The organism is Actinophytocola sp. (genome assembly GCF_036378875.1).
Lineage (GTDB): Bacteria > Actinomycetota > Actinomycetes > Mycobacteriales > Pseudonocardiaceae > Actinophytocola.
In genome coordinates this window covers 1-43664 of record NZ_DASUVO010000141.1, presented here as the reverse complement: position 1 = coordinate 43664, position 43664 = coordinate 1, and the positions used below count along the sequence as shown (strand labels likewise).

Annotated in this window: 41 protein-coding genes and 1 pseudogene; 29 read left to right on the top strand and 13 right to left on the bottom strand. The window is 69.1% G+C overall.

Annotated features, from left to right (window positions below; translation table 11 throughout):
- From VF106_RS40970 to VF106_RS40940, 7 genes and pseudogenes are all read left to right on the top strand, one after another.
- Positions 1–745: pseudogene (locus tag VF106_RS40970) on the top strand (benzoyl-CoA 2,3-epoxidase subunit BoxB); the annotation flags it as partial.
- A 17-nt stretch (positions 746–762) separates the two neighbouring features.
- Positions 763–2343: a benzoate-CoA ligase family protein gene (locus VF106_RS40965; RefSeq protein ID WP_330845408.1), complete on the top strand. Its 1581-nt coding sequence runs from the start codon at positions 763–765 to the stop codon at positions 2341–2343.
- The gene (locus VF106_RS40960) at positions 2318–3307 is read left to right on the top strand and encodes an NAD(P)/FAD-dependent oxidoreductase (RefSeq protein ID WP_330845407.1); all 990 of its coding nucleotides are present in this window, start codon (positions 2318–2320) and stop codon (positions 3305–3307) included. Before VF106_RS40965 ends, VF106_RS40960 begins: the two co-directional genes overlap by 26 nt.
- Positions 3308–3317: 10 nt before the next feature.
- On the top strand, positions 3318–3659 hold the full coding sequence (fdxA, locus tag VF106_RS40955) for a ferredoxin (protein WP_330845406.1): 342 nt from the start codon (positions 3318–3320) through the stop codon (positions 3657–3659).
- A gap of 13 nt (positions 3660–3672) precedes the next feature.
- Positions 3673–4014 carry a 3-hydroxyacyl-CoA dehydrogenase NAD-binding domain-containing protein gene (locus tag VF106_RS40950; RefSeq protein ID WP_330845405.1) on the top strand — a complete coding sequence of 114 codons (342 nt, stop codon included), beginning with the start codon at positions 3673–3675 and terminating at the stop codon, positions 4012–4014.
- The gene (gene paaZ / locus VF106_RS40945; protein WP_330845404.1) at positions 4004–5545 is read left to right on the top strand and encodes a phenylacetic acid degradation bifunctional protein PaaZ; all 1542 of its coding nucleotides are present in this window, start codon (positions 4004–4006) and stop codon (positions 5543–5545) included. Before VF106_RS40950 ends, paaZ begins: the two co-directional genes overlap by 11 nt.
- A 29-nt stretch (positions 5546–5574) precedes the next feature.
- On the top strand, positions 5575–6543 hold the full coding sequence (locus VF106_RS40940; protein WP_330845403.1) for a squalene cyclase: 969 nt from the start codon (positions 5575–5577) through the stop codon (positions 6541–6543).
- 1 nt (position 6544) lies between these two features.
- Here VF106_RS40940 and VF106_RS40935 read toward each other — a convergent pair whose 3' ends face one another.
- Positions 6545–7084 (bottom strand): hypothetical protein, encoded by a 540-nt coding sequence (locus VF106_RS40935; RefSeq protein WP_330845402.1) that lies wholly within the window; start codon positions 7082–7084, stop codon positions 6545–6547.
- 279 nt (positions 7085–7363) lie between these two features.
- Here VF106_RS40935 and VF106_RS40930 point away from each other — a divergent pair, with 279 nt between their 5' ends.
- A complete protein-coding gene (locus tag VF106_RS40930; protein ID WP_330845410.1) occupies positions 7364–8503 on the top strand; it encodes an MFS transporter in 1140 nt (379 codons plus the stop codon).
- Position 8504: 1 nt separating this feature from the next.
- Here the strand turns inward: VF106_RS40930 and VF106_RS40925 are convergent, their stop codons facing one another.
- Genes VF106_RS40925 through VF106_RS40910 form a run of 4 tightly spaced genes read right to left on the bottom strand, consistent with a single transcriptional unit; the run spans position 8505 to position 12825 of the window.
- Positions 8505–9389: a carbohydrate ABC transporter permease gene (locus VF106_RS40925; RefSeq protein ID WP_330845401.1), complete on the bottom strand. Its 885-nt coding sequence runs from the start codon at positions 9387–9389 to the stop codon at positions 8505–8507.
- The gene (locus VF106_RS40920) at positions 9389–10333 is read right to left on the bottom strand and encodes a carbohydrate ABC transporter permease (protein ID WP_330845409.1); all 945 of its coding nucleotides are present in this window, start codon (positions 10331–10333) and stop codon (positions 9389–9391) included. Before VF106_RS40920 ends, VF106_RS40925 begins: the two co-directional genes overlap by 1 nt.
- Entirely contained in the window at positions 10333–11376 is a 1044-nt protein-coding gene (locus tag VF106_RS40915; protein ID WP_330845400.1) for an ABC transporter ATP-binding protein, read from the bottom strand. The genes VF106_RS40920 and VF106_RS40915 overlap by 1 nt, the downstream gene beginning before the upstream one ends.
- Before the next feature lie 21 nt (positions 11377–11397).
- A complete protein-coding gene (locus VF106_RS40910) occupies positions 11398–12825 on the bottom strand; it encodes an ABC transporter substrate-binding protein (protein ID WP_330845399.1) in 1428 nt (475 codons plus the stop codon).
- 226 nt (positions 12826–13051) lie between these two features.
- On the opposite strand from VF106_RS40910, the gene VF106_RS40905 reads away from it, so the two are divergent.
- A complete protein-coding gene (locus tag VF106_RS40905; RefSeq protein ID WP_330845398.1) occupies positions 13052–15358 on the top strand; it encodes a penicillin acylase family protein in 2307 nt (768 codons plus the stop codon).
- Positions 15359–15362: 4 nt separating this feature from the next.
- Here the strand turns inward: VF106_RS40905 and VF106_RS40900 are convergent, their stop codons facing one another.
- Complete coding sequence (locus VF106_RS40900; protein WP_330845397.1) at positions 15363–16373, bottom strand: TerC/Alx family metal homeostasis membrane protein; 1011 nt, start codon at positions 16371–16373, stop codon at positions 15363–15365.
- Positions 16374–16494: 121 nt separating this feature from the next.
- On the opposite strand from VF106_RS40900, the gene VF106_RS40895 reads away from it, so the two are divergent.
- Complete coding sequence (locus tag VF106_RS40895) at positions 16495–17124, top strand: TetR/AcrR family transcriptional regulator (protein WP_330845396.1); 630 nt, start codon at positions 16495–16497, stop codon at positions 17122–17124.
- A gap of 108 nt (positions 17125–17232) precedes the next feature.
- Here the strand turns inward: VF106_RS40895 and VF106_RS40890 are convergent, their stop codons facing one another.
- Entirely contained in the window at positions 17233–18900 is a 1668-nt protein-coding gene (locus VF106_RS40890; protein ID WP_330845395.1) for a PHP domain-containing protein, read from the bottom strand.
- A 327-nt stretch (positions 18901–19227) separates the two neighbouring features.
- On the opposite strand from VF106_RS40890, the gene VF106_RS40885 reads away from it, so the two are divergent.
- The 7 genes from VF106_RS40885 to VF106_RS40855 all read left to right on the top strand — a co-directional run bounded on the left by VF106_RS40885 (position 19228) and on the right by VF106_RS40855 (position 25077).
- Entirely contained in the window at positions 19228–19524 is a 297-nt protein-coding gene (locus VF106_RS40885; protein ID WP_330845394.1) for a DUF6235 family protein, read from the top strand.
- A gap of 126 nt (positions 19525–19650) precedes the next feature.
- Complete coding sequence (locus VF106_RS40880; RefSeq protein ID WP_330845393.1) at positions 19651–19977, top strand: hypothetical protein; 327 nt, start codon at positions 19651–19653, stop codon at positions 19975–19977.
- Positions 19974–20687 carry a hypothetical protein gene (locus VF106_RS40875; protein ID WP_330845392.1) on the top strand — a complete coding sequence of 238 codons (714 nt, stop codon included), beginning with the start codon at positions 19974–19976 and terminating at the stop codon, positions 20685–20687. Before VF106_RS40880 ends, VF106_RS40875 begins: the two co-directional genes overlap by 4 nt.
- An 11-nt stretch (positions 20688–20698) precedes the next feature.
- Positions 20699–21424 carry a hypothetical protein gene (locus tag VF106_RS40870; RefSeq protein WP_330845391.1) on the top strand — a complete coding sequence of 242 codons (726 nt, stop codon included), beginning with the start codon at positions 20699–20701 and terminating at the stop codon, positions 21422–21424.
- The gene (locus VF106_RS40865) at positions 21421–23319 is read left to right on the top strand and encodes a carbamoyltransferase C-terminal domain-containing protein (RefSeq protein WP_330845390.1); all 1899 of its coding nucleotides are present in this window, start codon (positions 21421–21423) and stop codon (positions 23317–23319) included. Before VF106_RS40870 ends, VF106_RS40865 begins: the two co-directional genes overlap by 4 nt.
- Positions 23309–24559, top strand: coding sequence for an MFS transporter (locus tag VF106_RS40860; protein WP_330845389.1), 1251 nt, complete (start codon positions 23309–23311; stop codon positions 24557–24559). Before VF106_RS40865 ends, VF106_RS40860 begins: the two co-directional genes overlap by 11 nt.
- The gene (locus VF106_RS40855) at positions 24556–25077 is read left to right on the top strand and encodes a GNAT family N-acetyltransferase (RefSeq protein WP_330845388.1); all 522 of its coding nucleotides are present in this window, start codon (positions 24556–24558) and stop codon (positions 25075–25077) included. Before VF106_RS40860 ends, VF106_RS40855 begins: the two co-directional genes overlap by 4 nt.
- Positions 25078–25100: 23 nt before the next feature.
- On the opposite strand, the gene VF106_RS40850 is transcribed toward VF106_RS40855, so the two are convergent.
- Positions 25101–25706 (bottom strand): hypothetical protein, encoded by a 606-nt coding sequence (locus VF106_RS40850; RefSeq protein ID WP_330845387.1) that lies wholly within the window; start codon positions 25704–25706, stop codon positions 25101–25103.
- A gap of 134 nt (positions 25707–25840) precedes the next feature.
- Positions 25841–26269 carry a DUF6463 family protein gene (locus tag VF106_RS40845; RefSeq protein WP_524535873.1) on the bottom strand — a complete coding sequence of 143 codons (429 nt, stop codon included), beginning with the start codon at positions 26267–26269 and terminating at the stop codon, positions 25841–25843.
- A gap of 90 nt (positions 26270–26359) precedes the next feature.
- On the opposite strand from VF106_RS40845, the gene VF106_RS40840 reads away from it, so the two are divergent.
- The 4 genes from VF106_RS40840 to VF106_RS40825 all read left to right on the top strand — a co-directional run bounded on the left by VF106_RS40840 (position 26360) and on the right by VF106_RS40825 (position 30001).
- Positions 26360–26926, top strand: a complete 567-nt coding sequence (locus VF106_RS40840) for a TetR/AcrR family transcriptional regulator (protein ID WP_330845385.1) — start codon at positions 26360–26362, stop codon at positions 26924–26926.
- Between the two features lie 92 nt (positions 26927–27018).
- Positions 27019–28686, top strand: a complete 1668-nt coding sequence (locus tag VF106_RS40835; RefSeq protein ID WP_330845384.1) for a DEAD/DEAH box helicase — start codon at positions 27019–27021, stop codon at positions 28684–28686.
- A 337-nt stretch (positions 28687–29023) separates the two neighbouring features.
- Complete coding sequence (locus VF106_RS40830) at positions 29024–29389, top strand: TfoX/Sxy family protein (protein WP_330845383.1); 366 nt, start codon at positions 29024–29026, stop codon at positions 29387–29389.
- Positions 29390–29563: 174 nt separating this feature from the next.
- The gene (locus tag VF106_RS40825; protein ID WP_330845382.1) at positions 29564–30001 is read left to right on the top strand and encodes an ester cyclase; all 438 of its coding nucleotides are present in this window, start codon (positions 29564–29566) and stop codon (positions 29999–30001) included.
- A 72-nt stretch (positions 30002–30073) separates the two neighbouring features.
- Here VF106_RS40825 and VF106_RS40820 read toward each other — a convergent pair whose 3' ends face one another.
- From VF106_RS40820 to pruA, 3 genes are read right to left on the bottom strand one after another with little or no spacing between them, the layout of a single operon-like run.
- Positions 30074–31492, bottom strand: coding sequence for an amino acid permease (locus VF106_RS40820; protein ID WP_330845381.1), 1419 nt, complete (start codon positions 31490–31492; stop codon positions 30074–30076).
- A gap of 11 nt (positions 31493–31503) precedes the next feature.
- Entirely contained in the window at positions 31504–32424 is a 921-nt protein-coding gene (locus VF106_RS40815; RefSeq protein ID WP_330845380.1) for a proline dehydrogenase family protein, read from the bottom strand.
- A 3-nt stretch (positions 32425–32427) separates the two neighbouring features.
- Positions 32428–34053, bottom strand: coding sequence for an L-glutamate gamma-semialdehyde dehydrogenase (gene pruA, locus VF106_RS40810; RefSeq protein ID WP_330845379.1), 1626 nt, complete (start codon positions 34051–34053; stop codon positions 32428–32430).
- Between the two features lie 125 nt (positions 34054–34178).
- Between pruA and VF106_RS40805 the strand changes: the two genes are divergently transcribed.
- From VF106_RS40805 to arfA, 8 genes are all read left to right on the top strand, one after another.
- Complete coding sequence (locus tag VF106_RS40805; RefSeq protein WP_330845378.1) at positions 34179–35810, top strand: helix-turn-helix domain-containing protein; 1632 nt, start codon at positions 34179–34181, stop codon at positions 35808–35810.
- Between the two features lie 49 nt (positions 35811–35859).
- Positions 35860–36162, top strand: a complete 303-nt coding sequence (gene cutA / locus VF106_RS40800) for a divalent cation tolerance protein CutA (protein WP_330845377.1) — start codon at positions 35860–35862, stop codon at positions 36160–36162.
- A gap of 260 nt (positions 36163–36422) precedes the next feature.
- Positions 36423–36884 carry a S8 family serine peptidase gene (locus VF106_RS40795; RefSeq protein WP_330845376.1) on the top strand — a complete coding sequence of 154 codons (462 nt, stop codon included), beginning with the start codon at positions 36423–36425 and terminating at the stop codon, positions 36882–36884.
- Between the two features lie 180 nt (positions 36885–37064).
- Positions 37065–38072, top strand: coding sequence for a LacI family DNA-binding transcriptional regulator (locus VF106_RS40790; RefSeq protein ID WP_330845375.1), 1008 nt, complete (start codon positions 37065–37067; stop codon positions 38070–38072).
- Between the two features lie 11 nt (positions 38073–38083).
- A complete protein-coding gene (locus VF106_RS40785) occupies positions 38084–39421 on the top strand; it encodes an extracellular solute-binding protein (RefSeq protein WP_330845374.1) in 1338 nt (445 codons plus the stop codon).
- Positions 39422–39442: 21 nt separating this feature from the next.
- Positions 39443–40402 carry a carbohydrate ABC transporter permease gene (locus VF106_RS40780; protein WP_330845373.1) on the top strand — a complete coding sequence of 320 codons (960 nt, stop codon included), beginning with the start codon at positions 39443–39445 and terminating at the stop codon, positions 40400–40402.
- Positions 40403–40405: 3 nt separating this feature from the next.
- Positions 40406–41293, top strand: a complete 888-nt coding sequence (locus tag VF106_RS40775) for a carbohydrate ABC transporter permease (RefSeq protein WP_330845372.1) — start codon at positions 40406–40408, stop codon at positions 41291–41293.
- Between the two features lie 3 nt (positions 41294–41296).
- Positions 41297–42802, top strand: a complete 1506-nt coding sequence (gene arfA / locus VF106_RS40770; RefSeq protein WP_330845371.1) for an arabinosylfuranosidase ArfA — start codon at positions 41297–41299, stop codon at positions 42800–42802.
- On the opposite strand, the gene VF106_RS40765 is transcribed toward arfA, so the two are convergent.
- A complete protein-coding gene (locus VF106_RS40765; protein WP_330845370.1) occupies positions 42799–43443 on the bottom strand; it encodes a DUF4360 domain-containing protein in 645 nt (214 codons plus the stop codon). The genes arfA and VF106_RS40765 overlap by 4 nt on opposite strands.
- Positions 43444–43664: the final 221 nt, after the last annotated feature.

The window sequence follows — 43664 nt, the reverse complement described above, 5'->3', positions numbered from 1 at the left end:
CGCGTTCGACCCGCTGTCCCGCACCTGCGAGTTCATGCTCAAGGAAGAGGCCCACCACATGTTCGTGGGCACCACCGGTGTGGACCGGGTGGTGGAACGCAGCGCCGACCTGATCCGCGAACACGACACCCTCGACATCGCGTCCCGCGGCGGGATCCCGCTGGACATCATCCAGAAGTACATCAACTTCCACTACACCGTCTCCCTCGACCTGTTCGGCAGCGAGACCTCCACCAACGCCGCCAACTACTTCACCGCTGGGCTCAAAGGGCGTTGGCAGGAGGAGCGGCGCAAGGATGACCACAAGCTCACCGACGACAGCGTCTTCCTCGACCGCCCGAACGCGGATGGCACCTGGGGTAAGGAAGAGCTTTCCACGCTGCTGACGCTCAACCTGGACCTGCGCGGCGAGTACACCGCCGACTGCCAGAACGGGCTCAACCGCTGGAACAAGATCCTCGCCGACCGGGAGATCAACTTCCGGTTCGCGTTGCCGCACGTCGGTTTCAACCGTCAGGTCGGCGCGTACGCGGACTTCGACATCACCCCGGACGGCACGATCGTCGACGAGGCCACCTGGCAGGCCGCCAAGCACAAGTGGCTGCCCACCAGCGAGGACCTCGCCTTCGTCCGCTCGTTGATGCGGCCGGTCTACGAACCCGGCAAGATCGCCAGCTGGGTCGCACCACCGCGCCAGGGCATCAACAGCAAGCCGTTCGACTACGAGTACGTCTACCTGGCGTGAACCTGAGGCGGTCGACGATGACTTCCAGCACTTTCAACGCCGCCGACTACCTCGTGGACCGGCATGTTCGCGAGGGCAGGGGCGACCACACGGCCGTGGTCGGCACGACCCGCACCCTGTCCTACGCGGAGCTGGCCACCGAAGCGCGCCGGTTCGCCGCCGGTCTGCGTGACCTCGGCGTACGACCCGAAGAACGGGTCCTGTTCTGCATGGCCGACGACATCGAACTACTGGCCGGCATCCTCGGCACGATGCACCTGGGCGCCGTCGCCGTGCCGGTGTCGACGATGCTGACCGGCGGCGAGGTGGGCAAGGTTCTGGCCGACTCCCGTGCCAGAGTCCTGTGCGCCTCCACGGAGTTCGCCCGGGCCGCCGAGACGGCCGTCGGTGTCGCGCCCGAGGTCACCGACGTGGTCCTCGACGGGCCGGCGGCGTTCGAGGCCCGGCCCGGTGTCACCGTCCGGGCATGGCCCTCGGCCGATCCGCTGGACGAGCCGTACCCGACCTGGGTCGACTCGCCGGCACTGTGGCTCTACACCTCGGGCACGACCGGTGTGCCCAAGGGCGCCATGCACCGGCACGGCAGCGTCCGTGACGTCGCCGCGGCCTACGGCATCGGAGTGCTGGGCATCGGCGCGGAGGACCGGTGCCTGTCGGTCGCCAAGCTGTTCTTCGCCTACGGGATCGGGAACTCGTGCTTCTTCCCGCTGTCCGTCGGTGCCTCGGCGGTACTCGAACGCGGCCGGCCGACGCCCGCTGGCATTGCCGAGCGGGTGCGCGCGGAGCGGCCGACGTTGTTCTTCGCGGTGCCCACGTTCTACGCGGCGCTGCTGGCCAGCGACATTCCTGACGACACGTTCGCGGGGGTGCGGCTGGGCGTGTCGGCGGGCGAGGCGTTGCCTTCCACGCTGTACCAACGATTACGCGACCGGTTCGGTTTGGAGGTCCTCGACGGCATCGGTTCGACCGAGGCACTCCACATCTTCCTGTCCAACCGTCCCGGCGAGGTGCGGCCCGGCTCGTCCGGCGTGCCGGTCCCGGGGTACGACGTGCAGCTGCGGGACGACGGCGGCCAGGTCATCGACGTGCCGGGCACGCCGGGACACCTGTTCCTGCGTGGCTCGTCGATCGCCACCGGCTACTGGTGCCGCACCGACACGACCCGGCAGGTGTTCCAGGGCGAGTGGCTGCGTACCGGCGACACCTACGTACGCAACGAGGACGGGACGTTCAGCTGCCTCGGCCGCTCCAACGACATGCTGAAGGCCGGCGGGATCTGGGTGTCGCCCGCCGAGGTGGAAGAGCGGCTGCTCACCCACCCCGGCGTCGCCGAGGTGGCGGTGGTCGCGGCTCAGGACTCCGCCGGGTTGGACAAACCGGTCGCGTGCGTCGTGCCGCATCCGGGCCACGCGCCCGATCCGGACGAGCTGGTCGCCTGGTGCCGGGACGGGCTGGCGTCGTTCAAGCGGCCACGCGCGGTCGTCACCGTGGCCGAACTGCCGAAGACCGCCACCGGCAAGATCCGCCGCAACGTGCTCCGCGAACTCGTCGCCGACGTACTCGTGATCGGAGGTGAAACGCATGCCCCACAAGGTTGACGTGCTGGTCGTCGGGGCCGGGCCGACCGGCCTGTTCGCCGCGTACTACGCCGGGTTCCGCGGGCTCTCGGTCGCCGTGCTGGACTCGCTGCCCGAGCCGGGCGGCCAGATCAACGCCATGTACCCGGAGAAGGAGATCCTCGACGTCGCCGGCTTCCCCGCCGTGCGCGGCAGAGAACTCGTGGACCGGCTCCTCGACCAGGCCGCACCGTACGACCCGGTCTACCTGCTCGGGCACCGGGCCGACGACCTCACGCGCGTCGACGGGTCCTTTGTGGTCACCAGCAGGGAAGGCGCCGTCGTCCACGCCAGGTCGGTGGTCATCACCGGCGGGATCGGCAACTTCACGCCGCGCCCGCTGCCGGCCGCGCGGTCGTTCGACGGCGGCGGAATCGCCTACTTCGTGCGACGCCTGGAGGACTACGCCGGCTCTGACGTGGTGATCGTCGGCGGCGGCGACAGCGCCTTCGACTGGGCTCAGGCACTCCACCCGATCGCCGGGTCGGTCACGCTCGTGCACCGCAGGGACACCTTCCGGGCCCACCCCGGGACGGTGGCGGCCGTTCGTGCCTCCACAGTGGACATCGTGACCGGTGCCGAGGTCACCCGGGTGCACGGCAACGGATCGATGGACGCGGTGGAGATCAGCGCGGGCGACACCGTACGGACCGTGCCGTGCCAGCGGATCATCGCCGCGCTCGGGTTCACCGCCAACCTCGGCCCGCTGCTGGACTGGGGCATCGAGATCCGCAACCGGCGGCACATCGTCGTGGACTCGGCCATGCGGACGACGGTGCCCGGCGTGTTCGCCGCCGGTGACATCAACGACTACGACGGGAAGGTCCGGCTGATCGCGGTCGGTTTCGGCGAGGCCGCGACCGCCGTGAACAACGCCGCCCACCACATCGACCCCACGCAGCCGGTGTTTCCCGGTCACTCGACCGACGTCCCGGCCGCCGCGTGAAGGAGACACCATGCCGTACGTGATCGCGGAGCCGTGCATCGACGTGATGGACCGCTCCTGCATCGAGGAGTGCCCGGTCGACTGCATCTACGAGGGCGGCCGCAAGCTCTACATCAACCCCCTCGAGTGCATCGACTGCGGCAACTGTGAACCGGCCTGCCCGGTCGAGGCGATCAGCCAGGACCGGCGCGTGCCCGAGGAACAGGAACAGTTCGTCGTGGACAACCGGGTCTTCTTCGAAATACCGCTACCCGGCCGAGGCGACGCGCTCGGCGCGCCGGGTGGCTCGGTCAACACCGGGCCGCTGGGCGTGGACACCGAGTTCGTGGCCGGGTATGGCCCCCGTGGTTGACACCGTCGGAGTGGTGAGTGCCGGCACGATGGGCGTGGGCATCGCCTACGTGTTCGCGGCTGCCGGCGCCGAGGTGACGAACGGCGAACCCGACCCGGTCCAGGCCGAGGGCGCGCTCGCGGCGATCCGGGCGCTGGCCACCCGGGCCGTCGAACACGGCAAGCTGAACGCGGACGAGGCCGAGGCGCTGCCGGGCCGCGTCCGCCGGGTGGCGGCCGCGAAGGCGGCGGTGTCCGCGATCGGCAAGGAGACGATCGTGGTCCGCGACGTTCCCGGGTTCGCCACCAGCACGCTCGGCGTGGCGATCGGTCTCGAGGCCATGCGCACGCTTGAGGAGGGCGTCGATGCTGCGTAGTTATGTCGCCGGCCGGTGGCACACGCCCACCGACGCCGGGCGGCCGTTGCTCGACGCCGCCACCGGCGCTGAGGTGGCCCGCATCGCGACCGAGCCGCTCGACTACGCCGAGGTGCTTGCCCACGCGCGCACCGTCGGCGGACCCGCCCTGCGGGCACTCGGTTTCGCCGACCGTGCCCGGATTCTCAAGGATCTGGGCAAGCACCTCACCGGCCACCTCGACGAACTGCACGCCTTGTCCACCAGGACCGGCGCAACGAAACGCGACTCGCGGTTCGATGTGGACGGTGGCATCTCGGTCCTTTTCGTCTACGGCGGCAAGGGCGCACGCGAGCTACCCGCCGCCGGCCTGCTGCCCGACGGCGACGCCGAGCAGGTCGGCAAGGGCGGCTCGTTCGCCGTCCAGCACGTGTACACGCCGCTGACCGGCGCGGCCGTACAGATCAACGCCTTCAACTTCCCGGTGTGGGGGATGCTGGAGAAGTTCGCCCCCGCGTTCCTCGCCGGGGTGCCGTCGATCGTCAAGCCCGCCAGCCAGACCGCCTACCTGACCGAACTCGCCGTGCGCTACATCGTCGAGTCCGGACTGTTGCCCGACGGCGCGTTGCAACTGGTGTGCGCGCCGCCGACCGGGTTGGTGGACGGACTGACCGGACAGGACCTGCTGTCGGTCACCGGGTCCGCCGCGACCGCCGCGGCACTGCGCGCACATCCGGCCGTGGCGGGCAACGCGGTCCGGTTCAACGCCGAGGCCGACTCGCTGAACTGCTCGATCCTCGGTCCCGACGCGACACCGGGCAGCCCCGAGTTCGACCTGTACGTCGACCAGCTCGTCACCGAGATGACCGTGAAGGCCGGACAGAAGTGCACCGCCATTCGCCGTGCGCTCGTGCCGAGGGACCTCCTCGACGCCGTCACCGACGCCACCGCGGCCCGGCTGGCCACCGTGCGCGTCGGCAACCCCGGCGACCCGACAGTCCACATGGGACCGGTGGCCGGCCTGACGCAGCGAGTGGAGGTCCGTGCCGCGCTCACGGCACTGACGGCTGAAGCCGAACTGGTGCACGGGCATCCCGAGCGGTGCGAACCAGTCGACGCCGACGCGGAACGGGGCGCCTTCCTGCCGCCGATGCTGCTGCGCTGCACCGACCCCGACGCTCGTGCCCCGCACGAGGTGGAGGTCTTCGGCCCGGTGAGCACCCTGCTGTCGTACGACTCGACGGCACACGCGGTCGCGCTGGCGGCCCGCGGCGGGGGCAGCCTGGCCGGTTCGGTGGTCAGCCACGACGCCGCGTTCGTCCGCGAGATCGTGCACGGCATCGCACCATGGCACGGCCGTCTGCTGGTCCTGGACCGGGACGACGCCGCCGAGTCGACCGGGCACGGCGCCCCGATACCGCACACCGTCCACGGTGGACCCGGCCGTGCCGGCGGCGGCGAGGAACTCGGCGGCCTCCGCGCCGTCCTACACCACATGCAACGCACCGCGCTGCAGGGTTCACCGGCGGTGCTTCGCTCGATCACCGAATGAGACCCGGCCACCACGGTTAGGCTCCTGCCGTGGTGAACGAAGCCCTGATCGGATGGCTGCGTGACTCCGATCCGGCGTTGCGGTGGCAGGTGGAGCGTGATCTCCTAGGCGAACCGCCGACCGTGTGGGAGGCGACACGGGCGAGGATCGCGACCGAGGGTTTTGGCGCGCGGCTGCTTGCGCTCCAGGACCCCGATGGCCAGTGGGCGGGCGGCGCGTTCTTCCCGGCTGGCTTCGACGTCGAGGCGCCGGAAGTGGCGCAGGAAGGCGCGCAGCCGTGGACGGCGACGACATGGACGCTCACCACGCTGCGCGAGTGGGGCCTCGACGCCGCCGTCCTGCGTGAACGCCGCACGGCCGAGCTTCTCGCCGAGCACAGCCGCTGGGAGTACGAGGGCCGTCCCTACTGGGACGGCGAGGTGGACTGCTGCATCAACGCCTGGACGGTCGCGAACGGTCTGTGGCTCGGCGCCGACATCACCGGCATCGTCGACTGGTTCGTGCGGCATCAGCTGCCCGACGGCGGTTGGAACTGCGAGTGGGTCTCCGGCTCGACGCGTTCCTCGTTCCACTCGACGCTCAACTCCCTGAAGGGACTGCTCGCCCACGAGGTCGCGACCGGCGGCTCGGCCGCCGCGCGAGCGGCCCGGCGCGGCGGGGAGGAATATCTCCTGCGGCGTGGGCTCTTCCGGCGGCTCTCGACGGGCGAACCGGTCGGGCCGTGGGCCACCCGTTTCCGGTACCCGTTTCGCTGGTGCTACAGCGTGCTCAACGCCGCCGAGTACTTCCGTCAGGCGGCACTGTTCGACGGTGTTCGACCCGACCCGCGCATGGCCGACGCGATCGAGCTCGTTCGCGCTGCCAGGCAGCCGGACGGCACCTGGCTTCAGGCCGGCCGGCTCGCCGGGGCCGAGTGGTTCGAGGTCGACGCGCCGGCGGGGGAGCCGTCGAAGTGGCTGACCCTGTTCGGTACCCGAGTGCTCGACTGGTGGACGTAGCTCAGACGTTCTTCGTGCCCTCGGGGAGCGGAGGAGAAGGCTCCACGATGACTTCGTGATCACCCTTGCCCTTGCAGGTGGGACACCACGGACCCAGCCGCGTGTGCCACTTCATGGACACCCACACCGAGGCGAAGAGCAGGCAGTACAGCGCCCCGAACGAGGACATCACCAGCGTGGGCACGCCGAGGCCGGCGAAGATCAACGAGCCGAGGACGTAGCCGAGAATCAGGCCGGCCAGCGGTTTCCACGAGCTGAAGAGGTGGTGCCATGCGTTGAGCCACCAGATCCGCTCCTCCACCTCGGCGGACGGGTTGGCCGGGAACCTGCGCATGCAGTGGAAGCACGTCGCACGCCGAGTGTGGATCATGAAGGGAAAGATGAACACGAGGCTGAACAGGTACAGCACCAGGTAGATCGTCACCAGCTCGACGGACTCGTGAGCGACGAACGACAACGGGGCCAGTGTCAGGTTGGACCAGACCAGCACGTGGATCGACACGTGCTGGAGGTACGAGCTTTGTCTTCCTGCCTCAATCATGTGGCTGCTCCTTCACGGAGGTAGTCATCGCGGCCCCGGTGTCGGTCAGACCCCAGTCCCATGTGGACATGGTCGGGCACGGGCCGGACCCCGGCTAGCCTCGATCACTCCTGGTCAGGCCATCGCGGCGGAGCGGCCGGTGGTAGGTCACACGACGTTGGCTCCGTTGCCACATGCGTGACGGTCATCCGTCACGGTGTGCGCTATCTTGAGCCCCGGCCGGATCCTGGGGAGGCGCGTGTCGTGGTTCAGGTCCACCGCTTTCGAGCAGCCTTGGCAGTGCTGATCGTCGCCAACGGCGTGTCGACCGCCGCACGGGCGATGATCTTCCTGGCCGTCCCATGGCACGTGCTGCAGACGACCGGTAGTCCGGTGCGGGCCGGTCTGGCGGTCGCCGCGGAGCTGGCCGGGATGGCGGCGTCCTCGCTGCTGTGCGCGCCGATCCTGCCGCGCTGGGGTTACCGGGCCACCGTCGCCGGCTCCGGTTTGGTGGCCGCGGCGTCCATCGCCGCGATTCCCTTGTGGAACCTGACCTTCTGGCCGTTGCTCTTGGCGGTCCTGGTGCACGGGATCGCCCGTGCACCCGAACAGACCGCCATGACGGTGATCGCACCGGATCTGCCAGGCCCGGCTGACGTGGAGCCGGATCAGGCCGGCCGGATCGACGAGTACGTACGCTCCGGCGCCCTCGCGGTCGGATCCGTGCTCGCTGGTGTGCTCATCGAGGCGTACCAGGCACCGACGACCATGATGGTGGGTGCTGTCGCCATCGCCGCCGCCGCGGTGCTGGTCGGCGGCATCGTGCGACATGATCCGGTCGAGCTGCCGGTGCCGGTGCCATACAGCCTCGGGCTACGGTCCTCGCTCGTCATGCCGGTGGCCGGACCCGGCAGTTCGGTGCTCGCCATCGCCGCGGGTGCGGGCCTGGCGGTGGAGACCGCCGCGCTCAACGGCGTCGTGCTGCCGGTCTACGCCCACGACGTTCTGCACAGTCCTCTCGCGTTGGGCCTCATCGCGGGCCTTTTCGCCGCCGGCATCGTCGTGGGCAGTGCGCTGCACGAGTTCGTCCACCCGGTCCAGTCGCCCCGCTTCGCCCTGCTGCTGGTGTTCGTCAACGTCTCCCGGCTCTGCGTGCTGGCGCTTCGTCCCGGCCTGCCGGTGATCCTGGTCTGGACGTCCGTGGCCGGGGCCGCCGTCGGCCCGACGATGGAAACTCCCACGATCGTCCGGTACGCCCAGGTGAGTCCCCCTTTCCGAGCACTGCTCGACGGCGGTACGCGGGGCAAGCTGTTCGCGGCCGCACCGGTGGGTGCGGTGCTCGCCGGTCTCGCCGTGGTGGGCATCGGCCTGACCGCGACCCTGTGGGTCATCGCCGGTCTCATGTTCGTGCTGATCACGATCCCGGCACTGGCCGTCTAGCTCAACCCTTGACCGCGCCCGCGGTGAAGCCGGCGATGAACCTGTCCAGGAACAGGTTGAACACGAAGGCGATCGGCACCGCGACGAGGACCGTGGCCGCCTGCAGTGACTGCCAGAAGAAGACGTCACCGCGGATCAGCTGTGTCGGCACGCCGGTGCTGACGGTCATCTGGAGTGGCGGGGAGACGAACGCGAGAGCGTAGATGAACTCGCTCGCGGTCAGCGTGAACGCGAACACCACCACCGCCACGATGCCGGGGAACACCAGCGGAACCACGGCACGCGCGAACGCGCCCAGCCGGCTGTAACCGTCCACCATGGCCTGTTCCTCGATGTCCTTCGGCACCGACCGCAGGAACCCCATCAGCAGCCACACCGAGACCGGGATGGTGATCGTCGGGTACACGAGCACCAGCGACCACGTCGAGTCCTGCAGCCCGATGCCGACGACCACCCTGGACAGGGACAGGAACAGCAGGCTCGGTGGGATCAGGTACACGAGGAAGATCGCGATGCCGAGCGGGCCCGACCACGGCCGGTCCAGGCGGGCGAGCGCGTAGGCGGCGGGCAGCGCGAACAACAGCGTGATCAGGACGACGAGCACGCCGACCCACAGGGTGTTCCACGCGAACGTCAGGAACTGGGTGTCGGTGAACAGGTAGGTCACGTGGTCGGGTGTGGGTGGCCGGTTGAACACGAACGGGTTGTTGTCGGCGTTGTACAGGTCCCGGTTCTGCTTGAACGCGGTGATCGCGCTCCACAGGAACGGCCCGGCGCAGAGCACGGCGACGATGATCGCGGCGACGTACACGCCGATCCGGGCGGCCACGTGCCGGCGGGTGTACCGGCGGCGCAGCGCGGCGGCCTGTTCCGAGGTGATCGTCATCAGCTCACCTCGATCCGGCGGACCACGCGGAGAATCGCCACCGCGGCGGCGAGCAGCAACGGGAACAGGAACAGGGCGACCGCGGCGCCACCCGCCACGTCGCCGCCGTCGATGCCGCGGTAGAACGCCCAGCTCGCCAGCACCTGGGTGGCGTCGTTCGGGCCGCCGCGGGTGAGGATGCGGACCACCGCCATGTCGGTGAACGTGAAGATCGCCCCGAACAGCGCGGCCACCGCGACCACGGGCAGCACCAACGGGATCGTGATCTCGAACATGCGCCGCCAGTAGCCGGCGCCGTCCACCCTGGCGGCCTCGTCGATGTCCCGTGGGATCGCCACGAGCCCGGCCATCATGATCACCGCGGCCAGCGGCACGAGCCGCCACACGTGCACGGCGATGACCGAGGACATCGCCAGGCCCGGTTCGCCGAGCCAGTACATGTTCTCGCCCTTGCCCAGCAGCCCCACCTGCCGAAGCAGCCAGTCGATCGGGGAGTAGATCGAGTCGAGCAGCCACAGCCACGAGATCGTGGACAGCGCGACCGGGGTGGTCCACGGCAGCAGCACCAGGAACCGCACGATCCACTTGCCACGGAAGTCCGCGACGAGGACGTTCGCGAGGATCTTGCCGAACAGCACGATGAACACCATGGACAAGCCCGTGAAGACGAACGTGTTCCCCAGCGAGCGCCAGAACACCGGGTCGTCGAACGCGCGGGTGAAGTTGCGGATCCCGGCCCAGTCGAACGACGGGTCGCCCGCGGTCACGTCGGAGAAGGCGAACCCGATGGCCAGCACGAACGGGACCGCCACCAGCACGACGATGTAGGCGACGCTGGGCAGCAGGAAGATCCACGCGAGCGCGCCGTCGCGGTCGGCCAGTGTCCGCCGTGCCGGCCCCGTCGCCGACGTGGGTTCGACCTCGACCTCGGTGGCGGTAGCCATCACGTGCCCAACCGGATGGGGTCGGTGCGCAGGCCTTCGTCGGTGTCGGCGAAGAACCGCAGCCGGCTCGCGTGCACGGCGAACTCGTGGGTCTCGCCCGCCGCGATGGGTGTTTCCACAGTGGCCGGCAGGCGGGCGACGACCCGGGTCGGCTCGCCGAGGCGGGAGGTCGTGCCGTACACGTGCCGGTCGCCGGACAGGTACTCGATCCGGTCCACCGCCAGCGGTACCGCGGTGCGGTCCCCGGCGGCGACGTTCTCCACCGGCAGCAGGTGCTCCGGCCGGAACCCGACGAGGTGCCCGTCGCGTCGCACGAGGTTCATCGGCGGCGAGCCGATGAACGTGGCCACGAAGGTGTCCGCCGGGTCGTCGTAGATCTCCCGGGGCGGGCCAGCCTGGCGCACCTTGCCGCCCGACAGCACGGCGATCCGGTCGCCGAGGCCCATCGCCTCGACCTGGTCGTGGGTGACGTAGATGGTCGTGGTGCCGATCTCGTCCTGGAACGACTTGAGCTCGTCGCGGGCCGACGCGCGCAGCTTCGCGTCCAGGTTGGACAGTGGTTCGTCGAGCAGGAACACCTGGGGCTCCCGCACGAGCGCCCTGGCGAGCGCCACCCGCTGGCGCTCGCCGCCGGACAGCTGGCGCGGCTTGCGGTCGAGGAGCTTTCCGATGCCGAGCAGGTTCGCCGCCCAGTGCGCCTTGCGGTCCCGCTCCTCCCTCGCCATCCCCGCGGCACGCAGCGGGAACACGATGTTGGCCAGCACCGTCTTGTGTGGATAGAGCGCGTAGCTCTGGAACACCATGGCGATCTTGCGGACACGCGGGGGCAGCCCGGTGACCACGTGGTTGTCGATCAGGACGTCCCCGGCGGTCGGCTCCTCGAGACCGGCGATGGTCCGTAACAGCGTGGTCTTGCCGCACCCGGACGGACCGAGCAGCACCAGGTACTCGCCGTCGTGGGCGGCGAGGCTCACGCCGTCGATCGCGTGCACCTTCCCGCCCTCGAACTCCTTGGTCAGTTCCCGGACCTCGACGACCGCCACCTCGGACTCCTCAACCTCGGCTCAGCCACCGACGAGCCCCCGGGCACGCCACTTGTCGAAGATGGTCCGCACCTGGCCGGCCGCCTCGGTGACCGACTGCTCCGGTGACATCTCCCCGCGCACGGCCCGCGCGAACATGTTCGGGATGACGAAGGTGCTGAACACCTCGCCGATCGCGGTCGACGCCGGGCCAGGGTGCCCGATGTTCGTGCTCCACGGCACGGCGTCGGCGAGGAAGGCGAGCTTGTCCGCCGGCTTGGCACCGAACGGGTCGGAGTTCAGCCAGTCCTCGAGGTTCGGCGAGAGCTTCGACCACGCGCAGAAGTCGTACAGCTTCGAGTGGTAGGTGGCCGATGAGAAGTTCGCGGTGTAGTGCAGGAGGAACTCCTTGGCCGCGTCCACGCCCGTGGCGTGGTTCGGCACGATCCAGTTGTAGAGCACGTGCTGCGCGGCGAGCGCCGTCTTCGGACCCTTCAACGCCTTCACGAAGAACACGTCGTCGGCGACGGCCGGGTTGGACTCCTGCGCGGTCCGCCACGCCGAGATCGAGTTGACGATGTAGGACAGCTTGCCTGCCACGAGGCCCTGGTTGTTGCTCGCGGCGTTCCACGAGAACACCTCGGGTGTCATGGCCTGCTGGTACAGCTTGGTCATGTACTCGACGGCGGCCACCGTCTCGGGCGAGTCGAGCACGACCTGCTCGTCCTCGTCCTGTTCGGACGCGCCGTAGGACCACATCAGCGCGCGCAGCACCATGTTGGAGTCGATCTCCTGTGACATGCCGAGGCCGAGCTGGACGCCCTCCTTGCTCTTGATCTCGGTGGCGCCGTCGAGCAGGTCCTCCCAGGTGGTCGGGCCGTCGCCGAAGCCGGCGGGCTCCCACAGCGACTTCCGGTAGTTACCCGGGTCGGGCACCCAGCCGGGGGAGTAGGCGTAGAACTTGCCGGTCGCGGGGTTCGAACTGGACTTGGCGCACAGCTCCAGCTGCTCGCCCCAGCGAGAGCTCGCCTCGCCGACGAGGTCCTTCATGTCGAGCACGCTCGGCTCGTACTGGGACAGCGTCGCGATGTACTGGATGAGGTCGTGCCCCTCGCCCGCCTGTATCTCCGCGGCGATACGGGTCGGGATCTGTGCCTGGTCGACGTGGTCGACCACCACCTGCACCCCGACCTTGCTGCCCCAGTCCTTCGCGAACTCGTCGAACCAGGTGTCGTGGCTCGGCACGAAGTGGCTCCACAGGAGGATCTTCAGTTCGCCGGACAGCTTGCTCGCCGGCTCGCTGAACGTCGTCTCCGGTGCGTTGCCGGTCTGGTCTGGCTCCGTCGTGGGTGATTCCTCGCTGGCGCACGCGGCACCGAACCCGGCGGCCATGGCGGCGACCGCCGCCGCTCGCAGCACGTCCCGGCGGCTGTGAGGAATTCCGAACACGCGGGGAACGCCTTCGTTCATCGCTTACTCCAGTCCTCTTTGGAGTATTAGATGCACCGTAACTCCGGACTCGTACGTTCGCATAACGGACGTAGTGGGCGTACGCGGCGTTACCGCACACGTGCACGCGGTGTGCGAAGTGGACGCGAAGGTAGGGCTAGCCATGCCTCGATTCCGGGGGCTCGCCACCTGGTTCGTCACCCGCGCAGTGACCAGGGTTGGTGCATCACCAACAGATGGAGGCACTGTGCCACGCAGAACCCGCACGATGCTCGCCGCCGCACTGGCGCTCGCGTCGGTCACCGCCGGTGTGGCGGTCGCGCAGGCGGACCCCGAGCCGGCTGCGACCATCCGCTACACGGAGTACGGCATCCCGCACGTGGTCGCGAGCGACTACGCCGGCGTCGGTTTCGGCCAGGGTCACGCCGCCGCACGGGACCACCTGTGCACGATCGTCGAGGGTGCGGTGTCCATGGACGGCAGGCGGTCGGAGTTCTTCGGACCGGACGGCCGACCGGCCGGCACACCGACGACGGCCGCGACCAACCTGTCCAGTGACCTGTACTTCCGTAGTGTCAACCAGAGCCGGGTGATCGAACGGCTCGTCGCGAAGCCGGCGCCACTCGGACCGCAACGCGAGGTGCGATCGATCGTCAGCGGCTACGTCAAGGGCTTCAACTCCTTCCTCGGCACGGGTGCTCGTACGTCCTGCCAGGACGCCCCGTGGCTGCGGCGGTTGACCGAGCTCGACGTGTACCGCAGGGCGTACGCCTGGGGCACCGTGCTCGGGCAGTCGGGCGTGGCGGACGCGCTGCCGTCGGGACCGGGTGCGAGCGCGGCGGTGCCAGCTGCGGCCGACATGTCCGGGCCGGGCAGCAACTCGATCGCGCTCGGCGGGGACGCCACCGTGAGCGGGCGTGGTATCTCGGTGGCCAACCCGCACCTGCCGTGGCGTGGCGACTTCCTCTGGCACCAGTCGCAGCTCACGGTTCCCGGCAAGCTCAACGTGTCGGGCGCGTCGTTCGTCGGCCTGCCGCTCATGGCTCTTGGCCACACGGAAGGCATGGCCTGGAGCGGCACGATCACCGACGGTGTCACCCCGTTCACGGTGTTCGAGCTGCGCCTCCAAGCCGGCACGCCCACCACGTACCTCGTGGACGGAAAGCCGGAACCGATGCGGCGCCGGGACATCACGGTCGACGTGCGGCAGCCGGACGGCTCGATGAGCACGGTGACCCGTACCCAGTGGTGGACCAGGTACGGTCCGGTCGTCTCGGGCGTGCGCGGTGTCGCGCTGCCTTGGACGAGCGAGAAGGCCTACGCGCTGGCCGATCCGAACACTCAGAACATGCGGCTGCTCAACACCTTGTTCGAGTTCAACCGTGCGCGGAGCGTGCCGGAGTTCGTCGCCGCGGCCAAGCACACCCAGGGCGCGGCCGTGTTCAACATGCTGGCCACCGACTCCGCCGGCCGCACCGCGTACTCCGGCGCCTCCGTCGTGCCGAACGTGACCGACGAGCTGGCGAACCGGTGCAACACCGACCTCGGGAAGCAGACGTTCCCCGCGACGGGACTTGCGGTGCTCGACGGTTCCCTGACCAGCTGCGCGTGGGGCAACGACCGGGACGCCGTGCAGCCGGGCACGTTCGGCCCCGGCAACCTGCCGATCCTGGAGCGGCGGGACTACGTGGCGAACGCCAACGAGAGCTACTGGCTGACCAACGCCGACGCGCCGATGAAGCGCTACCCGCGCATCCTCGGCACCTGGGAACAGCAGCGCAACGTGCGTACCCGGGGTGCGCTGACGGAGATCACCGACCAGCTCGCCAATGCGCCGTTCGACGTGCGCGCGACGCAGGACCTGGTGCTGTCCAACCGGTCCATGGCTGCCGACCTGGCTCGCGCTGACACGGTCACGATGTGCCGTGACCTCGGCCAGGACGTCGCGGACGCGTGCACCGCACTGTCCAACTGGGACGGCAGGTTCACTGTGGACAGTCGAGGCGCGCTGCTGTTCAGCCGCTACTGGAGCAGGATCGGTCGTCTGCCGAGTGCGCAGCTGTGGCAGGTGCCCTTCGACCTCGCCGACCCGGTGCGCACCCCGAACACGCTGAACACCGCCAACCCGGTGGTGCGCCAGGCGTTGCTCGACGCGGTGGGCGACCTTCGCGGCGCGGGCATTCCACTCGACGCGCCGCTGCGCGAGTACCAGTACACCGAACGCGGTGGCGAACGGTTCCCCATCGGCGGCGGACGGCCCGAGCTGGGTGTGTTCAACGTGGTCGCCAGCGACTGGGACCGCGGCTATCCGGCGATCGGCGCTGGCCTCGGCTCGAACTCGACCAGCTACCTGCACGTGGTCGCGTTCGACGGCGACCGGTGCCCGGAGGCGAGGACCGTGATGGCCTACTCGCAGTCGTCGGACCCGCTTTCCGCACACCACGCGGACCAGACCGCGCTGTTCTCCCGCAGCCGGTGGGTCACCGAGCGGTTCTGCGAGCGGGACATCCAGAGCGCGCCGAACCTGGAGGTGCTCCATGTCGGCCGGCGCTGACGGCTCACCCTTCCGGACTGTCCGGTTCGGTCGTCGGGTGGGCGCGCAGCGAGCCGGGATGCGCCTTCGCGCTGGGGTCGCGGCTGGTCTTGACGAGGCTCGCCACGGTCACGATCACCAGGATCGCGATGATCACGCCGAGGCTGAGGGGGGTGGGCACCTCGGGCACGCTGGTGGAGATGTCCACGTGCGCCCAGTGCAGGATCAGCTTGACGCCGATGAACCCCAGAATGATCGCGAGCCCCGTCGACAGGTACACGAGCCGGTCCAGCAAACCCTTGACCAGGAAGAACAAGGCGCGCAACCCGAGCAGCGCGAACGCGTTGGCCGCGAAGACGATGTAGGCCTCCTCGGTGACGCCGAACACCGCGGGAATCGAGTCCAGCGCGAACAGCAGGTCGACCCCGCCGATGGCGACCAGCACGACGAACAGCGGTGTGGCCACCCGGCGGCCCTCGAGCCGGGTGAACAGCCTGCCGCCGACGTAGGTGTCGGTGACCCGCATGACCCGGCGGGCGGTGCGCACCACGACGTTGTTCTCGATGTCCGGGTCCTCGTCCCGGTGGCGGAACAGCTGCACACCGGTGTAGATCAGCAGCAGGCCGAACAGCAGGAACATGAACGAGAACAGCGCGAGCAGGGTCGCGCCGAGCGCGATGAAGATCGCCCTCATGACCAGCGCGAGCACGATGCCGAAGGTCAGCACCTTGTGCTGGTGCTCCTCCGGCACCGCGAACGTGGTCATGATGATGACGAAGACGAACAGGTTGTCGACCGACAGGCTCTTCTCGACGATGTAGCCGGCGAAGTACTCCGCGCCGAACTCACCGCCGTGCGCGCTCGCGAACCACACCCCGAAGCCGATCGCGACCATGATGTAGAAGACCGACCAGGCGGTCGCCTCCTTGAACCCGACCCGGTGCGGCCGCACCGCGGCGAGCACCAGGTCCACCGCCAACAGCAACAGGATCAGGCCGATGGTGACCGCCCATGTCAGGCCGCTGATCTCGAGCACGATCGCCTCCCCGCGGGTCCTCAGTGGATTCCCACGTTAGTTGCCGGCAACCTTGCCCTGGAGGTTGGGGAACCGTTCCTATATCAGATGGCAGTCCGCTGCCGGTTGCTATCCTGTCGGGGTGATCACCGAGCCCGAGCGGCCGCTGCGTGCCGACGCCGTGCGCAACATCGAGCGCATCGTGCGCGCGGCGCGCGGGGTCTTCGCCGATCTCGGCCCGGAGGCGCAGCTGGAGGAGATAGCCCGCCGGGCCGGCGTGGGCGTCAGGACGCTCTACCGTCACTTCCCACACAAGGAGGACCTCGTGCTGGCCGCGGTCGGCCAGAGCGTGCGCGAGGATCTGACCCCCGCCATCGAACACGCTCTCGCTGACGACGACCCGCTGCGTGCCCTGACCGGCTTGATCGAGGCCACCTTGTCACTGGTGGACCGCGAACGCAGCACCATGGCCGCGGCGAACAACACGGGCGCCCTCACCGCGGACATCGCCGCCCCGCTCCTGTCCTCGCTGGCCGAGCTCACCAGACGAGGACAGGAGACCGGCAGCATCCGCGCCGACCTCACCCCGGAGGACATGCACCGCATCCTGGGCATGCTCACCAACGTGCTCTGGGGCATGCCCCGAGGCAGTGACGGCTGGCGCCGCTACGTCACGCTCATCCTGGACGCCCTGTCACCCGACGGTGCCAGTCCCTTGCCACCCGCGAGCCCCGGTCAACAGGTGTCACACGACAGTTGCCGGCGGGCCTGAGCCGGCCACGTCACCGGTCGACAGTGAGACGTTGGCGCCACACGTTGTCAAGAGCTATGCGGAGTGCGCCGGTCAGTAGCACGCCCTAGGACACCGGGGTCCGCACCGTCAGCGCACGACGTCGACGAAGATCGGGTTGGTGTAGCACCACGTGTCCAGCCACGGATCGCCGTTGCCCGGCTCGTGGCTGGTCGGGCCGTGCGGATCGATCGTCGCGCCGAGCAGGCCAGGGCCGTTGCGCCGGCCGTCGCTGCCGCGCAGCCGCACGTACATCGACTCCTCCACGCAGCCGAGCGGGATCCGCAGCGTGTAGGTGCCGGTGCGGCCGGAGACGTCCGAGGTGCGCACGACCCGCGTGTCCGGCGCCCGCCATTCGTCGCGGTCGGGTGCCGGGCGGCGGACCGCGCCGCGGATGACGTCGAGGTGCGCGAGCTTCGGCAGGTCCCCGTAGGGGTTGCGCCGGGTCGACGTGGTGACCGTGACGGTCAGTGTGAGGCGTTCGCCGCGCCTGACCCGCAACCGGCCGCCCAACGTCACGCCGCGGCCGGTGTCGTCGTCCCGCTTGAGCCGCACGTCGAGCCCGTCGACGAGGTGGCCGTGGTCGACCCACACGCGACCGGCCCGCAAGCCAGCCATCACGTCGCGGTAGCCGTACTTCGTCACGCCGACGTGGGTGCGGCTGAACTGGCCCGGCCAGAAGTCGCTGCCCGGCTGCGGTTCGGTCGTGTTCACCGGGTCCGGCAACCGGCCAGTGTTGTCGAAGTTCTGACCCGGCAACCAGTCCCCGTTGCGCCAGGTGTCGAACACGACCCGGTGGACGTCGGAGTTGGTGGTGATGGTGAACAGCCGGCCTTCGGCGAGCATGGCGTCCCACAGCCCGCCGACGGTGGCCGTCGCCCAGTCGAAACCGCCGTAGGTCCGGTACGCCTCGAGCGGGTAACCCGGCCAGGAGTTGGCCGACGGGGCGTTCTCGTACTCGCCGCGGATGCTCGTCGGGGCACGCCAGCCGGGGATCGCCGCGCCCTGGGCGCCGGGCGCGCCCTCCATCCCGATCATGATCTGCGGAGCCGCGTCCCGCCAGGCACGCAGCTCGTGCGGCGAGTCGATGCCCAGCCGCAGTGGATGGTTGGCCAGGACGAGAACGTCGTCGACGTAACCCGTGGCGCGCTGCTCGGCAAGCCACCGCAACGCCGCGACCGCGTGTGCCTCGTTCCTCGGTGTGTTCGGATCGGACGGGCCGCCCGCGGTGTAGCCGAGAAGCTTGCCGTCGTAGGCGAGTTCGAACCGGGTGAGCAGGTCGACCTCGTTCGGGCCGGGAGGGGAGAAGACCGTGCAGTGCTCCGCGCCAGGGATGTACCACTCCAGACCCTGGAAGATCAGCAGGCGGCGGTTCTCGGTCCTCGCCTTGAGGATCTCCGCGTGCTCGGCGCTGGCGCCACCGGCGTTGGCGTGCCCGAAGTTGCTGTGCTCGGTGAAGACGATCCAGTCGAGGCCGTAGCCGGCCGCCGCGCTCGCGATCTGGCTGAAGGTGTACTTCGCGTCGTGGCTGTAGACGGTGTGCGCGTGGTGATCGCCGACGAGGTAGACCAGCTCGGGATCCCCGCCCCGGGACGCGGCCGCGCTCGGCAGACCGAACATCGAACTACCCGCGAACGCGGCACCCAACAGACCCGCCCGCGACAACAGCCGTCGCCGGGACATGCCCTGCGGGTCGAGCGACGCCGAGGGGATCTGTGGATCGGCCCACTCGGGCACAGGTTGAAACGGCGTCGACATGGTCACCTCTCGCCTGATGGTCGTGCGTCGGCGCGACGGTAGGTGCCGATGACCACGCCCGGCCGAGCAACGGGAGTACGCCGGGTGAACAGCAGGCGAGGCGCGAGTCTCGCGTTCGGCCCCGGTGAGTCGCGTTTTCGAGAACGCCCGGGTGTACCCGAAAACGCAACTCGGGGGTGCTGAACGCGCGACTCGCGGGGGCCGAAGACGAGACTCGCGGGGTTGAGCTTCTTCCAGGGTGCTGTCCCGCGCTTCATGGGTTGGCAGTGTTATGTATCAGCGTTATGGTTTACCTATAACGTTGATATGCAACACGGGAGGTTCACCATGGCACGGCGACTTCGTCTCGGATCGGGTCTCGACGTTCTGGACGCGTGGGGCGAGGCCGCCCGGGAGGTGGACGTGAAGGCCGTCGCCGGCGCGTTGTTCGCGGTCGTGGAGCGGACCGTCTACCGCGACTACCCGGTCATCGACGACTCGACGGTGGCGCGGGAGCTCGTCGTCGTGGTGCGGGACGACCTCGCCGTCCGGGTTCGGCTCGAGGACGTCGAGAAGTTCACCATCGTCTACATCGGATCCCCGGCCGAGGCACTGGAACTGCGTAGGGCCGCCGCGGCAGGCTGACCGGCGGCCTCCCGTCCGGACACGGAACTCAAGGCTCGGTCAAGAATCGCTCGACCGAGGGGCGACCCAGCGGCTCTAACGTGGTGCCCACCAAGGGTGATCAGTGTCTGACCTGGGAGGAACGCCATGAGCTCGATGCCGGAGATGCGATCGGACACGGGGCAGGTCGAGGAGACGACCCCGGGGGGCGAGTTGGACTCGGCCGCCCTGGAGGCCGCACTGCCCACCTTGACCGACAAGCTCGCCGCGCTCGCCTCGGAGCTGTCCGACAGCGAGCGCGAGGTGCTCAGCAGCATCGTCACGTCCTCCGCGCTGCACCTGGAGAAGCTGCAGGACATCAACGCGGAGGCGGAGTACATCTACGCCAAGCCGATCTCGGCCGCCGCGACGCCGGAGGTGCGCAACCACCTGCTGGCGCTGCCGGAAGTGCTGGGGTTCTCGGAGTCGCGGTGACACAGGCCGACTCGCTGCCCCTGGTGGAGCGGTTCGGCCGGCTCTCCGCCGAGCTGACCGCGGCCGAGCGCGAGAATCTCAAGCTGATGCTGAGCATGGCCGCGGGCGGACTGCTCGTCGGCCACGCTCGGCAACTGTCGGACGCCTTGCGCCAGGAGGCGTTGGAAACAGCCCAGCGGTCGCTGCCGAAGCTGCACGACGGCAAGCGGCCCGCGTTCACCACCGGCATCGTCTTCCGTGGCAGGGCACCGTTCTTCACCGACGCGGATCTCGCGGCCATGGACGAGGAGTCCCTGGCCAACCGGCATCGGGCGGAACGGTTTCACGACCACTACGTCACCTCCGGTGCGCCGCTCGCCAGGGAGATGGCCCTGTCCTCGGACATCAACGCCTTCCTGGGCGAACGGGTCGGGCCGGTCCTGCCGACCTACAAGGCGAACTACCTGTACTACGACGCGCCCGGCCTCGGCATCGACCCGCACGTCGACAAGAACGAGTTCGCGCTGAACGTGCTGACGATGTTGGAGCACCGGCCGGACGACCGGCACTCCGAGCTGATCCTGTACCCGCCTGACCAGGACCCGGTGCACATCCAGCTGGCGCACGGCGAATCGCTCATCTTCTTCGCCGACAGCGTGACGCACCAGCGGACCAGAACCGTCGCGGGCGAGTCGATCCGGCTCGTGTCGTTCGGATACCACCCCATCTGAAGGAGACGGCGATGACCAGTACCGTGTCCGTGGGTCAGCGGCTCGCCGACCTGCACGGCAGTCTCAGTCCGGCCGAGCAGGCCAACCTGAAGCTCATCCTCGGCCTGTCCGCCGGACATCTCGTGCCGGAGCGGGACCCGAGGGCGTTGCGTGGCAGGGTGGCCGTGTCCGAAGCGCTGGAACTGTTGTGCCCCTACGACGTGGCGGACCCGAGGGGCGCGCAGTTCCGCGGGCGCCCGGAGTTGTTGACCGACGAGCTGCTGTCCGCGCTCATCGCGGAGGCCGGCGAGGTCGGCGCGACCGCGGTGCCGTTCGACGAGCACTACCTCGGCTGCGGGGGACCGGTCGCCGACAAGGTGGCGACGAGCCAGGAGCTGACGGCACTGGTGCGCTCGGTCGTGCCTGGCGCGCAGCCGACCGGCGTGGCGAGCTACCTGTTCTACCGGGACGCCGGCCAGGGCATCATCCCGCACATCGACACGGACATCTTCTCGCTGAACGTGCTCATGATGCTCGCGCACGACACCCCGGCGGACGCGGCGTCCACCTCGGCGCTGTACATGCACTACCCGGACGGCAGCGAGGAGCGGTTCCAGCTCACGCCGGGCGAGGTGGTCATTTTCCTCGCCGGGACGCAGGCGCACAGCCGCACGCCGATCGCCGAAGGCGAGCGGGTGACGATCCTGACCTTCGGGTTCATGCCGCACGACGCGCCGATCGGGAACTACCGTCGATGACAACGGTCCTCGGCGTCCACTGTGGACATGAAGCGTCGTGTGCCGTGGTGCGCGACGGTGTCGTACTCGCGGCCATCCAGCAGGAGCGGGTGACCAGGGCGAAGTACGACGGCCAGGAGTGCCTGTCGAACCGCCTTCCCGTGCCGGAAGTGCTTGCCGCGGCGGACATCTCACTCACGGACGTCGACGTCATCGTGTCGTCGTTCCAGGCGGCCGGGCCGTCCGCGGTGGGCCTGCAGCGGCCGCTGTTCACCGCGGACTTCGCCCACTTCGATCCCTTCGACGAGCGGCACTTCGTCGTGTCCCACCACCTGGCGCACGCGGCGTGCTCGGCCGGGCTGTCCGGGTTCGGTGCCTCGGCCGTGCTGGTGTCCGACAGCGCCGGCACGTCGTCGCGGGACGGCAGGGACTTCCATGAGCCGTTCGCGGAGTTCTTCGCGCGGTACACCGCCGACGACACCGAGAGCGGGATGTTCACCGAACTGCGCTCGGTCTACCGGTTCGACGCGGGCCGGTTCGAACTGCTGGCTCGGGACTACGCCGAACCACACAACCAACCCGACGTGTACATGCAGGGTGAGGCGAGTCTCTACGACAACGTCGCCCGGTACCTGTTCCGGAAGGAACACGCGCACGGGCAGCTCATGGCGCTCGCCGGGATCCCGTTCTCCGACGCCGCTCGACTGTCCACGTCGGACATCCTCGCGCCTGGCACGCCGCCTCGGGTGCGTAACGGGTGGCAGCAGCTCCGTGCGCACCCCGATCCGGTGGCGGACGCGGACATCGCCGCGGCGGTCCAGGACGCGTTCACGGACCTGGTGGTCCACCAGGCGCGGCGCGCCGTCGAGCTGACCGGACAGCGCCGGATCTGTTGCGCCGGCGGGGTCTTCCTCAACCTCGCCGGGAACACCGCGATCGCCGGGCTCGACCAGGTCGACGACATGTACGTGCCGTCGTGCCCGCACGACGCCGGCATCTCCATCGGTGCGGCGTTCCTCGGGTACTACGGCCACGACCCCGCGCCGGTCGTGCGTGGCCGGGTCAGATCCGACTTTCTCGGCCGTCACGCCGAGGAGATCAGCGTCGACATCGCGGCACGACAGGGTTTCCACGAGGCCGTGTCGATGCCGGCGACCACCGAGAAGGTGCTGTACCACGCCGCTCAGTCGCTCGTGGACGGTGCGATCGTCGCGCGCTACGGAGGTCGGGCGGAGTTCGGTCCGAGGGCACTCGGAAACCGGTCCATCCTCTGCCATCCGGTCGGTTGCCGGGACGCCCGCTCAAGGCTGAACACGATCAAGGGTCGGCAGTGGTGGCGACCGGTCGCGCCGATCGTGCGGATGGAGGACGTGGACACCTACTTCGTGGGCCCCGCCGAGTCACCGTTCATGAACTTCAACTTCACGGTCCGCCCGGAGTACCGGGAACTGCTCACCGAGGCGCTCCACCTGGACGGCACCGCCCGCGTGCAGACGGTGACCGCGGCCGACAACCCGCACATGTACCGCCTGCTGTGCCAGGTGGCCGACCTCGGCGCCGTGCCGGTGCTGATCAACACGTCGCTGAACGGTCCTGGCGAGCCGATCCTCGAATCCGGTGACGACGTGCTCGGGTTCGTGCGGCGCACCGCGGTCGACTTCCTGCTGTCCGACTCGCGTTTGTTCGCCTCCCCGGACAAACCCGATGTCGTCACCGTCCGGCCGAAGCCCGGTGCGGTTCTCGCCACCTTCGGCAGCGGCTCGGACCAGAAATACGTGATCAGCGATGTCGACGGCGCGGAACCGATGGACCGGGACCTTTTCCTGTCGTTGTGCGGCGAGCCGACCGCCACCGTGGACCGGCACGAACCGCATGTCGGGACGTTGCTAGAGATGGGCCTTCTCGTTGAGCATTAGCACTGGCGCGCCCGCGCGGCATCCGGCGGCGCTGACACGCAGGCTTTCCACGGCGACGTTCGTGTCGTTCTTCGCCATCGCGGTCATCGAGTTCGCGGTGCCGTTCGTCGCCGTCGCCACACTCGGCGCGAACGCCATGGTCGTCGCCGTGCTCGGCGTGTGCCGGTTCGCGCCACAGGTGCTTTTCGCCCGCGCCGCGACGGCCGCCGTCAACCGGTACGACCAGCGGACCGTCATGCTCGCCTCGGAAGCGCTCCGGGTGCTCGCGTTCGCGTTGTCCGCCGTTGCCCTGTTGGTCTCGCCGATCGTCGGCTTCGTCGTGTTCGCGCTGGCCAACCTGTCGCTGGGTCTCGGCTCGATCCTGACCGCGGTCGCCGTGCAGGTGTTGGTGCCGCTCGCGTTCGAAGACCAGGAACTGCCCCGGGTGTACTCGCGGCTGGGCATGGCGGAGTCCCTCGCCGACGGGGGCGGGCCGTTCTTCGCCGGTCTGGCGTTGGCGGCCTTCGACGTCTCCGGCACGTTCGTGGTCGCGGCGATCCTGGCCGCTGGCGCGTGCCTGCTGCTGCGCGGGATGCCCAGAACACGCGTGTCCGAACCGGTTGGGCGGGTGCCGGGTCGCGACCGTTCGTCGCTGCGGCACGGCGTCCTGGTCAACTTCGCCAGCAAACCGTTGGGGGTGCTGACCAGTTGGGCGGTCGCCTACAACCTGGGCCAGTGCGTCATCGAGGCGATGTTGCTGATCGCCATCCTGGAGCGGACGAGCATCGGGGCGGCGTCGTACGGCGTGATCAAGACCGGCGCGGTGCTCTGTGCCGCGCTTGGCGCGTACCTGGCGACGAGGCTTCCCCGGTCGCTGACCGGCGGCTGGGGGATCTCCCTGTTCGGGTTCGGTGCCATTGGTTCGTACCTGCTTCTGGGCATCGGTCTCTACGCGCCCGGCGCCGCCGGCGTCGCGTTCATCGTGGCCGGTTTCGCGCTCGACGAACTCTGTTCCGGCGTTGTTCTCGTGCTGATACAGACGTTCCGCGCGCGTGCGATTTCCAACGAGGACCGGGCGGCGGCGACGGCGGGTTACCGTGCCGTGAACCTCACCGCGGTGCCGGTGGGATTCCTGCTCGGCGGCATTCTCGGTCTGGTTCTTTCGCCGTCGGTGACGATCGTTGCCGTGGGCGCCGCCATGCTATTGTTCGGCCTCGTGATCTGGACACCACACGTGCGTTCTGTAGCGACCGCAGCGTGAATCGAGCGATCACCACCAAGCGGCTCGTGCTGTCCTGGATCGCTCGTGACGACATCGACGAGCTCGTCGCGATGTTGCTGAACCCGGCTCTGTATGACTACATCGGGGGCGTTCCGGCGTCAGCGGCCGAGGCCCGCGCCCGGGTCGAGCGATGGCTACGCGGGTCCACCGACCCGGACGTGCTCTGGGTCAACTACGTGGCCCGCTGCCAGGACGGCGGCCGGCTCGTCGGCCTCGCGCAGGCCACCGTGCTGCGTGCGCCGGGGTTGGGGTTCGGCGAGTGCGAGCTCGCCTACCTCGTCGATCCGCCGGAGCAGAAGCACGGCATCGCGTCGGAGATGATGAGCGGACTCTGCGCCGAACTCGAGGAGGCGCTGAGCCCCGCGGTGTTCACCGCGCACATCTATCCGGGGCACGCGGCGTCGGAAGGCGTCGCCAGGGCGATCGGCCTTGCACCGACCAGCGAACGTGTCGACGGTGAGCTGGTCTGGCGCACCACCGCCCCGCGGCCGCGCTGAGCAGCGCGGCCGCGTTCTGGAGCTCAGCTGGCCGAGCCGAACCACGGACGGTGCAGGTCCATGTAGTGGACGTCCTGCAACAGCGACATCTCCTCCTCGACGACTTTCGCCGCGTCGGGTGGTAGCTCCTTCTTCTCGTTGCGGCGTGCCTCTTCCTCGCTGACGAAGGCCACGGTCTCGGTGAAGCAGCCGTCCGCGTCGATGGCGATCGTCGCGCCGATGACGTCGGGGCGGTTGGCGGCGATGATCCCGCCGGACTTCTCGGCCAGCTCCCGTGCACGCTTCTTGTCACGGACCTGGCCCTGGATCACCTGTACGAATCCGGCCTCGTCGGACCCGCCGCCGAGTAGGAGGATCACGTCGTTGCAGTCGTGGAAGGTGACTTCTCCGGTGAAGTGTTCCTTCATCTCCTGCCACCACGCGTCCTGTTCCTTTCGCGTGCTGTTGCGCCGGGCCGCCTCTTCCGACGCGAACCGGACAGCGGCCACGAGCGTGCCGTCGTCGGTGATGCCGTAGGTACCGCCGAGCCAGCCGATCGCGCCCGGGGCCAGCTCACGGTGCCAGCGGTCCATGGTGGCCCTGGCTTTCTTGGCGTCGCGAACCTGGCCCTGGATTATTTGCATGAACATGGTGACGCTCCGCTTCCGGCCGCCATCAAGCACGCTACGTCCGCCGAACGGCAGCCGTGTCTGGGTAGTCCACTCTGGACCCTAACGGGCGATCGGTCCGTTCCGCGCGGGCCGAAGGTCTCAAGTGGACAAATTCAGGCAATCGTGTGGTGGCGAGGTTGCCCACATCGATCTGCAGAGGCCGCCAGGACGACGAGAGCGCCCGCGATCGTTCCGGCGAAGAACGGAGAGGGCACCAGGAGGACTCCGCCCAACGCACACCATGCCCCGACGCCCCACCCGATTCCGGCGGGCACGGCGACCCCGCGTCCGGCAAGGTGCCAGATCAGACAACCCAGGAGGATCAGGGGCACGGCGAAGCTTCCCGGCCCGGCCCAGAAGGTGACGTCGTTCCGCACCGGACCGTCGTCCGCGAGCGCGAGTGGGACGGCCGCCCACATCCCCCGATCCGCCCAGCCTGCGATGTCCTCCCAGGCGAAGAACGTGAGCAGGGCGAGGTGCCCGCCTCCCAGGACGAGCATGATCCCACTCGCCCAGCGGAGAAGTCGCCTACTGGAGTTCATCGGGACCCCCATCTATACGGTGCCGTACATTTCATGTGTACGGTACCGTATAACACCGGCACGACCTGCGGAGGTGGAACGATTCCTGCTGTGGCGCGCACGACACGAGCACGCTGGGTGGAGGCGGGCCTCGAAGCCCTTGCCCGGGGAGGCCCCGACGCGGTCCGCGTCGAGACACTCGCCGCGGGACTGGGTGTGACGAAGGGCGGGTTCTACGGGTACTTCGCCGGCCGTCCGGCGTTGCTCACGGAGATGCTCGACGAGTGGGAACGCCGGTACACCAAGGAAATCATCGCCCAGGCCGATGCGGAAGGGGGCGACGCGACCGAACGGTTCCGGCGCGTGGGTCAACTGTCATTCTCGGAGGACTTTCACCGGGTCGATCTCGCCGTCCGAGCCTGGGCCCGCAACGACCAGTCCGTCGCTGCCCGGCTGCGCCGGGTCGACAACGAGCGTATGGCGTTCCTGCGGAAGACGTTCAGCACGTTCATCGCCGACCCCGACGAGGTCGAGGCCCGCAGTATCCTGGCGTTCGCGCTGGCCATCGGCCGCCACTTCATCCTGGTGGACCACCCAGGCCACACCAAGAACGAAGCCGTCCACCTCGCCGCCGAACACCTCCTACGCCCCAGCGCGGCACCGGACACGCCGGGCTGATCGGCGAGCCACGTACTATATGCACTCCGTCCGTGCCCGATACGGGCTCTCGGCTGTCCTGACGCAGGGAAGAAGTGAACACGAACCAGGAAGTGACCGATTTCGCCGAGCTGGCGCTACGGCCGGAGCTCGTGCGGGCGCTGTCCCGTCTCGGCTACGAGGAGCCGACGCCCATCCAGCAGCTCGCCATCCCCACCGTGCTCGCCGGTCGTGACCTGGTGGGACAGGCCGCGACGGGCACCGGCAAGACGGCTGCCTTCGCGCTCCCGGTCCTCCAGCGGATCCCATGGCCGCGCACGGAGGTCGAGCCGCTCGCGCTGGTGTTGGTGCCGACGCGGGAACTGGCCGTCCAGGTCTGCGAGGCGATGCACCGGTACGGGCTCGACGTGGGCGCACGGGTCGTGCCCGTCTACGGCGGTCAGCCGATCGGCCAGCAGCTGAGGTCGCTCGGCCGGGGGGTGGACGTCGTGGTCGCGACGCCGGGGCGCGCGATCGACCTGCTGGCGAGAGGGGCGCTTCGACTCGGGAACCTCGAGATGGTGGTGCTCGACGAGGCGGACGAGATGCTCGACATGGGCTTCGCCGAGGACATCGAGTCGATCCTCGCCGAGGCCCCGGAGGACCGGCAGACGCTGCTGTTCTCCGCGACGATGCCGGCCAGGATCGACGGCATGGTCCGCCGTCACCTGCGCGACCCGGTTCGGATCGAGCTCGGCCGGTCCGAGTCCTCGAAGGACGATGTCGCGCTGGTGAGGCAGACCGCCTATGTCGTGCCGCGCGGTCACAAGCCGGCCGCGCTCGGTCGCGTCCTGGACATCGAGGCGCCGCTGGCCACGGTGGTCTTCTGCCGCACACGCGAGTCGGTCGACCTGCTCACCGAGACGTTGAACGGGCGTGGCTACCGCGCCGAGGGCCTGCACGGTGGGATGGATCAGCCGCAGCGGGACCGTGTGGTTGGGCGGCTGCGGGCGGGCACGCTCGATCTCGTCGTGGCGACCGACCTCGCGGCACGAGGACTGGACATCGAGCAGCTCACCCATGTCGTCAACTACGACGTGCCGAGCGCGCCGGAGTCCTATGTGCACCGTGTCGGTCGGGTCGGCCGGGCGGGGCGCGAGGGGGTCGCCATCACCCTGGCCGAGCCGCGAGAGCACCGGATGATCAAGACGATCGAGCGGGTGACCGGAAGGCGGATATCGGTCGAGACGCTGCCGACCGTCGCCGACCTACGTTCCCGTCGGCTGGACCTGACCCGCGCGGCGCTCCGGGAGAGCCTCATCTCCGACGGTCTGGATCACTTCCGTGTCGTGGTCGAGCAACTCGCCGAGGAGTTCGACGTGATGGATGTGGCGCTCGCCGCGGTCAAGCTGGCGCACGAGGCGAGCGGCGCGGCCGGCGACGACGAGGACATCCCCGAGGTCGCGCCACCCCAGTCGGAGGCTCCCGGCCGTGCCGCGGGCCGCGAGCGGCGGGGCCGGGGCGGTGGTGAGGGCATGACACGGTTGTACGTCGGTGCCGGGCGTTCGTCGGGCGTGCGGCCTCAGGACCTGGTCGGCGCCATCGCGGGGCAGTCGCGTCTCACCGGCCGCGACATCGGCGCGATCGAGATCGCCGACCGCTTCTCGCTGGTGGAGGTGCCGGAGTCCGCCGCGGACGAGGTGATAGCCGCGCTCCGGGGGAGTGGCGTCAAGGGCCGTCGGACGACGGTTCGCCGGGAGCGGTACCAGTCCTTGCCGCGATCGAAGCCACGCCGCGGCTGACCGACCGCGCCGGGCCCGGCTGGCGCTAGCCGGGCCCACGGTGGGCTGAGCAGCAGCCCGGCCACGCTGGTCGCGTGTGGCCCGACCATCGACGTGCCCTGCAGGTAGCAGAACAGGGCTCCGGTGACAGTGGCGGTCCGGCTCGGAGGGCAGCCGCAGGTTGATCGTCCTCATAGGACGAATTGTGGTTGGTGAATAAGACGCTCATCCACTACGGACCGACACCGCGGCTCACCTTTTGTCAACCTCGTGGACTTCCGCGTACCGCTGGGGAATTCTGGCACGTGGGTCGCGCGGCCTCGTTCGAGTCGCACACCCAGCCAATGAGGAAACCGTCATGAAGATGCCCAAGCCCACGGAAGCGGAGAAAGAGCGGTTCGCGGCCATGGTGCCGGACGACCCTCGGGTCGAGATAAAGCCGATGTTCGGCAATCTCGGTGCCTTCGTCAACGGCAACATGTTCATGGGTCTGTTCGGTGCGGACGTGGGAGTCAAGCTGCCCGCCGACGAACTCGCGGATCTGCTCGGCAAGCCGGGCGCCGGTCCGTTCGGACCTGCGGAACGTCCGATGGGCGGGTACGCCACGCTGCCGCCCGACCTGTCTGCCGAGGACACCCGTGACTGGACCGCCAAGGCGCTGCGATACGTCGGCGCCCTGCCGCCCAAGGCTGCCAAGAAGAAGGCGACCGCGAGGAAATCCTGACCGAGTGTCGCAAGTGGACGGACACGGCACGCCGCCTTCCGGTCACCGTTCGACGACCGGGTCGAAGGGCTCTGGTCGATGTGGACGTACCGGGCGTCGACTGACGGACGTGGCCGCGATCGACGGTGCGGGTACCGCCGACGCTCACGGCCGCCTTCCAGCGAAGGAGAAATCATGACCCCAGATGAGCGTCGGGACCTGCTACGTCGTGTGAACGACCGGATGTGGAACGAAGGCGACCTGGACGCGTGCGACGAGCTGTTCGCCTCGAACTGTTCGTTCCACGACCCCAGCTTCCCGGTGGACGGCGTCGCCGGACTCAAGGAACAGATTCGCGAGCTCCGTGCGGCGTACCCCGACCTGCACATGGACCTCCACGAGATTCTCGTCGACGGTGACCTGACCGCGGCCCGGTGGACCATGGGTGCCACGTCCCGCGGTGAGTTCCGTGGCATTCCGGCGACCGGGAAGTCCTATGTGATGACCGGAATGGAATGCGAGAAGTGGGAGGGCGACCGGGTCGTGGAGACGTGGATCAACTACGACCTGTTCGGCGCACTGCAACAGACGGGCGTCATCCCGGAGACCGTCGCGCGCGAGTCGACCAGCTAGCGGGGCTCACGGCCGGGGAGGTGTCCGCCGGGCCTGGTCCGTCCGCGTCGACGGACCAGGCCCCTTCACTGTCTACTTGGCAGCGGGGTTGGCCAGTGCGGACTTGCGGCGGCCGTAGGCGAGGTAGATCACCAGGCCGATACCGAACCAGATGGCGAAGCGCAGCCAGGTCTCCGGCGCGAGGAACGTGATCAGCCAGATCGAGAACACGATGCCGATGACCGGCACCACGGGCATGCCGGGGCAGCGGAACGTCCGTGGCAGTTCGGGCTTGCGGTACCGCAGCACGATCACCGCGACGCACACCACCACGAAAGCCAACAGGATCCCGATGTTGGTCAGCTCCGCCGCCTCGCCGATCGGGAGGAAGCCGGCGATGCCGGCGGAGGCGATGCCCAGCACCCAGGTCATCCTGGTCGGCACGTTGCGAACCGGGTGCGTCTTGCCGAACCATTGGGGCAGCAGGCCGTCCCGGCTCATCGCGAACCCGACGCGCGAGGCGCCCATCAGGAAGGTGAACAGCACCGTGAGGATGCCGAGGATGGCGCCGACCGCGATCACCGCGCCGAGTGTTGGCAGGCCGACCGAGGCGAACGCGCTGGAGAACGCGGCCTCGGAGTCGATGTCCCGGTAGTTCACCATGCCGGTCAGCACGAGACACGCGAGCACGTAGAGCACCATCGAGATCGCGAGCGAGTACAGGATCGCCTTGGGCATGTGCCGTTGCGCGTCCTTGGACTCCTCCGCGGCGGTGCTCATCGCGTCGTAGCCGAACACCGCGAAGAAGACGGTCGCCGCGCCGGTGAACGCGCCGGTCAGCCCGAACGGCGCGAACGGGTCGTAGTTGCCGGCGTCGATGTGGAACACCCCGGCGACGATCACCACGAGGACGATGACGACCTTCAGGTAGACCAGCGCGGTCTCGAACCGTGCCGCGTTGCGCATGCCCAGGTTCAGGACGTAGGCGATCAGCAGGCACAGCAGGATCGCGAACAGGTTCACGTGGTAGCTGCCCGCCGCGACGCCGTCGGGCTCGGTGCCCGGCGCGCCCATCATCCACTGTGGCAGTCCGATGTCGAGGAACCCGAGAAGGTCGTTGAAGTAGCCCGAGATCCCGATCGCCACCACCGCGACGATCGCGGTGTACTCGAGGAGCAGGTCCCAGCCGATGAACCAGCCGGCGAACTCGCCGAGCACCGCGTAGCCGTACGTGTACGCGGAGCCGGCGCGCGGGATCAGCCCGGCGAACTCGGCGTAGGCGAACGCCGCCGCCGCGCTCGCCACACCGGCGATGAGAAAGGAGATGAGGACCGCGGGGCCGGCCTTCTCGTTCGCCACCGCGCCGGCCAGTGAGAAGATGCCGGCGCCGATGATCCCGCCGACGCCGATCGCGGTCAGCTGGCGCAGGCCGAGCTCGCGGGTGAGGTGGTTGCCGTTGGACGACTCGTCGATCTCTTCGATGGGCTTGCGGCGGAACATGGTGGTGGCCATGAAGGTTCCTGTCAGTGCGTCGTTGCGAGCGAGCGGAGGAAGAAAACGAGGTTCGCCGGCCGTTCGGCGAGGCGGCGCATGAAGTACGGGTACCACTGGTCGCCATAGGGGACGTAGACACGCATCCGTCGGCCCCGCGCGGTGATCCGGTCCTGTTCCCTCGGTCTGATCCCGTACAGCATCTGGTACTCGAAGGAACCCGCGGCCCGGCTGACCGCGAGCTTCTCGGTGATCGCGACCAGGCGTGGGTCATGGGTGGCGACCATCGGATAACCCTTGCCGGCCATGAGGATCCGCAGACACCGGACGTACGCGCGGTCCACTTCGGACTTGCGCTGGTAGGCGACCGACGACGGCTCCCGGTAGGCGCCCTTGCACAGCCGTACCCTGCTGCCCGGGCCGGCGAGCTCCCGGCAGTCCTGTTCGGTACGGCGCAGGTGTGCCTGGAGCACCGCACCGACCCACGGGAAGTCGACTCGGAGCGCACGCACCGTCTCCAGGGTCTGGTCGGTGGTGGTGTGATCCTCCATGTCCACCGTGACCGTGGTGCCGACCGACGCGGCGGCTTCGCAGACGCGTCTCGCGTTCGCCAGGGCGATCCTCTTCCCGTTCATGGGAAGGGAGCCGCCGATGGCGGACAGTTTCAGCGAGATCTCGACCCGGGACGTGAGTCCGGTGCGGTCCAACAGGTCGAGCAGCCGGGTGTAGGCGACCACGGTCGCGTCCGCCTGTTCGGCGTCCATCGTGGACTCGCCGAGGAGGTCGAGGGTCACCTCGCGGTCCACGGCCAGCACCGAACTGGCGGCGATGGCGTGGGCGACGTCGTTCCCCGCGACGAACCGGGCGACCACCTGCCGGGTCGGCCGCATGTCCTCGATCAGCGCCCGGCAGCGGTCCGAGCGCGCGGCTGCGAGCAACGCGGTGCGCACCATGGCTCAGTCCTGGTGGGGATAGCGGACGCTGGTCGGCGGCACGAACGTCTCCTTGACCGAACGCGGGCTGGTCCAGCGCAGCAGGTTCAGCGGGGAGCCTGCCTTGTCGTTGGTGCCCGACGCCCGGCCGCCGCCGAAGGGCTGCTGGCCGACGACCGCGCCGGTCGGCTTGTCGTTGACGTAGAAGTTGCCCGCGGCGAACCGCAGCTCCTCGCTCGCGTGGATGATCGCGGCCCGGTCCCTGGCGATGACGGCGCCGGTGAGTGCGTACGGCGAGACACCCTCCAACTGCCGGAGCACCCGCTCGTAGTCGCCGTCCTCGTACACGTGCACGGCCAGGATCGGGCCGAAGTACTCGGTGCGGAACACCTCGTGCTCGGGATCGTCGCCGGTGAGCACCGTGGGGCGGACGAAGTAACCCTCGGTGTCGTCGGCCGTGCCGCCGGCGAGCACGGTCAACGCCGGGTCGGCCGCCGCAGCACGTTGCACGCCCGCCAGCCGGTCGAACGCCCGCTGGTCGATGACCGCGCCGAGGAAGTTGGTGAAGTCGGTGACGTCCCCCATCGCCAACGCGTCCACTTCGGACACCAGGTCGTCCTTCAACCGCCGCCACAGCGACCGCGGCACGTAGGCGCGGGACGCGGCGGAGCACTTCTGGCCCTGGAACTCGAAGGCGCCGCGCACCATCGCGGTGCGCAGCACGTCGACGTCCGCCGACGGATGCGCCAGTACGAAGTCCTTGCCGCCGGTCTCCCCGACGAGCCTCGGATAGCCGCGGTAGCCGGCGATGTTCGCGCCGACCGTTGCCCAGAGGTGCTGGAACACCCTGGTCGAGCCGGTGAAGTGGATGCCGGCCAGGTCCGGGTCGGCCAGCACCACGTCGGAGGTCGCCAGCCCGTCACCCGTGACCAGGTTGATCACTCCGGGAGGCAGCCCGGCCTCGGTCAGCAGGCGCATGGTGAGGTCCGCGGCGAACATCTGGGTCGTGGCCGGTTTCCACACCACCGTGTTGCCCATGAGCGCGGGCGCCGTGGGCAGGTTCCCGGCGATGGCGGTGAAGTTGAACGGCGTGACCGCGTAGACGAAGCCTTCCAGCGGCCGGTAGTCGGTGCGGTTCCACACCCCGGCCGAGCTGCGTGGCTGCTCGGCCAGCAGCTCCCGTGCGAAGTGCACGTTGAACCGCCAGAAGTCGATCAGCTCGCAGGCGGAGTCGATCTCGGCCTGGATCGCCGTCTTCGACTGACCGAGCATGGTGGCGGCGTTCAGGGTCGCCCGCCATGGCCCGGCCAGCAGGTCCGCCGCCCGCAGCAGGATCGCCGCCCGCTCGTCGAACGGCAGTGCGCGCCACCCCGGTGCTGCCTGTTTGGCGGCCTCGACCGCGGCACACGCGTCGGCCGCGGTCGCGTTGCGGAGGGTGCCGAGCACGGCCCGGTGTTTGTGCGGTTGCACTACCTCGATGCCGGCGCCGCCGCCCATCACGCGCTCGCCGCCGAGGGTCATCGGCAGGTCGACCGGCTGTTTGGCCAACCGCGCGAGCTCGGCGTCCAGCCGCTCCCGTTCGGCGCTCCCGACCACGTAGTCCTGCACGGATTCGTTGTCGGGAGGCGGAACCCGGGTCACTGCGTCCATCGGCGTCTCCTGGGCGGTAGCGAGCGGTGTGGTTAGACCGTAAGGAGCCGACGACCGGTCCAGGTTCGTCGATGTGACTACTGTTGCCCGGGTCGCTTTGTCCGATCGCACAAACGGAGGTGGAAGTGGCGTCGGAAATCCCCGAATTGTCCGGTGCGAGCCTTCGTCAGCTGCTCGCCGCACTGGGCGCACCGGTCGCTGATCTCGTGGCCGCCCCGGCCGGACTGGACGCCCCGATCGAGGACGTGGTGATCGTCGACCCCGACGACGAACCGGACGCGTCACCGGGCGACCTCGTGCTGATCATCGGATCCCGCGGGACCGCGGCCGTCCGGTTGGTGCGGGCGCTCGCGCGCCGAGGGGCCACCGCCGTCGCGGTGAAGGTGGCGCCAGGCGACGTACCGGACCAGCTGCGTGCCGCGGCACTGGACAGCGGGATCGCCATGCTCGCGGTGCGTCCGGAGGTGCGGTGGGACCAGCTCGACTCTCTCGCCCGGGGCGTCGTGGCGGACGCGCGGGTGGCCACGGTCGCCGAGCCGGGCGAGTCCGCGGACCTCTTCTCCCTGGCACAGACCATCGCGGCGCTCACCGGCGGCGCGGTGAGCGTCGAGGACACGGCCAACCGGGTCCTGGCGTACTCGCGTTCCGACGACGAGGTCGACGAGCTGCGCCGGCTGTCGATCCTGGGCTGGCAGGGACCCGAGGACTACCTGGCGCTGCTCCGCGAGTGGGGCGTGCTCGCCCGGTTGAGCGCGGGGGAGGAGGTGGTGCACGTCGACGAGCACGCCGAGCTGGGTATCCGCCGCCGGCTCGCGATCGGGATTCGCGCGGGCACCCAGCCGCTCGGCTCCATCTGGGTCCAGGAGGGCAGCACCCCGCTCGCCGATCGGGCCGAAGCGGTGCTGCTCGGCGCGGCCAGGGTGGCCGCGCTGCACCTGGTCCGCCGGCGCGCCGGACCCACGTCCGGTCTGCGGCTGCGGCAGAACCTGCTCACCAGCATGCTCGACAACCGGATCGAGCCGAGGACGCTGGCCGACAACATCGGCGCGGACGTGCACAAACCGGCCGCCGTCGCGGCGTTCGCGATGTCCGCCACCGGTGCCGGTCAGCCTGTGCTCGAGCTGCGTGGCGCGGCCATGTCCGAGCTGATCTCCGTGCACGCCGCCGCCTACCGGCGCAGTGCGCTCGTCACCACGATCGGCCCGCGCGGCTACCTGCTCCTGCCGGATTTGCCAGAGCACGACGCCGACACGGTCGTGCTGGGGCTCGCCCGTGAGATCGTCACGGCCGCGCGGAAACGGCTCGGCCTCACGGTCCGCGCCGCGGTCGGCTCGGTGGTCGGCTCGCTCACCGACGTGGCGGAGTCCAGGTCCGAGGCCGACCGCGTGCTGGACGTGACGGAGGACGACGGTGCCGCGGGGGAGGTCGCCACCATCGCCGACGTCCGCGCGAAGGTGCTGCTGGACGAGACGCTGACGATCCTGGAGAGCGACCCACGCCTACGCGATCCGCGCGTCACCGTCCTGGTCGAACACGACGCTACGCACGGTACGGAGCTGGTGGCCTCACTGGTCGCCTACCTCGACCATGTGCGGGACGTCCGCACGGCCGCTCGTCGGCTCAACGTGCATCCCAACACGCTGCGTTACCGGATTCGGCGGGTCACAGAGCTGAGCGGCCTCGACCTCACCGACCCTGGCCAGAGCCTGTTCGCGCACCTACAGCTGCTGTGGGAAACCCGCCGTCGCGGTTTGTGACCGAGCTGAGCTGGCGTGTTCGGTGCTCTTCGTGACTAGTATCACAGTCATGGACTACGAACACGTCGTCGTGACGTTCACCACCGACAGCAAGCAGCTCGCCGACATCATGGCGGCAGAGCTCGCGGGTACCGAGTTCACCTGCTGCGCGCACATCGAGGGCCCCATCCGCCGGGTCCACCGCTGGCACGGCCGCCGCCACACGAGCGAGCAGTGGCGAGTGGAGATCGAGGCCCTGCCGGACGGGGCCGACGCGTTGGTCGACCATCTCACCGCCCACCACGCCGGCGAAGTGCACGACCTCGTGGTGACCGACAAAGTACGACACCTGGTGGGCGAGACCGCCGACTAGAGCCGCGCTCACCGGCCGCACCCACCCGAGCAAGCCGACCCGAGGCGGTCGCCGAAGGCGATGTGTGTTTCGGGAGTCCGCACTGGAGAACCCGATGCCGGCGGCCAAAGGCGGGCAGGAGCCGCTGGCCCGTACCAGCGGAGCATGCGCCAGATCCGCGCCAACCGTGCACACGCGATCTCCGCCGGCAGCCGCGATGTGCTGGTCGGTGCGCTCGACACAACCCCGACCTCGCGCCCAACATTGACTGGGCCAACTCGGTGAGCTGCGCCAACCTGGGCATTCCCGATACCGCGCCGGCAGGATGGCTGGCGCCGGAAGGCTCGACCTTCCGACACGGTGACCAACGCCTCACCGGCGACAACTGCGTGCAGGTGCCCGCCGAGGTGCCCGGTGTGCTGAGCGTGTCCGGTGTCGGCGCCGAGAAGCGCAAGGCCCGGTACTCCGCCTACGGCATCCGGGACACGGACGTGACCGCGCCGAGCGGCGACCCTTTCCAGATCCCGGACACGCCGGACGGCAGCCCGGGCGTCATCACCCCGATCAACAGCTCCGAGTGGGGCTTCTTCGGCGGCACGTCCGCCGCGACACCACACGTGGCCGGCGTCGTCGCGCTGATCCGCGGCACACACCCGAACTGGTCCGCCGACCGGGTACTGGCCGCCGTCCAGCGGGACGCGCAACCAGCTGCCGTGCCCACCCGTCGGCGTCTTCGACCCTGACGGTACCGGCGTCTGGCTGGCGCACCGCGAAGGCGGCCGCTCGGGCCGGGGCTTCTACGGATCCGGTCTGGTCGACGCGCTGGCCGCCGTCCGGGGGTAGGGAATCCGGATCTCTTGACGGCCGGCCCCGGCGGGAGTCAGAGTTAGGCGAACGTTCGCCTTCGCTGGGGAGGGTCGTCCGTGTACGTGTCGCTGAGGGATGTGGCGGCCCGTTCCGGTGTGAGCTTCCAGACCGCGAGCAAGGTGCTCAACGGCCGTCCGGGGGTGGTGTCGCCCGCCACTCGTGAGCGGATCCTGCGTGCGGCGGCGGAACTGGGCTATGTGCCCAACGCGATGGCCCGTGGTCTGGTGCGGAAGACGTCGGTCACGGTCGGTGTGGTCGCCGACGACTTCTCCGATCTCGCGGTCTCGCAGTTCGTGCGGGCCGCCCAGCGTGCCGCGGCCGGCCGGGGCCACGCCGCGCTGATCAGCAGTGTGCACGCGGACATCGACGCGGAGTTGGCCGTACGCAAGCTACTCGAGTACCGGGTGGACGGGATCCTGGTGGCGGCTCCGTCGCTGGAGGACGATCCAGGGCTCGGCGTCGCACTGCGCGGGCCGCTGCCGGTCGTGAGCATCAACCGGATCCACGGTGTCGACGTGCCGATGGTCGGTTCGGACCACCGGGCCACCGGCGAACTGGCGGCGGAGCATCTGCTCGGCCTCGGTCACCGGCGGATCGGCACGGTCACGGGGCCGAGCACGAGGCACGTCGTGGGTAGCCGGATGCGTGGTTTCCGGTCGGCGCTTCGGGCCGCGGGCAGGTCGTTGCCCGAGCGACGGGTCGTCGAGGCGGACTGGACCTACGAAGGCGGTTGGGCCGCGGCGCACCGTCTGCTGGACGCCGACCCGAGTGTCACCGCCGTGTTCGTGCACAACGACACCATGGCCATGGGTGCCCTCAAGGCACTGCACGAGCGTGGCCTGCGGCTGCCCACCGACTGTTCGGTCGTCGGCTGCGACGACCTTTCCTTCGCCGGATACCTCGTGCCGGCACTGACCACCGTGCGTGTTCCGTTCCAGGAGACCGGCGAACGGGCGGCGATGTTGCTCGTGGACCGGATCGGCGGGAAGCGGATCCCCGCACGCAACCTGCTGCCGGTCGAGTTGGTCGTCCGAGAGTCAACGTGCCCGCCATTGTCCAGTTAGGACGGTGAGGAATGATCGGTCCCCCGAGGAACGCACTGACCCGGCGCGACGTGCTGCGCGCAACCCTGCTGGGAGCGTTGGCCGCGACCGGCGCCGGCTGTTCCGCGGTCGGCGCTGGCCTGCTCGACACCGGGCCCGCACCCGGCACCCTGGCGTACTGGAACCTCTTCGGCGGTGGGGACGGCGTCCGCATGCAGCAGATGGAGGACTCCTACCGCGCGGCGAACCAGGCCATCGACCTGCAGGCCGTGACGCTCGCGTGGGGAAACCCGTACTACACCAAGCTGGCGCTCGCCACCGTCGGCGACCGCCCGCCCGACGTCGCGGTGTCCCACCTGACCCGGATGAAGACATTGGCGGCGGGAAACCTGCTGCAGGAGCTGGAGCCCGAGGACCTCGCACGGCACGGCATGACGGCCGGGAACTTCAACCGGCGGGCATGGGAGGCCGGTCTGGTCGACGGGAAGGCCTACGCGATCCCGATCGACACGCACCCGTTCGTGCTGTTCTACAACACGGAGATCTGCGCGGAGGCCGGCCTGCTCGACGCGACGGGCAAGCTCAGCCCGATCAAGGGTGCGGACCAGTTCGTCGACGCCCTGACGAAGGCGAAACAGGTCACCGGCCGGTACGGCGCGACGCACGGCATCAACTCCGACACGGCCTCGCCCTGGCGGCTGTTCCAGACCCTGTACGCCCAACTGGGTGGCGAGGTGCTGGCCGACGAGGGCACGCGGGTCGTACTCGACGACGACAAGACCAAGCAGGTGCTCGACTTCCTCCGCCTGCTCACCGTCGAGAAAGGACTGATGCCCGGCAGCGTCGACTACCAGGGCGCGATCGCGCTGTTCGCCACCGGAGCGGCCGGGTTCCACCTCAACGGCGAGTGGGAGATCTCCACGTTCCAGGCCGCCAAGACGCCGTTCAGCATGACGTTGGTGCCCAACATCTTCGGCGGCGACTACGCCGTGCAGGCCGACTCGCACTGTCTCGTGCTGCCGGTGCGGCCCGACCAGGACCGGGCCCGGCTCGACCTCGCACTCGGCTTCGTCAGGTCGATGCTGGACCAGAGCCGCACCTGGGCTGAGGGCGGTCACGTGCCGGCCTGGCAACCGTTCGCCCGAAGCGAGGCGTACCGACAGCTCACCCCGCAGTCCGAGTACGCGGCGGCCGCCGACGCCGCCGTCTACGACCCGCCGGGCTGGTACTCCGGTTCCGGCTCGAACTTCGAGAACGTCATGGGCGGGGCCGTCGGCGCCGTCGAGGCCGGCGGGATGTCAGCGACCGCCGCGATCGCGCAGATCCGCTCGAAGCTGTCCCACCTGGCCAGCACCGCGCCGCCGGCGTGACCCTGCTCGAGGAGGTTGGCCGTGGCCAGCGTCGAAACCACCATCCCCGAACCCACTCGCGTGACATCCCCGGAGCGGCCGCCGACACGGGCGAAGCGCGAGGCCCAACCACGCGGACACGGGCGACCCGCGTTGCTGTTCCTCGCCCCGTTCCTGGCCCTGTACCTGCTGTTCATCGTCGGGCCCGCGCTCTACGGCCTCGTGATGAGCTTCTTCGACACCAGCATGGTCACCTCCGGGTTCGGGCAGTTCGCCGGGCTCGACAACTACGCCGAAGCGCTCACCAGCAGCGACTTCTGGGCGGCGCTGTGGCACACGATCTGGTTCACGATCCTCACCACGCCACCGCTCATCGTGCTCGCACTCGTGTTCGCGTTGCTCGCCGAGCGGGCCAGCCGGGCGCGGTGGTTCTTCCGGCTGGCGTTCTTCCTGCCGTACATCCTGCCGTCGGCCGTCGTCGCGCTCATCTGGGTCTGGATGTACACCCCGGCGCTCGGTCTGCTCAGCCGCACGATGACGGCACTCGGTCTCGCCGAACCCAACTGGCTCGGCGATCCCGACCTGGCGATGGTGTCGCTGGCCATCACCACCGTGTGGTGGACGCTCGGGTTCAACTTCGTGCTGTACCTCGCCGGTCTGCAGGACATCCCGCGTGACCTGTACGAGGCGTCCGCGATCGACGGCGCCGGACCGTGGCAGCAGATCCGCATGATCACCCTGCCGCTGCTCGCCCGCACCACGTCGCTGGTCGTGGTCCTGCAGATCATCGCCTCGATGAAGGTGTTCGACCAGATGTACATCATGACCCAGGGCGGTCCGAACTTCGCCACCCGCTCGCTTCTGCAGTACGTGTTCGACGTCGGGTTCACCGACTTCCGCACCGGCTACGCGGCGGCCGCGTCCACGCTGTTCTTCGTCGTGGTGCTCGCGGTGTCGACCGGGTGGCTCGTCATGACCCGCCGCCAGGAACCGGAGCTGTAAGACATGGCCACGCTCACCTTCGAAACCCGCGCGCTGACCACCGCCGAGGCACGGCGCAACGTCGCTTCCGCCGACCGCCGCACCCGCATCTTCAACCGCTGCTGCACCGGCGTGCTCGTCGCGTTCGCGCTCCTCTGGCTGGTGCCGCTGGCCTGGGCGGTCGACACCGCCCTCAAACCCAACGGGGAGACCACGAACCCGACGTGGGCCATCGAGAACCCGACCCTCGCCTCGTTCCGGACGTTGCTCGCCGAAGGTGACATCCTCAACTGGTACGCGGCGAGCTTCTTCACCTCGTCGCTGGTGGCGGTCGGCACGGTGGTCACGGCGAGCCTGGCCGCCTACGCGTTGTCCCGCATGCGGTTCCGGCACCGCCTGTTGGCGTTCTGGTTCATCCTGATCGGCATCATGATCCCCAACCAGGTGCTGATCGTGCCGAGGTTCCGGGAGCTGGCCAGCGTCAACCTGCTGAACACGTACTGGGCGGTCATCGTGCCGCAGATCCCCCTCGCCATCGCGGTGTTCGTCTTCAAGCAGTTCTTCGACGGGATCCCGAAGGACCTCGACGAGGCGGCACGCATCGACGGAGCGGGCTTCTTCCGCACCTACCGCCAGATCGTGCTGCCCCTCGCGCGTCCCGCGGTGTCGGCGGTGGCCATCTTCAGCTTCGTGTGGACCTGGAACGACCTGCTGTGGCCGCTGCTCGCGCTGAGCAACCCGAACATCATGACGATCCCGGTCGGCCTGGCGACGGTGCAGGGCACGTACGGGATCCGTTACGCCGACACGATGGCCTCGGCCATCCTCGGCGCATTGCCGCTGGTTCTGGTGTTCCTGCTGTTCCAGCGCCGCATCGTGGAAGGTATCGCCGGCACCGGACTGAAGGGATAGTTCATGCAGCACGCCGCCCTGGCCCTCGACCCAGCGTTCCGCATCGCCGAGGTCGACCCGCGTCTCTACGGGTCCTTCGTGGAGCACATGGGCCGGTGTGTCTACACCGGAATCTACGAACCGGGCCACGAAACCGCTGACGGTGAGGGATTCCGGGGCGATGTCGCCGAGCTCGTGCGCGAGCTGAGGACACCGGTGCTGCGGTACCCGGGCGGGAACTTCGTGTCCGGCTACACCTGGGAGGACGGCATCGGGCCGAGGGAGGACCGGCCGAGGAGGCTCGACCTCGCGTGGCGCTCGTACGAGACCAACCAGGTGGGCGTCGACGAGTTCGCCACATGGGCGCGCCGGATGGGCAGCGAGCCGATGATGGCGGTCAACCTCGGCACCCGGGGCATCGACGCCGCACGCAACCTCGTCGAGTACACGAACCATCCGAGCGGCACCTACTGGTCCGATCTGCGCCGCCGCAACGGAACGGCGCAGCCGCACGGCATCAAGCTGTGGTGCCTTGGCAACGAGATGGACGGGCCGTGGCAGATCGGCCACAAGACCGCGTCGGAGTACGCGCGGCTCGCCGCCGAGACCGCGAGGGCGATGCGGCGGGTCGACCCGTCGATCGAGCTGGTCGCGTGCGGCAGCTCCCACCAGCGGATGCCGACGTTCGGCACGTGGGAGGAGACCGTGCTCCGCGAGACCTACGACCTCGTCGACTACGTATCCCTGCACAGCTACTACGAACAGCGCGGCGACGACCGGGCAAGCTTTCTGGCCAGTGGCGTCAACATGGACCGCTTCATCGAGTCGGTGGTCGCCACGTGCGACCACGCCCGCGGGGTGGGGCAGCACCGCAAGCGCATGAACCTGTCCTTCGACGAGTGGAACGTGTGGTATCAGAGCAAGTTCCCCGGTGAGTCCAATCTGGACTGGGCGGAACGCCCACGCCTCATCGAGGACGAGTACTCGGTGGTCGACGCGGTCGTGGTCGGCAGCCTGCTCATCTCACTGCTGCGCCACGCCGACCGGGTGAAGATCGCCTGTCTTGCCCAGCTCGTCAACGTCATCGCGCCGATCCGGTCCGAACCAGGCGGGCCGGCATGGCGGCAGACCACCTTCCACCCGTTCGCACTGACCTCGCGCCACGGGCGGGGCATCGTGCTGCGGGTCGAACCCGCCGGCCCGACCTACGAGACGTCGTGGATGGGGGAGGTGCCCGTCGTCGACGCCACGGCCGTCCACGACGAGGAAACCGGCGCGGTCACCGTGTTCGCGGTCAACCGCGACCAACATGAGCCACTGGCCCTGGACGTCGACGTGCGCTCGTGGGCGAACCTGACGGTCGGCGAGCACGTGGCCCTGTTCGACGACGACCCCCAAGCGACGAACACCGTCGGACAGCCGGACCGGGTCACCCCGACCCGACTGTCCGACGTGAAGGCCGCCGACGGCACGGTCACGGCCGTGCTGCCGGCACTGTCCTGGAACATGATCCGACTGAGTGGCGCCTAGGCACAGTGCTTCCACTGAAGGTGGTAGATGGTACTGGCCGACGACTTCATCGCCAGGGAACTCGTGCTCGTCGCGGGATCCGACGTGCCGGCGAGCACCCGCAGTTCGGTGCTGATGTTCAGATTGCGCTGCGCCCCACACGGATGGAAGATCATGTCCGCCTCGCCGATCTCGTCGACGGTCTGCCATTCGTCCTCGAGCGGGCCCGTGAACGTGTGCAGGTGGAACGGCGTCGGAACCTGGCCCGCGAAGTAGTACCCGGCCCGCTGTCGACCGGTCGCACCAGCTGCCAGGGAGGCGAATCCGCGGAACTCGGCTCGTGAGATGGCATAGGTGTAGCCGTCGGGGACATGCATACCCATGTTGAGCTGACAGGACTTCCGAAAGTCGGTCGGTGCCGCACCGACGCCCAGGCGCGCCAGGTACTGGTCGTAGGTCACCGTGAACGTCGTGTTGTCCGGCGAGACACTGATCCCGGCCGTGCCGGGCGGACAACCGGTCCCGTTGACAGCCACCACGTCGACGACGACCTCGCTGGTCGGGGGCGCGTCGAGGGACTCCGTCGCTGACGCCGAGGGAATGAACAAATGACTGAACAAGGTCAGAATTACCGCGCCGCTGACAACTGATCTGCTACGCATTGGCTTCCCTTTCCGGCGACTATATCGGCCCCCACCGGCCGGCCGTTTCTACTTGTGGCCGGCGCGCCACCGACGCTGTCTCGAAAGACGCTTTCGGGTCGTTTGAGCCCAGATCCACCGATGGTCTTGGTGGCTTGCGTGCGGTTCGGTGGTCCAGCGGCGCGGTTTCGGGCGCTTCGCGCCCGAAACCGCCCGTAGCCAGGGGCGGTCGCGACTTGGGC

What these genes read in the sequence shown, in the direction of transcription:
- VF106_RS40965 (WP_330845408.1), top strand. Translation starts at nt 763, where the DNA reads ATGACTTCCAGCACTTTCAACGCCGCCGACTACCTCGTGGACCGGCAT.
- fdxA (WP_330845406.1), top strand. Translation starts at nt 3,318, where the DNA reads ATGCCGTACGTGATCGCGGAGCCGTGCATCGACGTGATGGACCGCTCC.
- paaZ (WP_330845404.1), top strand. Translation starts at nt 4,004, where the DNA reads ATGCTGCGTAGTTATGTCGCCGGCCGGTGGCACACGCCCACCGACGCC.
- VF106_RS40935 (WP_330845402.1), bottom strand. Translation starts at nt 7,084, where the DNA reads ATGATTGAGGCAGGAAGACAAAGCTCGTACCTCCAGCACGTGTCGATC.
- VF106_RS40925 (WP_330845401.1), bottom strand. Translation starts at nt 9,389, where the DNA reads ATGACGATCACCTCGGAACAGGCCGCCGCGCTGCGCCGCCGGTACACC.
- VF106_RS40920 (WP_330845409.1), bottom strand. Translation starts at nt 10,333, where the DNA reads ATGGCTACCGCCACCGAGGTCGAGGTCGAACCCACGTCGGCGACGGGG.
- VF106_RS40910 (WP_330845399.1), bottom strand. Translation starts at nt 12,825, where the DNA reads ATGAACGAAGGCGTTCCCCGCGTGTTCGGAATTCCTCACAGCCGCCGG.
- VF106_RS40890 (WP_330845395.1), bottom strand. Translation starts at nt 18,900, where the DNA reads ATGTCGACGCCGTTTCAACCTGTGCCCGAGTGGGCCGATCCACAGATC.
- VF106_RS40885 (WP_330845394.1), top strand. Translation starts at nt 19,228, where the DNA reads ATGGCACGGCGACTTCGTCTCGGATCGGGTCTCGACGTTCTGGACGCG.
- VF106_RS40880 (WP_330845393.1), top strand. Translation starts at nt 19,651, where the DNA reads ATGAGCTCGATGCCGGAGATGCGATCGGACACGGGGCAGGTCGAGGAG.
- VF106_RS40870 (WP_330845391.1), top strand. Translation starts at nt 20,699, where the DNA reads ATGACCAGTACCGTGTCCGTGGGTCAGCGGCTCGCCGACCTGCACGGC.
- VF106_RS40865 (WP_330845390.1), top strand. Translation starts at nt 21,421, where the DNA reads ATGACAACGGTCCTCGGCGTCCACTGTGGACATGAAGCGTCGTGTGCC.
- VF106_RS40850 (WP_330845387.1), bottom strand. Translation starts at nt 25,706, where the DNA reads ATGTTCATGCAAATAATCCAGGGCCAGGTTCGCGACGCCAAGAAAGCC.
- VF106_RS40845 (WP_524535873.1), bottom strand. Translation starts at nt 26,269, where the DNA reads ATGAACTCCAGTAGGCGACTTCTCCGCTGGGCGAGTGGGATCATGCTC.
- VF106_RS40830 (WP_330845383.1), top strand. Translation starts at nt 29,024, where the DNA reads ATGAAGATGCCCAAGCCCACGGAAGCGGAGAAAGAGCGGTTCGCGGCC.
- VF106_RS40825 (WP_330845382.1), top strand. Translation starts at nt 29,564, where the DNA reads ATGACCCCAGATGAGCGTCGGGACCTGCTACGTCGTGTGAACGACCGG.
- VF106_RS40820 (WP_330845381.1), bottom strand. Translation starts at nt 31,492, where the DNA reads ATGGCCACCACCATGTTCCGCCGCAAGCCCATCGAAGAGATCGACGAG.
- VF106_RS40815 (WP_330845380.1), bottom strand. Translation starts at nt 32,424, where the DNA reads ATGGTGCGCACCGCGTTGCTCGCAGCCGCGCGCTCGGACCGCTGCCGG.
- pruA (WP_330845379.1), bottom strand. Translation starts at nt 34,053, where the DNA reads ATGGACGCAGTGACCCGGGTTCCGCCTCCCGACAACGAATCCGTGCAG.
- cutA (WP_330845377.1), top strand. Translation starts at nt 35,860, where the DNA reads ATGGACTACGAACACGTCGTCGTGACGTTCACCACCGACAGCAAGCAG.
- VF106_RS40785 (WP_330845374.1), top strand. Translation starts at nt 38,084, where the DNA reads ATGATCGGTCCCCCGAGGAACGCACTGACCCGGCGCGACGTGCTGCGC.
- VF106_RS40775 (WP_330845372.1), top strand. Translation starts at nt 40,406, where the DNA reads ATGGCCACGCTCACCTTCGAAACCCGCGCGCTGACCACCGCCGAGGCA.
- arfA (WP_330845371.1), top strand. Translation starts at nt 41,297, where the DNA reads ATGCAGCACGCCGCCCTGGCCCTCGACCCAGCGTTCCGCATCGCCGAG.
- VF106_RS40765 (WP_330845370.1), bottom strand. Translation starts at nt 43,443, where the DNA reads ATGCGTAGCAGATCAGTTGTCAGCGGCGCGGTAATTCTGACCTTGTTC.